Origin of the sequence: Nostoc sp. S13 (assembly GCF_029379315.1) — a bacterium.
Lineage (GTDB): Bacteria > Cyanobacteriota > Cyanobacteriia > Cyanobacteriales > Nostocaceae > Nostoc.
On record NZ_JAQYWQ010000022.1, the window covers coordinates 1 to 57,671 of the forward strand.

Consider the following 57,671-nt stretch of genomic DNA (forward strand, 5'->3'; position numbering starts at 1 on the left):
ACATCGCTGACATCCTCAAAGATAAAAGCGTTGAGGCTGAAGTTCGTTCCAGTGCAGCATCAGCTTTGGGGAATTTGGGAACAGCAGCCACACCCTACGTCAAAGACATCGCTGACATCCTCAAAGATAAAAGCGTTGAGGCTGAAGTTCGTTCCAGTGCGGCATCAGCTTTGGGGAATTTGGGAACAGCAGCCACACCCTACGTCAAAGACATCCTTAACTTCCTCAAAGATAAAAACGTTGACGCTTCAGTTCGTTACAGTGCGGCATCAGCTTTGGAAAAAATCAGAAAACTAGAGTTCGATGAGATAGTTGTAATTCTGGATAATGTCTATTACGACGGTCAGTCATACATTGAATCTTGGCGCTTTTTAACTTATTTCCTTGGGGGCGGTACTGAGCAGGTTAAAACTCTACTTCAATCATTAGGTGAACCTAAAGGAAAATATGATTATCTAAAACATTCTCAGTGCAAAGAAACACTACAATTTTTTCTTACAACTTGGGAAGATACTCAAGGTCTGAATGGATTACAAATAGACTTGGCAAAGCAAATCGCCACAGTTACTAAAAAAAGTTCTTGTAAATGGCAAGATATTAAGTTACTTCGATCTCATTACAATAATCTCAAAACTGCTAGTTTCACAGAAGCAGATACGGTAAAGTCAAAAATCGATAATCTAGAATTTCAATACGGGTTTTTGCTGCTCGCAAAACTCATCTTTATTCACCTTGCCATTTGGCTTACCCTCATCGTTGCCTATCCTAAACTTACCCAATTTCTAGCACCTTTATTCTGGAACCCTTGGGTACGGCAAATTCTCGGTTTTGGTTACATCGGCTTACTTCTAACTTGGGTTCCTTGGCTGCGTCGCAGACTGTTGCAACCATTTAAACCTTTGCTGCTAGCAGATGCAGGATTAGACAATTTTATTGAACAAGCTTATTTTGCTGAATCTTATGTCAAGCTTCCACGAGGTAACGCCTTACCCTTAAGCCCTGATAAATATAGGCTTTTGAGAACAAGGCGGGAAGGGGCAAATGGGAGAAAAGGGAGCAATCCCCGAAGCTTGCAATTGCTTCACTACGCTGTCGCTGCATACCCTGCGGGAAGGCGTTTTGCCAACGCAATGACAAATATATTTTTGCAAAAGCGGGTACAGCCGAAGACAAATTCCACAGATAACATAACACCAGAAGTTCAACCCATTACCCAAGCACTGCCCACTCTCCAAGGACAAATCGTCTTAGAAGGCGACTCTGGTTTAGGTAAATCAATGTTTCTGCGGCATTTGGTGAACAACTCCCAGCGCATAGTTGTTTACCTCCCCGCCCAAAAGTGTGACAAAGGCGTAATTGAAGCAATTTATGCCAAACTACGCGAACAGACAGAAGATGTAAAGTTCCTCAAAAACCTGATTTATAATGGAGCGTTCGATATTTGTATTGACGGACTGAACGAAGTTACAGCCGACACGCGGGCAAAAGTATCTCAGTTTGCCGAAAGCTATTTAAGGGGCAACATGATCATGACAACCCAGTCCCTAGAGTGGATACCGCCCACTACAGCCAAAAAATATGAATTGCAGCCATTGCAGCCCGAACAAATCCAGAAGTTTTTGCTTTCTCGTTATAGGGGACTGGTGACTGGAAATGGGAGATTAGATATTGGGATGGGTAACTCTGATTTAAACACCATCCAACCTGCAAGAGAGTTGCATTCCCCTTACCTCATAGGTAAAGGGACTGAGGGGTTTGGTTGCGCGACTGAATACGAACAAGCCTGTTCCAACTACATTGCAGAAGCATTCAACGAGCAACAATCCCCAGAAGATTTAGCACTAGCCCAGCGCATTCTTTCTAACCCGATGGATTTAACGCTGGTTGCCCTGATGCTATCACAAGGCCAGCAACCAAATTTGTTTCGCCTGCAAGAACAGCAATATCAATTGATGGCGGCAGAATATCAGCGAGAATGGCAACATGAATTCCCTTTAAAGAAATTTTCTCAAGCAGTTTACCAAATGCGGCTGAATGACGAAAGCGCCATCCCTGGTGATGAATTCAAACAAGAATTAACCAGTATGGAAGATGAAAAATATAAGATGGTCGTCAGCCGTCAACGGGAAAATAAAGGAGAATCCCAGAAAACTTGGTATTTTCGCCACGACAAGATTATGGAATTCTTCCTTTTGCAAAACTTTCGCGGTGAAGAAGTTCAAGAAAATGTTAACAAACACATTAATGATCCCAGATTTCGCGGTGTTTACTTATTATTAGCAAACTTACTTCCATTAGATGCTGCTATAGAAATGCGTGGATTAATAGAATATGCCGCTAACACCAAAAACCATATATTGAGTGAGACATTTGTCCAGCTATTAAATTTAAGGTTGCTACGATGGAGAGAAGACGGTACATTAAAGCTGCTACTACAACAACATGAACAAAAATCTCAGTCTTTAGATTTTGTAACTAAGTTTTTAGAACAAGTTGATGCCAAGATAAAACGTGGGAATTCACTTGACCTAACAATCGAAACTACCGAAAGCAGTCTCCGCATTTATACGCCTTTACCTGTCTTAATAACTGTTGACACGCCAACTGACCAAGATGTTATACGTCTAGTACAAATTGCCCAAGAATTAGCAACAGAACACACTCAAAAAGCTGGGATTTTGATATACAAAGTTCCCCCAGATACTACAGCCAGAATGGAAATAGCTAAGGTGCGGTTACGCGACCATTTTGTGCTAATTCCTATACCGCTAACATCAATAGAAAAAGTATTACCCAATAAATATGAATGTACAGGATTGCTGGAAGAATATTGCGATCGCTACCTCCAGCGTGCTAATTTCTTTGATGACAAGAACGCCATTAGTGACACCTTATCGTTTTTCGGTCGCACAGAACTATTGCAACGCTTGGGAGAAGAACTACTAAGATATCAAGGAGTGGGACTATTTGGATTACGCAAGTCTGGTAAAACTTCCGTGCTTCTCCAATTAAGCTTTATGTTGCGCGAATATCCCATCGTACACATTGACTTGCAACGCTATGCCGGTTCTCGCTATGGTGCTGCTTTATTTAACGATATTCTCCAGGGTCTATCTACTCTAGAAACTGAAATTCCACTTCCTCAATTTGAACCTTTTTCTCCAGATAAATCAGCCGCAGAGTTAACTGGAGAATTTATTCAACGCATCAGTGAGTATGCCCGTGTCATCCAGAAAAGTCATAAATATAAATTGCCCATCCTTTGCTTTTTAGATGAAGTAGAAAGAATTATTCCCACATCAGAAGACAGCCGTGAAAAAGCTGAAGAATTTAATGTTTGTTTTGGGGCGCTGCGCGTCTTGTGCCAACAACAGCTACAAATGTCGCTGCTTGTGGCTGATGTGCATCCAGATTGCAACCGCATTAACTCGTGGGAGCAAAAAGGAGTTGCAACTAATCCTGTATTTAGCTTCTTCAAAGAAATATTTTTGCCTCCTTTTTCAGCAGAAGAAACACAAGAAATGTTGGTTAATCTAGGCAAATTAATGGGGTTAGAGTTTGATACAACAACTCCTCAACAAATCCATCATCAAAGCGGTGGACATCCCTTTGTTTCTCGCCAACTAGCTCGTTTTTTAACAGAAAAGATAAAAGATAATACTAAACCTGTTGTCAATGGAAATATGCTGATTGAATGGGCAATGGTAGAACCATATTTAGAAAAGACTTTAAGCCAGACAGGTGAGTTAAAAAATTACTTAGAAAGAAGCATTTGGGAAGATTTAGAAAAACGCGACTTTCAAGTGGCAATTACCGTTCTCCGCACCATCGCCTGTAACGAATGTTACCGAGACAGGATAACAGAAACAACATTACTCAACCAACTCAGAAATCAGTTCACAGCCAACCAGTGCTTAGACGCTTGTAATTGGCTCACAAATGTTGGATTGTTGTATCAGGAGGAAATTGAGCATCAGGATTTCTACCATATCCGAATTCCTCTCTTATCACGGTGGATTCAAATGCAGATGACAGAAGAGGAAATCAAGCAATGCAGAATTTTGTAGGAGAACGTCCTTTTGATAATTTTCGCGTCGCCATAACAGACCCCTCCCACTTCTTCGGACGCAACGAATTAATTAACACAATGCTTAAGTCACCCTTCCAGGTGCGGATTCTCTTAGGCGGACGGCGTTTGGGTAAAACGAGTGCTTTACGTGCTGTAGAGTGGAATTTACTGAATCCAAACACTAATTATCCTCGCCGCGCCTTCCCCGTACTAATTAACCTCCAGTTGGAACAACCAAAAGATTTAGACAATCTGCGTTATCTTCTGATTGCTAGATTCCGCGAAGCTATAGAACGCTGGCGAGAAGTTCCTCTGACGGAAATTCGGCAAATGTATCGCGAGTTTCTCAGTCAAATTAAGAGTGGCGAAGTTACCCTGAGTTTTCTCAAACAACTGAATATCAAATTAAATATTAATAATCCCGACTCCGAAAGACGTTTAAATAACGATAGCTTTCGGTTGGCGTTCTTAAAAACCACAGAAGAACTGCGGAAATTAAATTTTCAAGGAGTTTGCTTTCTCATCGATGGCGCTGAGTTCATTGTGCGCCAGAATTGGGCGACTGATGCTTGGTCTTACCTACGCGGTTTAAAAGATACCGATACTGCCATCAAACCTTGCTTGGGTCTTTTATTATCGGGCTATCGAGATTTGAAAGAGTATCAGCAGCGAGTCGGTTCGCCATTATTAAACATAGCAGAAATTGAATGGTTGGCTCCTTTAAGGGATAATGAAACCAAAGAATTAATTAGCGATCGCGCCGAACAAGAGAAAATATCTTTGAGTGAGGAAAAAATTACCTCACTTATCGAATTGTCGGGTTGCCATCCCTACCTGACGCAACAAGCTTTAAATATTATTTTTGACTCTAACTACCAACAACAAACCCGCGCTAATCTCATCGACAAATTGCTACAGCATCATGACAAAGACTTTTCAGCGTGGTGGAATGCAGAACATCTGTCTGGTTGTTTTGGCGAAGATGAACGCAAAGTTTATTATGCCCTTGTGCAGCACAACAAAGGAACTCCGCAAGATTTAGCACAATACACAGGTTTCAGCCGAGTCAAGGTGGCAGACGCATTAGAAGTTATTGCTGGTACTGGTGTAATTCGGCAATTGGATGACGAGTCCTATACATTAGGTTCTCACTTGTTTGAGGAATGGGTTACACAGCAGGATGTTGTCAATTTGAAGACATGAGGGAAGCGTCTAGCAATTCCCTTAGCCCCTGAATTCATCAGTCCCCAGGATGGGTGTGAAAAGTAAGATTGTGAAGTTGCTGCCGCAAAACGGTAGGTAAGCACCCATGCCTCAACTTTTGAATTTGGAATTGCTGTATAGATGAACTCCGATTAATTCTCCTTGGCATTTGATAATCTGGTATAATTTAAAACTTAAAAATGTCTACTTATCACATTGAAGTTCAAACCAGTTACCACAGTCAAGTCACCACGTTGAACTCAGGTTGTATTAAGTAGTAAGAATAACTGTTAAATATTGATGCAAAATTGGGTACTTTCTGGAATTTGCTTCGGAAAGTTTCAGATTATATTTTCAATCATTAATAAATTTCAGGAGCAAATCAGGTGTTTACTTCAACCTTACTCGCTGCTGCAACCACACCTCTGCAATGGAGTCCGACAGTTGGACTAATTATCATTGTTGCCAATATCATTGCCATTGCCTTTGGCAAATCTACCATCAAGTATCCCAACGCTGAACCAAAACTACCCTTAGGCAATTTCTTAGGTAATTTTGGTTTACCAGCCTTTTTAGCAAGTGCCGCCTTTGGTCATATCTTAGGAGTGGGCGCTGTTTTAGGGCTGCATAACCTGGGAAGAATTTAGGTTTTTACCCAAGTTAGCCTTTATTTGATGATTCTTTTGTCTCCAGCTTTGAGCCAGAAAACTTACTTCTCTGGCTCTTTTTTATCGTAAATTAAAGGGTTTAAGCCCCCAACTCTTGGAGACGCACTCGCGTTCGTCTACACGTAGCTTCAGTTTCAGTCGGGGTTTAAATAAGAGTCTGAAACTCTCTTCATCTTTTACTGGACTACCTCCCTAGAGAATCAAATAACTTAGAGCTTCCCTAGATAACTTAGAGCTTCCCTACTAGAGGAGAAATGTCGAGTTATGGAGTATGATGGGGCACTTTCTGGACTTCCTTGATCATTTGGCCAAGTTTTCAAGTAGTAATTCTTGTTATCATCGCTAGACCATAATTCATAATGGTATTTACCTTCTATCCCATTGCTTGTTAAGTAGTCAGCTAATGCTGTATTTGATGTAGACAGAAAGCTAAATACAGTCAAAACAGGAATTACAGCTACTTTTAGTATCTGGATTAATTTCATAAATGCACAAAAAACTTATTTTTGAGATTTTGTTAAACATCTTATTCATAGCAATAGTACTTATACAAAAACCTCTGTAATTATACCTGAGCAAGCTGCATATTAGCCGTTAGGAGAGGGCAACTAGGGCATGTTTTCAAACTCGTTATATGGTGAAAAGCCTGCGAACAATCGACTCAAGCAATTTTGGCGTATTGCTAGCCGACATGAAAAACTTGCTGCAAATTATACAGCTATGGTAGCGATCGCCTGTATTTTTTTGAGGTTTTTTGCCTTTGAGAAAATTTGCAAGTATGGGTGAGCAAATTTCTAGAGTGAATACTGGAGAAACTTTTCTAATACCAAAAAGCCCCCATCTGGGGGCTTTAATATGGCGGCGACAACTTACAACAATTTTTATTTATTTGAACCAGGCAGTATTTACCTGAAAAAAGCTCTAAGTGTCTATCTAACTCTTAACGAATGTCCACTCTAATGCCTTGATCGGAGCTTCTTGTAGTGCTTGAGTTAATTTGCTACTGCTCTCAAATTTTACCTGGGAGAGGTCGCAGGCTTCGACATTGACAGTGAATTTTTCGTTCTGGAAAGGCCAGGGTTTGACAACAACCAAGTTATCACTGCGCTGCATGATGTCATAGCGCTGACCTTCAGGGCCCTTGCTAATTTCTAAAAACCGCTCATCGTCAGGTAGTTCCTGCTGACAGAGAATCAGAGAAAGGCGATCGCACCATTGCATAAATGCATAGGCTGCATCAACTTCCTCCTTTTCGATGCCCAGTTCCTTACGCCAATGTTGCTGATTTTGAAGTTGTTCATCCAAAACTTTGTCTAGTTTTGAAGACTGACCCCGCCTTGGCTCATTTAAACGGCTGATGTGCATAGAAATTAATAGAGCCACCCATCGTCCACGGTAAAGGGCATTCTTTGCTAAATCAGTCAATTTATCAACACCAGCATCTGCATCTTTAGTTGAGATGAGGGTGAAGTCCTTTGGCGCACCTGCTTCAGTCAGAATATCTTCTTCCCACTCTTTTTCTAGGTCATCGTGATGGGAAATTGCAGCTAAGGTTTCATATAACCTTACTGGAGCATCTTTGTGTTGCCATTGTCCCGCCAGTTGAGCTGCTAACAAAGCATGGGCACGATGATAGATGACTTCCCAACCATTTGGCGTAGCGTTGACAATCACGACCTAATCTCCTAATTCTGAGTTTTGATTTTGGGTTGAATTAATTTCTGAATTCAGAAATATCGGCATAGATAATGAAGGGGCGATCGCTCGGAATTCTTCAGTGTGGCTTTTTCGATTGAGTGTAACACCCAAATACTCAGCTAAAATTCCCGACTTTTATAATAAGTCGGGAATCTTTTTCTTCACGAAAAATAGCTAAATAGCCGAATAATTGCTAAAGAAGGTGAGCTATTTCCCCACCTGATAATTGGGAGTTTTCAAGAATCTGCCAAAAATCTCTTTGCTTCAAATCAACCTATGGAATTAAGAGTGACTTTCTAGCGGATTAGCAACATATTTGAATGTTGGCTCAGAATTCCAAGGGCCACGCTCATCTTTACCATCACCGTTTGTAGATAGATTGTAGTAGAGAGCAACAGTTTCATCTGGCTTAATATTACCAAAGAATGGATCTGTCAACTTACCTAGCGAATCTAGAGCTTTCATAAACATCTGGGTATGAGAAATTTCTCGTGTTAACAGATGAACTAAAGTCTCTTGGGTTCCTTTGTCAGTTGCCAACTTGATCAATGCTTCATAAGTCTGACGAGCGCCAGCTTCAGCTGCAACGTTAGCTCTTAAATCACGCACTACATCTCCACCCTCATTCAAGTAACTTGCAGTCCAAGCACTACCTTGACTATCTAGAAAATGAGGCCCAGCACCTCGAACTGCAAACAGGGTACTCTTATAAGCATCTGTTTGATCCACATTTTTGGTATGAGCTTCGATGAGTTTACCAACCATTTCTAAATGGCCGAATTCCTCAATCGCAATGTCTTGGAGCATGTCTTTAATTCCAGCATTTTCAACATGGAATGATTGAACCCAATATTGAAGTGCTGCGCTAAGTTCTCCAGTAGCTCCGCCAAACTGCTCTAAAAGTAACTGAGCAAAACGAGGGTTTGGTTCACTAATGTTAACTGCATGAATAGGCTCTTTCTTGTGAAAAAACATAGATTTACACTTCCCAAAATTATGATGTTACAGAAAGGATCGGCTATTTTATTGTCTTTTAGTATTTTTCCAGACAAAGCTAATTTGATGTTTCATAGCTTCTCAAACTGGTGAACTAAAGGACTGATAAAATACAGTGGTGATGTCAGTGTTGATAAATGCCAATCAGCGATTAGACATTGCTGCTTCTTCTGATTAATCCCCATAGATAAATAGCAACAATTGCGCCGAGCACAGCTACTAAAATACCAGGAAGAGTTAAAGCAGCGCCAGCCGCAGTAATTTGCAGAGTTCCTGTTCGTAGTAAGGTAAACAGACTTCCACCAACGAAAGCACCAATGATACCCAAAATCATTGTGGAGAGAATTTTACCACCTTGATAGTCAGGATGAATAGCTTTAGCAATCGCACCTGCCAAAACTCCTAAAACTACCCAAGCAATAATACTCATAACTGCCTCAACAATCTCACTTGTCTCTAAGTTATCAACTCTGACTCACAATTCTTTCTACCACATGGGATAAATGCTAAATCCAAAAGTTAGATAAAAAACTTTACATCAAGATTTGGATGAAAATTAGCATTTTTTTCTTTTTTAGCATAAAAATGCTAAAGGAAAGTTTTGCCAGATAAATCAGGAGTTCTTGAATACATCAGTGCAGGCCTAATTTTCTGTAAAAATAGACACGAAAAAATTAATCAATTTATTATATCTATCTTAAGTAAGATGTTAAAATATTATCTAACTTTTTGGAGATGCGTCAAAATCTGGCTTCGACAAATTTATAACGATTTCGTTAGCATTCATTATTGATTATCTTTAATTACAGATAAATAATCAACCAATATTTTTGCAAAATATTTCAAATATTAATGACCTGGTTTAATGATAAAAATTCTCATTAAAAATAATACCTTTATGAGAATTACTAATAGTTTATTTTAAAACTAAAATTTTGCCAGGAGTTTATTATATTTAACAGCACAGTTTGCTGACAAGAATTATTTTACTAATTGCAACATATTAGATCCCCTCAACTGTTGTTTTCAAGGTAGATTGAGGGGATAATATCCATCTTGCCAACATTTGCGAAAGTGGTATCAAATGGCGCGGGAGAATTTTGTCTCTCGCGTTCTTGTATGAGTATCAAATATGACGGCAATATTTCTGACTAGTAATCTACCGATGTCTGTAATCTGGATCTGATTTTTTGATAAACTAACCAAACCATCGGCTTCTAGCGGTTTTAACGCCTCTAGTTCCTCAGAGAAATAGTCATCAAAACTGATATAATATTTGTTTTCAATGTCTTGCTTATGAAGCTGAAAGTGAGACATAATACCCATGATCACATCTCGTCTGATGATGTCATTTTGAGTAAGCTTGATACCTCTACTAACAGGTAAAGCACCTGCGGCAAGTGTCTGATAATAATCCTTTAATTCCTTGTGGTTTTGAGCATAAGCATCTTCTAGCATACTGATGGATGTAGCACCAAAACCAAATAATTCTGTCTCAGCGTGGGTAGTGTAGCCCTGGAAATTGCGTTTGAGAGTACCATTGCGTTGAGCGATCGCTAGTTCATCGTTAGTTTTAGCAAAATGATCCATCCCAATAAATAGATATTGGTTATTCGTCAATTCTTCAATGGTCATTTTTAAAATCTCTAACTTTTCCTCTGCTGGGGGTAGCGCTTCTTGAGGAATATTTTTTTGCGTCGGTTTCAGCCACGGGACATAGGCGAAGTTAAACACAACAATTCGGTCAGGATCTAATTCAATAGTCTTTTTCACCGTCTCCCGAAATGTCTCGCGGGTTTGATAAGGCAGACCATAAATTAGGTCTACATTCACACTTTCAAACTTAGCTTCTTTGATCCAACTCATAACATCAAATAGCATTTCTTCTGGCTGGACACGATTAACAGCTACTTGAACTTGGCGATTAAAATCCTGAATGCCAAAACTAATGCGATTAAACCCAATCTGTCTCAGAAATAAAATGTAGTTTTTATCGATATAGCGGGGATTAATCTCAATTGAGATTTCTGCTTGTGGATCGATGTTAAAATAGCGATTGATGTTTTTCCATAAAAATTCTACTTGGTGACGATCCAAGTAATTAGGAGTACCACCTCCCCAGTGGATTTGCAGCACTTTTCTGTCTGGATCGATTAAAGCTGCGGTGTTTTTGATGTCTTGAACCAAAGACTCCAGGTAAGGTTTAGCAATATTCTTATTGTTAGAAATTACCGTGTTACAACCGCAGAAGTAGCAAGCACTTTGGCAAAAGGGGATGTGGAAATATAAACTGATCGGAGTTTTGCGTTGATTCGAGGCTGCGATCGCGGCCTTAAAATCAGTTTCGGTGAATGTTTCGCTTAACTCTGTAGCGGGCGGGTAACTGGTGTATCTGGGTGCGCGAGTATCGTACTTTTGGATCAGATCCAGATCAAACTTGACCCCAGGTAATAGAAAAACCATTGAGTTGCTTTCCAATGAATGTATGAAGGGAAGGGGAGTGAAAGGGATGAGGGAGATAAGGGAGCAAATGACAAATGACAAATGACAAATGACAAATGACAAATGACAAATGACAAATGACAAACTTAATCAGCCGTAGCTACTTCAGTACTACCTGAATTCTGAGAACGAGTTAGGCTATTAAACAGGACTTGACCGAGTGCTTTAATTAAACTTCCCTCTAACTCCTGAGCCATCTGCAAATTGAACCCAAAGGCGTTATTAGCTTCGGCAACAATCCGTTCTGCTGTTATATCATCAATGGGTAATGCATTTAATGCCTGACGATACTTATCCTTAAATGCCTTTTTGTCAGGAATTTGCTCAAAATTGTAAAAGGATGTGCCTTCATAGCCAGAAAGCTTCAGGGCTGACTGAGCAACTTTTTGTAGCATTTGACCCCCAGAAAGATCGCCCATGTAGCGAGTGTAGGCATGACCTAGCAATAAGGCTGGTTCACTAGCAGAAATTTCCCGAATGCGGTCAATGTACTTCTGGGCAGCAGGTGAGGGTGTAACTTGCTCTCTCCAATTATCCCCATAATAGAACACCATGTCTTTTTCGAGCGAGGATTGGCGATTAAGTTCGGGAAAGTAAACCGCACTAATCACAGGATCGTCTACATGGCTCAGTAATGCCGCTTCTAGTTCGCTATAGACGTAATACAAGTTGCTTAAGAACTTGGCGAAGCAGTCTCTATCCACAACTCCTTTGAGAAAACATTTCATGAATCCCACATTTTCTGCTGATGTGTGGGCTTGTTGAGTTCCAGACCGCAGTTTGATGGCTAGATTGCTACTCATTGTTGCTTCCTTCATGTTCAAGCGCAAGGTTTCTGGTCAGTCACCGACTCAGGATGCCTGCCAGGGCCAGCTAAAAAATTGTTATTCTAGGTTTAGAGAGGATCTGCATCACTCTATCCAGCAAGTACCACTGCCGATGCAAATCCCAGCTATTTTCATTTTTCCTAAGATTATTTAACTATTAATTTATATATAACTATAAAGATACTAATATTTATTTAACAGACTATCACTCCCTCAGCGCATGGTTTACAACTTCGTTATCACTCTGTGAGAGCGGGGATAGAAAGTTGAGATTTTCCCCGCTCGAAGTCCTGTACCAATGAGTAATCCGACATCGACTCCCAAAGACTTCTTCATCAGTTATACCGGACGCGATCGCCAACTCTAAGATAGATCCAGCACCTAAAATAGCAAACAGTAAGTTTATTTCTTACAATTTACTTTCAATAATTTAACTGATGTCCTCAATAAACTATTTATGGTTATATAACTTTTGAGGCATAAATAAATAAAAGGATTCTTATGGTTAAGTCTCTGGAAAGCGGACGCCAGTCACTCATGGTGAGCCACTCCGTTGCGGGGGTTTCCCCCGTTGAAGGAAGTGGCGGGGAAACCCCCAAGACCGCGCTGGCTCCCCAATCTGAGTTGCTGAAACCAGGTATAAAAGCACCTGTTCAGGAAACATTATTAACACCCCGGTTTTACACCACTGACTTTGAAGCTGCGGCGCAGTTAGATATTTCGGCGCAGGAAGCGGAGTTACTGGCAATTGTAGAGGAGTTACGAGCTGACTATAACCGCGATCACTTTGTCCGTGATGAAGAATTTAAGCAGTGTTGGGATCACATTGATGGGGAAACACGCGTCGCCTTTATTGACTTTTTGGAACGTTCCTGCACTTCCGAGTTTTCGGGATTTCTGCTGTTCAAAGAATTATCGCGCCGTCTGAAAAACCGCAATCCCATTCTGGCAGAAGCCTTTAATTTTATGGCACGGGATGAAGCACGCCATGCGGGATTTTTAAATAAGTCAATGGCAGATTTTAATCTTTCCCTTGACTTAAGCTATTTAACCAAAAATCGCACTTATACCTTCTTTCCGCCAGAGTGGATTATTTACACAGTCTACCTATCAGAGAAAATTGGCTACTGGCGTTACATCTTGGTGTATCGCCACATGGAAAAACATCCAGAACACCAAATTTATCCCCTGTTTCGCAAGTTTGAGAGTTGGTGTCAGGATGAAAATCGGCATGGAGATTTCTTTAAAGCGCTGCTGCGATCGCAACCTCAATTATGGAACAATTGGAAAGCTAGATTGTGGGTGCGTTTCTTTTTGCTGAGTGTTTTTGCTACTCATACCTTGACCGTATTTGAACGCGCAACGTTTTATCAATCGATTGGGATAGACCCGCGCGAATATAATACCAGAGTGATTGAAGAGACGAATAATACCGCCGCACGGGCATTTCCCCTGATTTTGAATACAAATCACCCAGAGTTTTTCCGACGGTTAGAGCAGTGTTCTGACCTTAATCTGAAAATAGCAGAGATTAGCAACAGCGATGCCTACGGCGGCAAGCTACGCTCATCAATTGTAAAATTCTGCCAAAAATTACCCTTGATAGCCTCCATTGTTGGGCATCTATTGCAGACTTACCTAATCAAACCCGTTGATGCTGAATCATTGAGAGGGACAGTTCATTAGACATGCCGGCTTTCACGTCTCTGTCTGTATCGAAGAGAAGCGTTTACGGATCATTAATCCATCACAATACAGCTACACGATCGCTCCCTATTGGCAGGAACTACAAACTGCACTGCAAAGTCAGGCAGGATTGATACCAGGTATCTATATTGGGAAGTATACCCAGCCAGGGACGCTCCCCTTCTTTGCCGTGCAAGAGGATGGCGCGATCGCAACCACATTAAACATCCCCCCTAGTACTGACCTAGAATATGGCGCCGCCTTCAATCTCTTTTCGCCGAACAACTCACAAGTTTTGTTCTATGACGGGCATCTGGGGATTTTGCAAGCGGACGAACGTCACCTGTGGGTGATCAACGAATCAGACAACGAGTACAACATCCAACCGATGTGGCAGGAGGTTTGCAGCGCACTTAAAGCCATGCCATCAGGTGTCTATGAAGATCCGTTTCATCCCGATGCCCCCTTTCGCACCATAATGATTGGTAAGGATGGGCTAGAAAGCCGGGTGAAAGCACCATCTAAATCTGCGGTGTTTTTTAAATACAAATGTAAGTTATCAGATATCAGCCGTGTAGCTATTCTTCCCCTTGGCGATCGCTGTGCCGTCCGGATGATGCTATATAAGATGGAGTACGATGGACCCGCCTTTCCGTTTGATCTGACGCGCACCACCAATATTGGAGATGTTGCGGATGCGATCGAAAACGGTTTTTATGATATGTGGAACCCTGCCTTCCTGCACTACAATCCCGACGCGGGCAGAATTTACCACAGTAAGTGGTCGGGTTTGTCCTTTGCCCATGAAGTTGAGGAAACAGACGACCCAACAAGCGAGATGTTTGCCGTCCATGAACGGATGCGCGTTCGATACACAGCACGCTCCCAAAGGTTTTGGTACGCACTGCGGCACTGCGACACGCTGCGCGAACCTAGAGAGGGTTGCCAGTTTGTTAGAGAGACTTAATGGGAAAAGTCAGTATCTAATGATAGTAGTAACTATGCTCTGGGTATACTAAACCAGAGAAAGAAAATTATGAGAATCAGATGCAATGTTAGTAGTATCAGATACAGAATTTCCTATACTTGGTTATCGCATTATTAAGCAATTATACTCAAGTAAGAAAACCTTAGTTTATCAAGCTATAAGAGAAAAAGATCAGCAATCATTTATTTTAAAATTGATGCGTAATGAAGATCCTAACTTCGCTGAAATTAATCAGTTTTGCAATCAATACACCATTACCCAAAATCTTGAAATTCCAGGCATAGTCAAGCCAATAAGCCTAGAAAAATACCACAATAGATATGTTCTAGTAATGGAAAACTTTGGTGGTATTGCCCTTAATGTCTGGCAAGAAGAAGAGCAAAAAAAAGGAAAAGTTTTTGTTTCATTGAGTGAGTTTTTCGATATTGCCATTGAAATTAGTGCAACATTGGAAGGGCTACATCACCATCGAATCATTCATAAAGATATCAAACCTGCCAACATTTTGATTCATCCGATAACAGGTAAGACCAGAATCATCGATTTTAGTCTTGCTACTTTATTACCAAAAGAAATTCAATTTCTCACAAATCCCAACGTTCTAGAAGGTACTTTAGCTTATATTTCCCCTGAACAAACAGGACGCATGAATCGAGGTATAGACTACCGTACCGACTTTTATTCCTTGGGTATCACCTTCTTTGAACTTCTGACTGGGCAGTTACCCTTTAGTACCACCGAACCGATGGAATTAGTCTACTCTCACATTGCCAAAGAACCGCCAAAAGCCAGCCATATTAACTCCAATATTCCCACAATCTTATCTGATATTATCAGTAAGCTGATCGCAAAAAATGCCGAAGACCGATATCAGAGTGCTCATGGACTCAGGTATGACTTGGAGAGATGTCAAAACCAATGGCAAGAGAAAGGAAATATTACAGTCTTTGAATTAGGGATTCGGGATATCTCAAACTATTTTGCCATTCCTGAAAAACTTTATGGTCGTCAAAGAGAGATTGAAATTCTACTCACTACTTTTGACCGGGTGACAAGCGGAAGCACGGAAATGATCTTAGTCTCTGGTTACTCAGGGGTTGGTAAAACTGCTGTGGTCAACGAAGTCCACAAACCCATTGCAAGACAGCGTAGTTACTTCATCAAAGGGAAATTTGACCAATTCCAACGTGACATCCCCTTGTCAGGATTGTTGCAAGCTTTGCGGGATTTAATTGGGCAAATACTCTCCGAAACAGATGCCCAAATTCAACAGTGGAAAATCAAAATTTTATCGGCATTGAGTACGCAATCTCAGGTAATCATTAATGTAATTCCTGAACTTGAAATAATTATTGGCAAACAACCTCCATCTGCTGAACTTGCTGGGAGCGCTGCTCAAAATCGCTTCAATTTATTGTTCAAGAGATTTATCCAGGTTTTCACTACTAAAGAGCATCCTCTGGTAATCTTTCTGGATGATTTACAATGGGCAGATACGGTTTCCTTGAAGTTTATTCAATTATTAATGGATGAAACTTCTTCTCGCCTTACTAAGGATGCAGAGAATATATCTGAGAGTAAAGGTAGTTTGCTACTAATTAGCGCCTATAGGGATAATGAAGTTTCAAATCTACACCCCCTATATTTGACACTACAAGAAATGTCCGAAACTGGAGTACTAATTAACACAATTCAACTCTTACCTTTAAGTCAGATTAATTTAAATCATTTGATTGCTGATACGCTGTGTTGTCGAGAGAGCATTGCTGTGCCTCTGACTCAAATGGTGTTTGTCAAAACTAAAGGTAATCCCTTTTTTGCATCTCAATTTCTCAATTTATTATATGATGACGGACTAATTGAATTAAATTTTGACGCTGGTTATTGGCAGTATGATATTACCAAAATTAAAACCTTATCTCTTACAGATGATGTCGTAGAATTTATGGGCATCCAAATAGAGAAATTGCCCATAAATGTACAAAATGTATTAAAAATCTCTGCTTGTATTGGTAATGAATTTGACTTAAAAACATTGTCTATTGTTAATGAAAAGTCTGTAATAGATACGGCCTCAGATTTATGGCAAGCATTACTTGAAGGACTGATTATACCTCAGAAAGATGGTTATAATCTTACACCGAAAAATGATAAACAACTATTAAGCTTTTCAGCTAGAGAATCAGAAAATTTATCAATTAGTAATTCCAAATTACCCAAATATAAATTCGTACATGACAGAGTTCAGCAAGCAGCTTATTCTCTAATTCCCAAAGACCAAATCAAGCAAATACACTTAAAAATTGGGCTGCTTCTCTTGAAAAATACTCCAGTTGCCGAACGGGAAGAAAATATTTTTGAGCTTGTCAATCATTTCAATATTGCAGTTGAATTCATCACCGATCAAGCTAAAGGTAATGAGCTAGCTGAAATGAATCTGATTGCTGGACGTAAAGCTTTGGTATCAACAGCTTATTCATCGGCACTTAAGTATTTGATTATTGGAATTGAGCTACTAGCAAATGATAGTTGGGATACTAAATACGATATCACGTTAGCTTTGTATAATACGGCAGCAGAAGCGGCATATCTCAGTGGTGACTTTGAATATATAGAAAAATTTGTCCAGGTTGTGTTAGTAAAAGCCAAAACTCCACTCGATAAAGTTAAAGCTTATGAAGTTAAAATACAGTCTTATGGTGCACAAGGAAAAGAACTAGAAGCTGTCAATATTGCAAAAACTTTTTTGAAAACTTTAGGAGTAGAGTTTCCGACAAATCCCAGCCAATTAGATATTCAGCTAGAAATAGAGACGACATCTGCAAAATTGGCTAATAGACCCATTCAAGACTTAATTGAACTGCCGGAAATTACAGAAGCCCAACCACTGATAATCATGCGTATTTTATCTAGTGGAATTGCTCTTGCTTATATAGTTGCGCCGGAATTATTAGTGTTGATTATTCTGAAACAGATCAATTTATCTATCAAATTTGGTAATTCTTCTTTGTCTGCTTTTGCATATGTGATGTATGGAGTAATGTTGTGTGGGGTAATAGGAGACATTGATTCTGGATATAAATTTGGGAAACTGGCTGAGAGGTTGTTGCTTAATTTCCAAACAAGAGAAGTAACTGGTAAGGTTATGGAAACATTTAATCATCTTATCAGACATTGGAAAGAGCATCTCAAGCAAACATTGAAACCTTTACTTGAGGCTTATACTACTAATCTCGAAGTAGGAGATATGGAATTTGCAGCTTATGCTCTTTATGGTTACTCTCAACATGCATATTTTACAGGACAAGAACTAGTAAAACTTCAACAAGATATAGAAACATATAGCCATACTATTAGGCAAATAAAGCAAGAAAGAGTATTTTATTGGAATGAAATATTTCGGCAAACAATCTTGAATCTTCTCGGAAATGTTAAAAATCCGCAGAGTTTAATTGGTGAAGTGTATGATGAGGATAAAATGCTACCATTTCATCTTAAAGCTAAAGATGGAGGGGCACTTTTTTTCCTATATTTCTGCAAACTTCATGTATGTTATCTGCTGGGTGATTACTCTCAAGCTCTTAAAAACACAGTAATGGCAGAAAAATACTTATATGCTGTTATAGGCATGTTTGTTACTGCTCAATTTTATTTTTACGATTCATTGACGCATCTAGCAGTATATTCTGATTCCGAGGAATTTGAACAAAAACAAATCCTCGATAGAGTGACAGCAAATCAGAAAAAAATGCAAAGTTGGGCAGTTCAGGCTCCCATGAATCACTTGCATAAATTTTATTTAGTGGACGCGGAACGGCATCAAGTTCTTGGTCATTATCTTGAAGCGATAGATAATTACGAGTACGCTATTTCCCTTAGCAAAGAAAATGAGTACATTAACGAAGAAGCTCTTGCTTACGAATTAGCGGCTAAATTTTATCTCAAATGGGATAAACAAAGAATCGCCCAACTCTACCTGACTGATGCCTACTATTGCTATGTTCGCTGGGGAGCATTAGCCAAAGTTGATGACTTGCAAAAACGCTATCCTCAATTACTTATCCCCATGATTCAGCAAGAAATACTTAGCCATTCTAGCAGTAAAAAAAACCTAGCTGAACCGAGTATACACCTATCTACACTTAGCGCTAAATCTACTCTGCTTACGAATGAAACTGCCATTGCCTCCAACACTAGTATTTCAGATATGTTAGATTTAGCAACTGTAATTAAAGCTTCTCAAGCAGTGTCTGGAGAGATTGAACTGGAGGCGCTACTTTCTACTTTAATGGAAGTTGTAATGGAGAATGCAGGAGCTTCTAAATGTGTGCTGATATTAAGTGAAGCTAATAACTTAGACTTAACTGTTACCGCAGTTAGTTCTGGTACCAGTTTTGGAGCTACTCACACCGAGTTTTTATCTATTCCTTTAGAGTTCAGCGATCATGTTCCTATTTCTTTGATTAATTATGTCAAACGAACCCAAGAAATATTAGTAATTGATGACATCAAAGCTCAAGCTAATTTTGCGGGAGATAACTATATTAACCGTGAGGAACCGAAGAGCGTATTATCTATTCCAATGGTTAATCAAGGCAAATTCCTAGGGCTTATTTATCTAGAAAATAATTTAACTCCAGGAGCATTTACACGCGATCGTCTAGAAGTTATAAAACTCTTAACTATCCAAGCCGCAATCTCTTTAGAAAATGCCATTCTCTACAACAATTTGGCTGAAGCTAATGAGCGCTTGGAGGAATACAGTCATATACTAGAGGAAAGGGTGGTAGTAAGAACAGCAGAAATTAACGAAAAAAATCAACATCTGCAAGAAGCACTAGAAGAATTACAAAGTACCCAAAGTCAATTAATTCAAAGTGAAAAAATGTCTTCGTTAGGGCAAATGGTAGCGGGAGTTGCTCATGAAATTAATAACCCGATCAATTTTATTCATGGTAATATTATTCACGCCAGTGACTATGTTCAAGAATTGCTAGATTTGATTAATATTTATCAGCAAGAATATCCCTATCCCTCAGCAATAATGGAGCAAAAGATTCAGGAAATAGATGTAGAATTCCTAACAGAAGACTTACCAAAGGTTCTCGATTCTATGAAGGTGGGAAGTTCCCGTATCCGGAATATTATTCTGAGCTTACGCAACTTCTCGCGTCTAGATGAATCAGAAATGAAGCCTGTAAATATTCATGAAGGCATCGACAGTACCCTAATGATTTTGCAGCACCGATTCAAGGAAAAGAGTGTAGACGCAAAGCGGCTTGTCGATAGACATCGCCCGGAAATTGAGGTCTTTAAAGAATACGCGCAACTGCCGGATGTTATTTGCTATGCTGGTCAACTCAACCAAGTGTTCATGAATATTTTAAGTAATGCGATCGATGCTTTAGAGGACTACAATAATGAAGGAGATTTTCCAAATAAAAATCCTCAGATTCGTATTCGTACTGAACTAGGAGAAGTAAACACGCTGAAGATTCGGATTGCTGATAACGGTCACGGCATGACTGCACAGGTACAGCAGAAAATATTTAATCCTTTTTTCACCACTAAGCCAGTAGGAAGTGGTACGGGGTTGGGGTTGTCAATTAGCTATCAAGTAGTGGAGAAACACAAGGGTCAGTTAAGCTGTAATTCAACTCCTGGAAAGGGGACTGAGTTTGTGATTGAGATTCCAATGCAACAGTGAGACAAGCTGCCGATAGTGGAAAATTTCTAATCCGGTTCGGTTGAGAACTTCACCGAACCGTATTAGAAAGATATCAATGAACGCTTGTCACCTCTACACTTGCCGCGATCGCTGCATTATTCAGAGATGGATATTGTTTTACCTGTAATTCTTGGCGGAGATGCTTGTAGGCAGATGGATCTATTGGCATCATAAAATCCTTAAGCAAGTTCTCTGGTTGACGGCGGGTTCTCAGACCCATATCCCGAAGCAACTCATCAATGTAATGGAATGTAAAAGGAATTATACATGCTCCACTAACGAAAGCATATGGCCTATCTTTCTTCCTCCATTGCAACTCTACCGTTACATCATCTAGCATCTGTTGCGGGGATGGTAAAGGTATACTTCCTTTGATATACTCTGATAACCACCTAGCACCAATTTCTGCTGATAACTGGGCACAAAAAGTATAGTTATAACCAACAAAACCCATCTGTGGAACATGAGGGTGAATCAGATGGCGGTAAAGATGGATAGTTCCTTGCTCATCAAATACATGCCTGTGGTACTTCTCTTCTAAAAAGGGGATATCCTGAATAAATCCTGTGCCAAAGACAACAATATCTGCCTGTACTTGCTCGCCGTTATCCAATTCTACGCCACTAGGAAAAAACTTATTGATCTTTGTCTTGACGGCACGAATTTTGCCTGCTCGTACATGCTCAAAAAAGCCTTTAGGCACTAAGCCGATACTACAGCCGATCAATTTATTCATAGGTTGTTTGGGCACCATCCCACAAGCATCAAGCGGAAACTGTAAGCGCAGGATAGTCTCATTTAGCCGCCAGAATGCCCACACCAGTGGCTTCCCAAAACTATGCAGCCACTTTTCCCATCCTTGAAGTTTATGATAGGGCATCCAAGTTTCTGCAAACCGAGTCAGGAAAATATACTTGATGTTTAACAGACCGAGAAAGAAGTTGGGAACTTTCCACAGTGCTTGACGGAATACAAGGGTACATTCCTTGGCCTTACTAGCTGCAAGATTTGCCAGATCGGTGGCTGACTTGCCAAAACCGACAACAACCACTCGCTTGCCCTCAATTACAGATCTGTCATTAAAGTTGTTAGTATGTATTACCTGACCTCCAGCGGCAATGAACTCTTCCATTCCCGGTAAGTTCGGAATGTAGGGAATATCAAAAGTGCCATTGCACACAATCACAAAGTCGAACTCGTAATTTTGTTTTCTGATCTCCTTACCATCTTCTTCAAAGCTAACACTAACCATCCATCCATTAGTATTTCCTGATTTGCGCTCTACTTTAGTTACTTTCGCGCCGAACTGAATTTTTTCTGCTACACCAAAGTGTTGGGCATAGGATTCAAGGTAAGCAGATATTTGCTCTCCTGAAGGCCATTCTGGATAAGAGGCTGGCATCGGATAGTCTGAGAAAGCATATGTGTCTCTGGGATTTTGGAGCAACAGTCCTGGGTAAATCCTCGACCTTTCCCACACACCACCAAGTCCCTGCCGTTTCTCGAACAATGTAACTTCGTAACCTTCCTCAAGAAATGTCTTTGCTGAGACTAATCCGCTGACTCCAGATCCAATCACGCATACTTGTTTTACCGTCATCTTGGGTTCTCCTAAATTATGAAATTAGTGCAGGAATCCGCTGTGGCTGATCGCTAACCATGCTAAGATACTCCGACTGTTCTTGTGACTTAATTACATAAGTTAAGTATTCATACTGAGACGGCAAGGTTGAAGTTAGGTAATTGGCTCTTTCCTTAATTTCCACAAATGCAGCTTGGGCATTGTGATTTCCGATATGCTCTAAGATGGGAAGACTGCTTTCAGGCATATAGTTTAGCCCCATCAACATTACCGAATAAGAGTAAGACTCGAAGCCGTGGTATTTCGGGTTGATACTCTTATTGCTTGGCAGTCTATTTTTCCATAATCTTAATTTTTCCTGTAGTTCTTCTGAGACTTTGATATTGTTCTTAGTTGCTCTCCAGAAATCTGTGTCGGTGCGATCGCTAGCATAGTAATGAAGTGTCAAAAATTCTCGCACACCATCTATGCAGTTAGCGATAACTTTGTTATAGCTGTGAATTAGCTCTTCATTGAAATATTTGCTGGGAAAGTGGCTAACTAACTCTTCAATTCCATGTTGAATAAAGAAGATGCCAGTAGATTCTAGTGGTTCCACAAATCCACTAGAAAGACCAATTGCTACACAGTTTTTCACCCATGAGTTTCTATTACGTCCAATCCGCATCTTGATATGAGAAGACTTACAGTTATCAGCAACGACTCCCAAATGCTGGCGAAATTCCTGTTCTGCTTCCTCAGGAGAAATGAATGCGCTCGAATAAACATACCCTGTACCATTTCTGCCATACAAAGGTATATTCCAGACCCAACCAGACGAAAGCGCTGTTGCCGTGGTGTAAGGGTTGATGCCATCTTTTTTTAGATCAGTTGGTATCTGCATTGCAATTGCGCGATCGCACAACAGCGACTCTGAATAAGAAATAAATGGCTCACCAAGCGCTTTGTTAATCAAAAGACCACTAAAACCAGTACAGTCAATGAAAAGATCGCCACTGAGAATGCCATGCTCTTTAGTGGTGAGGCTATCTATGCTCCCATCTTCAGTTAACTTGATATCCACCACATCATCAACAATTTGCTTCACTCCCCTTTCCATTGCATAATCTTTCATGAATCTTGCGAGTAGATTCGCATCAAAATGATAGGCATAGGGGTACTGAATCTTTAAATTATCCAGGATGTTTTTCTTAACAATATGCTCCTGAGAAAATTCATTTTGAACTTTGTTATCAAAGACTTTACCATCAAAATATCTTGGAGAACTTTGATGATCACACAGCCACGGAATTAGAAAGCAGGCATAATCAAATGCTTCTTGATCTTTCTTCATTTTCAGCCACCATTCAGAGATATCAAAGCCGTCAATCACCTCATATCTCTGGAAAGGATGGTAGAAGTCTTGCCCCTTCGCATTCCAGTTGACAAACTTAATTGCCATCTTATATGTGGCATTGCACTTTGGCATCCATTCATATTCTTGTAGCCCAAGAAAATCAAAGAATAGTTTGATGGTACTAAAAGTTGCTTCTCCAACTCCAACTTTTGTGATATTAGATGATTCCACCAGAGTAATCTGAATATTTCTATCTAGTGCCTTACTCAAATAAGCTGCCGTCATCCAACCTGCTGAACCACCACCAACAATTACAACATTTTCTACATGCTGTGACATATCTAAAGTTCCTCTTTAAGTCTAAAATGAAGTATGTAAGTCAATTTAAAAAAGCTTGTTCAAGAATTTCTGCAACTTTCAATTCTTGTTCGATTTGATGGGTTTCAGCATATACCAAAAGGTCATTTGTAAATTGCCTGAAAGTTGTAAATAAGTTCTCAACCAATTCAAAAGCTTGTTGTCGAGTTACTTCTGATAGTTGAATATGTTGTAAAATTCCTTCTATTCCAGATGCACCTGTCGTGTGACCAGTTTCAACATCCAGATGAAAATCTGCAAAATATCGGCATGGTTTTTGGGTAATTGCTTTAATTTCTTTGCCAATCTCTGCTGCCGTTGAAAACATTATGTTACCCGTCGCTTCGGTAATTTCAATAACTATGATTTTCTGAATAGGAGTAGCTTGTGAACTATATCGATAGAGTTGATAGTTTAACCAGCGAGCACTCTTAGTTTCTTCACTCCAAAGAAATTTTAATGTGTCACTAAATTTTAATGTTTTGTCAAGTTCTAGGTTTTTCAAATCTTCCAAAAACCACAGCCAATGATGGTCATCTTCATAAGTATGCTTGTTAATTAGTATCTGAATTGGATCACTAGTCGGTTCTACTCGCAAAAAATACTTATTCAGTTCTCCAAAATTCATAATAAAATGAGCAGCACATGGTGCCCAAGCTAACCTTTGTCTGGGATTTATACTTTTGTTTTGCATAAAATTAAACAAGGGCAGTTGAGCATATTCTTGTTTTTTTTCTTCAATCAACGCTAGTACTTCTTGCATGTTTATTGCACCCATTTTCAATGTTTAATATTAGAGCGAAAGTAACTTTCCCACTTTGTTGCAGGGATATCAAAGTATTGAAAGCACAGATTCAATTGCCAACTAGCAACCAACTGATTCCGATCAGGGAAGGTAAGAGGGACGAGGGTAATTGTATTGATAGTCATTAGCTCAAAACCCACTACCTAAGTAGTAAATAATGTCTAATTTAGTACATTGTATTGACACTAATGCTAGATTGTAACCAGCCAATCTACTGTTATTTTTTTTACTAGACCTATAATTTTTCTATGTAATTTTTGCATATGAGACTTAGGCTTTCTGTTATTTAGTCATGTATACAAGCGTTTTGTCTGTCTTTCTACTGAGAAAGACAACTATTATATAATGTAATAAAGTTAACTAAAAAATTACAGGGAGGTTATTCTTACCTACTGAGGAAACGTCAATTGTGTAACTTTGATTTTACGTTTACTAATGGGATAGCGCGATCGCATCTTAAAAATAGGTGATTTATGTCCTTTAATGAATGCTGTGTTATTGATGTATACGACGGGCTACGCCTACAGAAAGCAGATAGAGTACTGCAAAAGTGTATTATTATGTATAAATTTATAGTAAATTTATACAATTTTATATACTTATTAATTTATTAATAGCCGATAAATTGCCATAAAAGCTTTATATACTATGCTTCTGACAAGTTTCCTATTTTAGAAAAATAAAAATTACTATTGTAAATTTTTAGTGAATATCAGTAATAATAATTGTTTTTTCAACTTTTTTTACCAATAATGCTCGTAATTATACGATTTAGCTGAAATAAAGTTAATGCTATGTCGATAGCCTAGTAATTACTCCTTGTGTGTGCGATCGCATAAAGAGGCTCGCTTATCTACGCTGTCACCTCTTTATGCATCTTAACCCGTCCACCCTTATGAGTGACGCTCCTTTTAGTGCGTGCTTCCCCATAGGGATACGTCGCTACCTAGAACAGGGAGGCAGACTGTTGGGCAAGCGAAACTGCTGTGAGTTTAGTTACTGAAATTTAGGACGCATCCAATACCAATATCAGTTGCTGAACCTGCCTCTATCACCGGACTGCTGGCATTAGCTGCTTTAGGCACAGGTTTGGTACTGAAACACAAACAGCATAAAGCTATAAATAGAGTCTAAAATACATCGCTAATTGAATTTGAATACTGCCGGTTAGCGATCGCCTGACACGGGAGTTTAAATTTTGGATATTTCTGATGCGCCACAAACCTCAGCCAGGAAGCTGCTTTTTAAGGAATTTCTAAGGGAGTTATGTCCCCGTCGGGTGCTAGAGTAAAAGGTGACATTGCTTAATTTTATGTCTTCTCCGACCTTATCTGAAATCTAGCTTCAATCATTAGGCGCAGCATGGTCACAACCGCAGAAAAAACAAACATTGGTTACATTACCCAAATCATTGGCCCAGTTGTAGACGTTAAATTTCCCGGCGGGAAATTGCCGCAAATCTACAACGCTTTGAAAATCAAAGGCACCAACGAAGCTGGACAGGAAATCAACCTCACTGTTGAAGTACAGCAACTGCTGGGCGACAACCAAGTGCGGACTGTTGCGATGAGTTCCACCGAAGGCTTAGTGCGCGGTTTTGAAGTCACCGATACAGGCGCTCCCATCAGGGTACCAGTTGGTAAAGCCACTTTGGGTCGGATTTTCAACGTCCTTGGCGAACCTGTAGACAATAGGGGCCCTGTGAATGCTGAGACAACTTTACCCATCCACCGCTCTGCTCCCAAATTCACCGACCTGGAAACCAAACCTTCGGTGTTTGAGACTGGGATTAAAGTTGTTGACCTCCTGACTCCCTATCGACGCGGCGGTAAGATTGGTCTGTTCGGCGGTGCTGGTGTTGGTAAGACCGTGATCATGATGGAGTTGATCAACAACATCGCTACTCAGCACGGTGGAGTATCCGTTTTTGCTGGCGTGGGTGAACGCACCCGTGAAGGCAATGACCTTTACAACGAAATGATCGAATCTGGGGTGATCAATAACGAGAGCCTCAATGATTCCAAGATTGCTCTTGTGTATGGTCAGATGAACGAGCCACCCGGAGCGAGAATGCGGGTTGGTTTGTCGGGATTGACAATGGCAGAGTACTTCCGGGACGTGAGCAAGCAGGATGTACTGCTATTTATTGACAATATCTTCCGCTTTGTACAAGCAGGTTCGGAAGTATCGGCGCTACTGGGTCGGATGCCCTCAGCAGTAGGATATCAGCCTACATTGGGAACCGACGTGGGTGAACTGCAAGAGCGGATTACCTCGACTACAGAGGGTTCTATTACCTCCATTCAGGCAGTGTACGTACCTGCGGATGACCTCACCGACCCCGCGCCTGCTACCACCTTCGCCCACTTGGACGGTACAACAGTGCTGTCTCGTGGTTTGGCATCTAAGGGAATTTATCCCGCAGTTGACCCCCTTAATTCGACTTCCACCATGCTCCAGCCCAACATTGTCGGTGACGAACACTACAATACGGCCCGTGCGGTGCAATCAACTCTGCAACGTTATAAAGAACTCCAGGACATTATCGCCATTCTCGGTCTAGATGAGTTGTCTGAAGATGACCGTCTGATCGTAGCGCGAGCCCGGAAAGTTGAGCGCTTCTTGTCCCAGCCGTTCTTTGTGGCAGAAGTGTTCACCGGTTCTCCTGGTAAGTATGTGAAGTTAGAAGATACCATCAAAGGGTTCCAGAAAATTCTGTCTGGTGAGTTGGATGATTTGCCAGAACAGGCTTTCTACTTGGTTGGCGATATTAATGAAGCGATCGCCAAAGCTGCAAAAATTAAAGGTTAGTCATTAGTGATTGGTCATTGGTCATTGGTCATTAGTCATTAGACTTATCCACAAATAAACCTCAAAATAGCTGAAACCCTTACATAGCTGGCTTTTTAGCTTATATAAAACAGGAACCTCTAAAACCCTCTCCAGAGCTAGGTTTCAGCCAAATAAAGTTCTCATTTCCGGATAAGTCTATTAGTTCAAGTGCTAATGGTTAATGGCTAATGGCAAAGGACAAGTGACAAAGGACAAAGGACAAAGGACAAATGACAAATGACATTAACCGTTCGTGTAATTTCTCCAGATAAAACAGTATGGGATGCCCCAGCTGAAGAAGTCGTTTTGCCTAGCACTACTGGTCAACTAGGTATTCTAACTGGACACGCACCACTTTTAACCGCACTGGATACTGGTGTAATGCGAGTCCGTGCCGCTAAAAATCAGAATTGGCAAGCGATCGCTCTTTTGGGTGGCTTTGCCGAAGTCGAACAAAATGAAGTGACAATTCTGGTTAACGGTGCTGAACGTGGCGACAAAATTAATCTTGAAGAAGCTCGTGCTGCTTACAACCAAGCAGAAGCCCGACTGAATCAAGTGGCAGGAGATGATCGCCAAGCCCAAATTCAGGCAACCCAAGCCTTCAAACGCGCCCGCGCTCGATTTCAAGCGGCTGGCGGTTTGCTCTAATTGAACTTTCTATTTCAACTTTGTAGGTTGGGCAATGCCCAACCTACAAAATATTTATTAAAAAAACTCACAAGTCAGGCGCGGAGCTTGGGATTGCTCCGCCGAGGCGTCAGATTTCAGTATGACTTATGTACGGGTGCTAAAATCCTATCCGTAAACAGATGGAGTATTCTGAATCCTGAATTCTCAATTCTAACTCCTTGTTTATTAATTTTTAAAAAATTACGCCAAGTTTAAGAAATCGAGGTCAGCCTTGGTGAAGTGTTAAGTTAACTAATTAGTTGCCCAAATGGGCACAAGTTATGAAAAACTTTTCATCTTTGCTTGGTACACGTAAACAAAATAAGGTAACTCGTTTTGCAGCATTTATTGTAGCAACGCTAGCGATGGCTGCATCAATGTCTTCTCTACGAGACGCTACGCGAATGACCAACGCTGGTAGTATTCATTCGGACAATGCTACTTCTCTACAAATAACTACTCCAAAACAAATAACTTCGGCAACTGTCCAGCTAAATCAGACCAAACCAAATATTGCCCAATTACAAACTAGCAGGACTCAATATCAAGCTGCTGGAATTGATGGTTTTGTACTGCTTCCCATCGTCCTTATTGGCGGTTTAGTCATATTCGTTCCCCTGTTCTTTGGCGGATTGGTGGTGATTGGCGAACGTGAAGTCGGCATTGTGGTAAGGAAATTTACCCTTTCCGGGCATGGACTCCCCGCCGGAAGTTTGATTGCACTCAAGGGGGAGGCTGGGTTGCAGGCTGATACTTTAGCTCCTGGTTGGCACTGGGGCTATTGGCCTTGGCAATATTCTGTAAAGAAAGAGCCGGTAATTGTCGTTCCCCAAGGAGAAATCGCTTTGATTGTGGCGGCAGATGGAGCCTCCAACCCACCAGAGCGGATTTTGGGTAAAATTGTGAGTTGTGACAACTTCCAAGATGCTCGGAAATTTCTCACCCAAGATGGGGAAAAAGGGCGGCAAATGGGTTTTCTCACGGCTGGTACGTACCGTCTTAACACTGCCCTGTTTAAAGTGATCATGGCATCAAATGCCAGCGCTCATGGCATGACTCCAGAACAGTTGCGGGTGTACAGTCTGGCATCTGACAAAGTTGGCATCGTCACTACCTTAGATGGTGTACCAATTTCCGCTGGTGAACTCGCAGGCCCGATAATTGACGAACACAATAACTTCCAAAATGGTCAGAAATTTATTGATGGTGGTGGACGGCGAGGTTTACAAGAGCAGATCTTGCTTTCTGGTTCTTGGAACTTGAATCCTTGGTTTGTTCAGGTTGAGCAAGTGCCAATGACGGAAATTCCCATTGGATATGTGGGTGTGGTGATTTCTTTCGTGGGTAAGGCGCATCAAGATGTCAGTGGTGCAGCTTTCACCCACGGTAACTTGGTCAATCAGGGACATAAGGGTGTATGGATCGAACCGCTATATCCTGGTAAGCACCCGATTAATTCCCGGATTATGAAGATGGAACTGGTGCCAACGACCAACATTGTTTTAAACTGGTCGAGTCGTACTGAACGCCACAGCTATGATGCTCAACTAGCTTCCTTGACAGTGCGATCGCGTGATGGGTTTGCCTTTGATTTGGAAGTAGCACAAATTATCCATGTGGGTGCTTTAGATGCCCCAAAGGTAATTTCTCGCGTCGGTGCAATGCAAAATCTGGTAGATCATGTATTAGAACCGACTATCGGTAATTATTTCCGCAACTCAGCCCAAGACTATACTGTATTAGACTTTCTAACTGCTCGGAGTGAGCGACAAACAGAGGCTTCTGAGTATATTAAAACAGCACTGCGGGCTTATGACGTGCAAGCGATCGACACCCTCATTGGTGATATTCAGCCACCAGCATCACTAATGCAGACACAGACAGACCGGAAAATTGCCGAAGAAGAACGCAAAACTTACGAAGTTCAGCAGATGGCGCAAACCCAACGACAACAACTTGTCCGGGAGACCGCACTGGCTAATATTCAACAAGAAATGGTGCAATCAGAGCAGAGTGTACATATTGCTGACCTAAAAGCCCAAGCCCAAATCAAGCAGGCAAACGGTGAAGCTGAGGGTACAAAACTCCGGGCAATTGCTGAGGCTGAAGGTATTCGTGCCACAGGTAACGCCAAAGCTGAAACATACAGTGCTGGTGTGGAAGCCTTGGGACCACAAGGTTATACAGCAATGCAACTAATGCAGATTATCGGCGATCGCAATGTCCGCTTGATTCCAGATATCTTAGTTGGCAGTAACGGCAGCAATAACGGCTTAGTGGATGGGCTACTATCTATGATTTTATGGAATCAAACTGGTAAGGGTGAATTGACACCAACACCTTTACATCCACAACCAGTAGTTAGCAAAGTACAACCAACCGCAGAAAACGGTCTTCCACCTCTAATTGTGAATTTTCCGGCGGATAAGCAACATTAGCAATACATGAATCGGCTATAGGAGGGTACATCTGTACAATCGAATAGCCCAAAGAAACCTCAAAGATTGGTTTGCTACTTAAAACCTGTCCCTTTCCTTACCAAGGAGAGAGATGTCCGTCAGGACAGGGTGAGGTTTTTGTTTTGAATTGTTAATGTGGCAAATTTTAATGTGGCACAATAAACCGAAATTTCACTAGATTTTTTTCATTAGAATATGTATATATCACTACTAATTTAAAAGCCTGTTGGAGGGCTACTATGAAATACTGTCGCCCCCGACTTCAGTTTAGAAGTGGCTGGCTGTTGGCCATACTTACTGCCATAACTGCTACCCCTGCAATAGCACAGACAGCAAATTTTGGTACTTTCACCCTGTCAACAAACTCTAATCCAGCACAAGGAACAATGCAGGGGTTTACAGGTGGTTCTTACTCATTGTCCGCCATAAGTAACCGCGATCGCGATCAAAAAGCTTGTATCGGCTTTGCCGATCCGACTCCAGATCATATTATGGTTCTGGAAAAGGACTTTTCCCAGCTAACAATACAAGTCGATAGCAACAATAACGATACCACTTTACTGATCCAAGGCCCAGATCAAACGACGATTCGTTGCGGTGATGACACTGGCAAAAGTAAAGATGCTAGCGTTAGCGATCGCAACTGGAAAAGGGGCACCTATCGGATTTGGGTAGGTACATTTAATCCTGGGGTCAAGCGCGATTATACTCTGACCGTGGAGAAGTAGTGAAGGGGGATGAGGGAGTTTTGAGTGCCGAGTACTCACTGCTGAGGAGCCAGTACGTTAGGCGGCTCCATCGACTTGTACCCCTGCAATACAAGCAAGCTACGCGCAGCCTCTCCCCGAATCCCATCCCTGAGAGGCTAGCGCTTGCCGTAAAATACCCGAACGCTAACAGCTGTCTCCTGTCTTGAGAAGGGCTGTAGGGAGAAGCAAATGACGTTGCCGAGTGGGGAATCTCACTTCTTTACTCCAAACTGTTTTGCCCAATATCCCATTCCCAATTTTTACCTCTAACACCTGAGAGGATAATATGAGAGAGTAGCTTATTGTGCTTTCCGAGGGTGCTATCTCGTGCTATCTATACTGCGTGCTGACTTTCAGATCATATTTGAACGTGACCCAGCTGCCCGTAACTGGTTAGAAGTTTTATTTTGTTACCCTGGTTTGCAAGCCCTGCTATCCCATAGGCTAGCTCACTGGTTGTATACTCTTGGTCTTCCCTTTATTCCCCGTCTGATTTCTCACTTGGCTCGGTTTTTGACTGGAATTGAAATCCACCCTGGTGCAGCAATTGGGCAAAGTGTGTTTATTGACCACGGCATGGGTGTAGTAATTGGTGAAACTGCGATCGTGGGAGATTATGCCCTCATTTATCAAGGTGTCACCCTTGGGGGTACTGGTAAAGAATGTGGCAAACGCCATCCTACTGTAGGTGAAAATGTCGTAGTCGGAGCTGGAGCTAAGGTACTGGGCAATATCCAAATTGGCAATAATGTCCGTATTGGCGCTGGGTCTGTTGTTCTAAGGGATGTGCCTTCAGACTGTACAGTAGTAGGCGTGCCTGGGCGGATCATATATCGTTCTGGAGTCCGGGTTGCACCTCTTGAACACAATAACTTACCAGATTCGGAAGCTGAAGTGATTCGTGCTTTAGTAGATCGGATTGAGGCGCTGGAAGAACAAATACAAACTCTTCAGCGCACCAACTCTTCTGGCAAAACTCTTGTCTTGGCAGGTTGTGTAGCTTCTAACCAAGCTGATTTATCACAATATGCTCCTGTGTGTAGCCTTAAAGATAAGACTATACAGCAGTTTCTAGATGGTGCGGGCATTTAAAAAAGTGAGAAGTTAAGAGTAAGGAGTGAGGAATAAAAATCAAAAATGTCAGATTTGCACCTTCTAACTCCTAACTGGGAATATTAAGGATTAATCGCTTGGCTAGACCATTCTTGATTTTCATCACAGTAGTAAAGCCATCTATTTTGAGGTTCGCCACGTAATTCTAAATGATCTACCTGCACCGGATCGAGTAGCAGTAGGCAAAAATTAGACACTGGCTGCACGGGGTCGGGTGCTGGTGGTGCAAAAGCTTCTGGGGTTTCGACTCTGGGTTTACCAGGATGGGGCCAAGCAAACTGTAAACGCGCCGCATCACTCAATTCTTGCCACATACTGATCCGGGCTGGCTGTAAATCCTGGTGAGAATCATCACCGCTTACTAGGGTCAAACAACCTGTGATACGGAATTGTTCTCGTGTATTGGGAAAGTACCAGCAAACTTCTGCCCAAGGTTGTTGCTGTATCTGGTCGGCTTTAGCGCTACGGGTATCGGTGATAAATTTTAGCTGGTTTGTATCTTCTAGAAAGCCGCGAAAGACTAAGGTACGATTAGCGGGGTGACCGTTCGCTTGCACCGTTGCTAGTTGGAGGTAACGGGCATAAACAAGGCTGCGGTTGCGATGGAGCGCATGGACGATCGCGCTTCGCCAAGGAGCAAGAGACATTGTAAAGTTCCGTACCTAACTATTGAGTATACTACTCTATAAGTTACAGCAATTTTCGTCTTAAATAGACCACGCGGTAGGGGCACAGCAATGCTCATACGTGTCAACTTAACTTTAAAAGGACGGTTAAAAACCGCATCTACACAGAGTTATCCTGACTCCTGAATTCTTAACTGTTAACAAAATACAAAATTTCTAATTATCTATAAATGGTTACAATTCCCGTAATAAATTTAACTGTCTTTACCAATGGCAACACAATAACTCGGCAAATTGTTATCAAACAAATCTATCAAGCTTGCCATGAAATTGGCTTTATGTACTTGCAGAATTCAGGAATATCAAAAGACTTAATAAAGCAAGTGTTCACTCAGAGCAAATCTTTCTTCAATTTACCATTAGAAGTTAAGCAAAACCAAGCTTGGAGTGATGAATTTACTAACACGGGTTATGTTGGTCTTGAGAGAGAACGTCTTGACCCCAATAAACCAGGCGACCTGAAAGAGGCATTAAATTTAGAGAAACAAGAGGCTGTAGACATAGATGCTTCTATTCTCGCCTTTTATGATAGTTGCACAGAACTTGCTAACACGGTACTGCAAGGATTTGCTTTGGCGTTGGAATTGCCAGAAGATTTTTTTATCACAAGACACAATCAACAAAATCATACCTTACGATTGCTCCATTATCCCTCATTGCAGACACCACCTAAACCCAGACAAGTGCGTGCTGGTGAACATTCCGATTATGGCAGTATTACATTACTTTTCCAAGATGACGTTGAGGGATTGGAAGTAAAGACAGCATCTGGAGAGTGGATTGCCGCGCCGGCAATTCCTGATACTGTAGTAGTCAATACTGGCGATTTAATGCAACGGTGGACAAATGATGTGTTTTGCTCAACCAAGCATCGGGTAATGATTCCCAGTGATCACAGGGTGAACCAGTCACGGTATTCTATCGCTTTTTTCTGTCATCCTAATGATGATACAGAAATTGCTTGTCTGGAGAGTTGCCAGAAAGAACAATCGCCTATTTATCCCCCTATCCTTGCGCGAGAATATCTTTTAAGTCGTTTACAAGCAACTTATACAAATTCGTTACCGTAGGAGAATATCTGATCATAAATGGCAAAAGGATTAGGGCGAACCTACGTAAGTAAGCTTGCCCTAACTTGTATTTAATGTTGAATTGTTGTCGGAAGTTTGGCAATCTTATCTACGGCACGCTACGCGAACGTGGAGTCTAGGATTAGGAGAGAAAATCAGCAAAATCTTACCAAATCATTGAGAAGCCGTGTGAATCTAACATCTCATAGACGGTTTGTCAACACCGAGTCAGGAGAGTGACTTCCTGGCTTAGGCATCCACTTATGACAATTGCAAAACTGACTTTTTGTTGACTCGACGAGTCAGAACTGTAGTAGCACCCACAAAACCAATCACCAAAACTCCGAATAGAGAAGAAGACTCAGGAACTGCTTGGGTAACTATATTACCGGTAATACTTTTGTAGCCAGTGGCAACTGTGTGATTATCTGATTCAAAACCACTTCCGCCAATATTGCTGAATTGAACCTGATCAAAAGTTCCGCCAACATCGTAGAAGTTGATGAACGCAAAGGGTTCACCAGAATCCTGATTTTGGAATGTGGAATTAGGATTACCGTAGTAGCTGGCTTTATTTGCTAGGTTTCCGATATAACTAACCACATCAGCAGTAGTTATAGTTTGTACAACCTTACCTTGTGAAAGAAATGTAAGTACGTTATTAGCGTCTCCCGCAGACCACCAAAGTCCAAAGTAACTTTGTGCGGTTGTCAAATTTAAGGTGGAAACCGTTTGACCAGATATGTTAGCGTTTACATCAAAATATTTGCCTGTTCCACCAGCACCACCATATAGGTCTGCATTCTGGATCAGAGTAGTCTTATAGCTACCAACATTTGTGGTTCCATCATTCGATTGAAAGCCTGCTGTACTGTAACCTGTTGTTTGTGCATCAAAAGTTTGTACATGAGCATTCACAAGATTTGATAATTGTGCATTTTGTACGCCTGCATTTTCTATTGATACCGTAAAAGAAGTAGCCATTACAGGGCGGGTAACAGTAGCTAAGGACAAAACGACACCAGAAGCGATCGCGGACTTAATTAAAAACTTTTTCATTTTACAATTCTTCTCAGGCTTAAAATTTTTCTCGTTCAAAACCATTGTGCGATGTGCTTTTAAATTCCAACATCAGAAGGATTACTACTTTTTCGATTTGATTTTGCCCAGAGAAAAATATCACTTATTAGACTTCATTTAGAGTAAAATCACTGATATTAAGTTATGTGACATCTATCGCTTTATATAGAAAGCGCAAAGTTATCAGTACTAATTTGTAAACAAACTTTTTTTATAAAAGGTACTATTTTGTGATTTGCAAGCAGTTTATATTTTTAGGGTTCTAGATAAAGAAGGCATGAGGCATGATGGATTGGTTAGATGAGCTTACCCTGCGACTCGTCTTTCTCCAGTCAACTATGCTAAGTGAGTTTTTTTGACATAGGTAGTAACATGAATTAAACTACCTCTTGCAATCAACAAAAGAATCTTTATCAATGCATCCGACTGAAGAAGCTACTGTCCCTACTCGCGTTATCGGTTTAATTAGTGGCACATCTGTAGATGGTATAGACGCTGCGTTGGTAGAGATTTCCGGTACAGAATTGGATCTCAAAGTTGAGTTGTTAGTTGGGGTAACATATCCCTATCCAGCCGAACTTAGAGAAAGAATATTGGCAGTTGGTGCAGGCGTTGCCATCTCAATGGCAGAATTGGCAGAAATAGATGATGCGATCGCCATTGTCTTTGCCCAAGCCGCCGAAAATATTCAAATTGACCATCACCCAGCCACTCTCATTGGCTCCCACGGTCAGACAGTTTATCATCGACCACCTGCGGATAGGGGAATGGGGAAGAAAACCACTTGCTACTCCCATTCGGCTACGCTCACGGCAAGCCCATTCACTAGTACAGACGCGATTAATCGCGTCTCTGCCCACTCCCGACTCGGCTACAGTCTGCAACTAGGGCGCGGTGCATTAATTGCCCATCTTACAGGTATTACAACTGTGAGCAACTTCCGCGTTGCTGATATCGCTATTGGTGGTCATGGTGCGCCTCTGGTGCCCAGAGTAGATGCCTATTTACTCAGTCATCCCCAGCAGGGGCGTTGTATTCAAAACATTGGTGGTATTGGTAATGTTGCTTATATTCCGCCTCGGCATGGCGACTGGCTCTCAAAAATTCGCGCTTGGGATACTGGCCCAGGAAATAGTCTGTTGGATCTGGCGGTGGAGCATTTAAGTGCTGGTGCTAAAACTTACGATGAAGATGGCAATTGGGCAGCGAGTGGTACTCCTTGCCATCCATTGGTAGAACAATGGCTCAATCAAGACTACTTTCATCTACCGCCACCCAAATCCACTGGTCGAGAGTTATTTGGTGTGACTTACCTGCATCAGTGTTTAAAAGATGCCCAAGCATACCAACTTAATGCTGCCGACGTACTGGCAACTCTTACCGAACTTACAGCTAGTTCAATTGTCCATAGTTACCGCACTTTTTTGCCGGAAATGCCACAACGGGTACTATTATGTGGCGGTGGTAGTCGCAATCTCTATTTGAAACAAAGATTACAGTTGTTGTTGACATCAATACCAGTCTTGACTACAGATGAAGTCGGCTTGAGCGCAGATTTTAAAGAAGCGATCGCCTTCGCGGTTTTAGCCTACTGGCGACATTTGGGTATTCCTGGCAACCTACCTACTGCTACTGGGGCATCTCAAGAAGTGCTTTTGGGAGAAATTTACCAAGGTCAGTATTGAGCAGTGAGTCCTGATTAAGAAGCTAGGAGACAGGAAAAATAAAAAAATTTCTTCAACGGGATCGCAGTTCATTCTTGACTTGGAACTCAGCACTGCTATAACTGTAGTCTTGGCGGTACTCGATCAAGACAGGGAATAGAAGGTGGCTCATACTTTTTTATTAGAACCAGGACGCTGGGCAATACAAGGAAATTGGCTAGAACGTAATGGTATGCCAATCAGCGTCAAGGGTATGACCTTGGTAGCTTGGAATCGAGATAACTGGTTCACTATGGCCACAAAACTGATATTTCCTGGTAGCGATCACTCGGAAATTTCTTTGCAATACAAGGGGCGGTTGCATGATGGAGAACGTCAGTATACTTTTCTACTCCAACATAATCTTTTGGGACAGATTGAAGGCGAAGGCTGGATTGGTCTAGATACTATTGTGCAGCATTACCAAGTACTAGGCGATCGTCAGCGTCGTAGTGGGTTTGAAACCCTACGTCGAGTTTCGGAAAATACATACTACCTCAGTAGTAACACTTTGACTGGTCATTTTTTAACTAACACAATGGAAGCTAACCTAGAGCGTCAGTCAACCTAAAAAATTCAGGGAAAAAAGCTTTATCTCGATATAGCCTTTTTAAGAGGTTAAGTGCTGCCTGACAAAAGGTATTACAGACTATAAAATCTGACAGCGATCGCCCTTTGGAGAAAAGTTTGTAATCTATGGAATGTCTTATCCCCGAACTTAATCAGTAATCGTTTATTTTCACTTACTGACTAAAATACAATTGAGTAAGCAAGAGTAGATCAAACTATTTTATGCAATATAAAATTAATTAAATAGGCTTACAGTAAGGGTTTTAGTCCTTAAAATAGGGTTTTAGCCCTCTCCACGAGACGCTATACGAACACTACAAATCTTGAATTATTTATGTCTACGTACTTATAGTAAAAAAGAAATTTTCAAATTATCATCAGTATTCTAGTATCTGGTTCTAACCGTCTAATCAAGAGTTCAGTTTCATGAATCCTAAAGTCTCTGTTATTATCCCTGCTTACAATACTGAAGCTTATATTGCGAAGGCAATAGAGTCAGCCTTAAAGCAAACGCTCACTGATATTGAAGTTATCATAGTCGATGATGGTTCAAAGGATAAAACTGTAGAAGTCGCTAAAAGTTTTACTGACCAACGTCTCAAAGTGATAGTTAATCAACAAAATCTTGGGGTTTCTGCTGCGCGTAATCGTGCCCTCAGAGTAGCCCAAGGAAAATGGATTGCTGTTCTTGATTCAGATGACTGGTATGCTCCTGAAAGATTAGAAAAGCTTGTATTGCTGGCAGAGGAAATAAATGCCGATATGATTGCTGACAATCTTTATTTAATCAAAGATGGTGCAACATCTCCTTGGAGTACATTGATTCAAGAAAGTGGAGAACATATAGATATAGATAAAATTCTCCAAATTGATATCATTTATTTTGTAGAAACTGATGTCTATGGACAAGCAGGGTTGCATCTTGGCTTAAGCAAGCCTATATTCAAACGAGAATTTCTGGTTAAGCACGGCATTGAGTACGATGAAACCATAACCATAACTGAGGACTTTTGGCTTGATATGAAATGCTTAATCAATGGCGCTCGTTTTTTTCTTGTACCAAAACCCTATTATTTCTATCGCTCACGCCCTAATTCTATTGTACGTCAAAGCATATTGTCACGTCTAAATCAATGCTGCATAGCTACTAATTCTTTCATTCAACAAGAAGTTGTGAAAAAAAATCCAGCTTTAATACTTGCTCTGTCTTATAATCTTGCAGTATTTAATAAAAATCTAGCTTACTTCCAAGTTGTAGTGCCTATCAAGCAAGGAAAATGGTTAACAGCATTGGCAGAAATGAGGAAAAACCCGTACTTTTTTTTTGATTTTATTTCTCGATTTAACAATATTATCGAACGTCGAATTCAATACTATCTAAAGGGTAATAAATCAGTTTTTGACATGTCTTATAATCTACATATAAAACGAAAAACTACCAATTAGTGCTATCACAATTTTATCAAAAAATAATATATCCTTACGTAGGCAGAATGAGCTTTAAGGTTAAAAACCTACTCAGGCAATAAGTATCTCTGATTACCCCTACTTATAAAACAAAGGCAGAGGACAGTCTTACTGGAGGTAGCAGCAAAGTGCTAATCAAGCAAAACTTTAGTTATCGGTCATTGCCCACTAAAATAACAGTTATAAATCTGAAGAAGTTAGAGCATTATTTACGAGGCATAAAAGCTTATAGCAGTTCCCGACCTAGTAAGGTACGTAATCATTGCTACTAACCTTGTTAAACAAGATTTGGGTGTACCTCAGTTGCTTAGGAAATATATCTGAGAAAATCTGCCCAGCACGGTTTTATGTCGCCCCCTCAGGCTTTATTGATATTCAAAACTCTGCACTCACCACAGACTTCTGAGAACTCTATGGTGAGCGTGCTGCTACCTAATTAAGGTTCTTGGCAGATTTTAAAGTTATCTATTTAGTCAAAATTGGGCAAACTAAAACTACACGACAATTTAAATGCACTTTTTCTGCCAAACACTTACAATCTGCTTTTGGATTCAAATTCTCTATGTCAGACCCCAACATTGGTCGCTTACTTAGCAAACGCTACCAACTCCAGGAGTTAATCGGTACTGGAGCAATGGGTCGGGTTTATCGTGCTAAAGATACTTTGTTGGGAGGTGTACCTGTTGCGGTTAAGTTTCTGGCTCTATCAATCCAAAATGAAAAGCTGCGATTGCAAGACCGCTTTGAGCGAGAAGCAAAAACCTGTGCTTTACTAGGGCAAAAAAGCATCCACATTGTCCGAGTCATGGACTATGGCGTAGATGAAAATAACACTCCGTTCTACGTCATGGAATACCTACAAGGACAAAGCCTGAACAATATTATTCGCAAGCAACGACTGCCTTTACCAAGATTCCTGAGTATGGCGCGTCAACTCAGCCTGGGGTTACAGTGCGCCCATGATGGCATCCCAGTCGATGGCACTATTTGCCCAATTATCCATCGCGATGTCAAGCCAAGCAATATCCTGGTGATTCAAGATCCCAGTTTCGGAGAATTGGTCAAGGTTCTAGATTTTGGTATTGCTAAGTTATTACAGTCAGATGGCGACCATACAAAATTTTATTTGGGCACACTGGCTTATTCTTCTCCCGAACAGATGGAGGGTAAAGAATTAGACAACCGTGCTGATATTTATAGTTTAGGCGTGATGATGTTTGAGATGCTCACAGGCAAAATGCCACTGGTGACACCAACTCACTCTTTTGGAGCATGGTATAAAACACATCACTATCAAAAACCACGTTCTTTTGCTGAGGTTGCACCCGGATTAGAACTCCCAAAAGAAATCGAAAATTTGGTGATGAGTTGTCTAGCTAAAGTACCACGCGATCGCCCCCAAAATATCGCTGAAATCCTCAGAGTTTTAGCATCTCTAGAAAAGCCTGAGCATATACACATCCCTAAGCAAGACAGCCATGCCTTGGTTCCTGCTACTACAGTTAGCCCTAAGCTTGTTGAACAAAAGACAAAAGCTGATTTGCGGGCATCCTGGTCAAACGATGAAATCGCTCGTGCCATTTCCTGGCCACAAAATAAACCAATTGCCGATATTGTGTTTCCCCAGCCCATTCATACCAATGGGCAGGTTTTACCAGCTCTGTGGGTGATGTTACCACAAGAGGAAATTCAAAAGCGCTTACTCTGTACCCGCTATAACCAATTTCTTTTCATCTCTACTCCTCATCCCATGCTGCTATGGATTACTGTTATTTACAACCGCAAACATGGCGCTAAATGGTTGCCTTACTACCTTGATCTCAAAACCAGTCTTGGTCAAGAAATTGCCCAGTTATTACAGGAGACAGGTTACTACCGCCTGTTGTTCTTTGCACGAGAAACACCAAATCGCTGTACCCATATCTTACTTTCCAGCGTCGCTTCTGCCCAGCGCCAACGACTGCAAGAGTGGGTCGCAATGAGCAATACATTAATGTCCTCTGCCGATCCCCAACTTAGTAAAAGCTTACTCAAAAGCGAGTACGAAAAGATTAAGCCTCAAATTCTGGCAAAACTGGAAAATATTGATACAGATTCTCCATACGATCTTTGCAGCTAGGCATAATTTATTAATGTTACATGTTTTAGATGCAACTAAAGGGTGGTCACTCCCCTAATGTAAACTTTTATAAACAAAATATGTATAAAGATGTAAGTTCTAGTTATATGTATAAAGAGTGAAAAAACTAGCTGCCAAAGCAGTGCTATCTAAATTCTCTCTGGCTCTTCCTGTGTACATAGTTCCAGATGATTGTAAATTTACGCAGGTGTGATTCTCAGACTAGACGAAACAAAAACAAGTTTGGCTAAAGCAAATAATAAATTTAGCCTACAAATCTAAAAGTTAGGTCTAGACTCCAGCAGATATGCCGTAGACAATGTTTAATCGTTCTTAGTTAATTTCGTGCATTGAACTTTTGCGCCGCTCTTCTGGAATTACTTATCGAAGTTGACGCCCCGACAGCCCCAGCTCTTTTCCTCTTTGGAACCAAGCAAGAGAAGGAGGTCGCCCACTGCGACATCAGAACGACTCTATGCCATAGTGGAACCTGAATCTAAGCCCCACTGGTGCTTAAGAAGCTCTTGATAAGTTGCCTCGCGCACTACCATTTGCTCATAGAGTTTGACCAAAAAGTCTTTAGCTTGCTCGTGGCTCATATTTTGCACCTGAGTGGAAAATGAGCAGATGCTGAATTGCTGTTCCAAGGATAGTTTCATTGGTTGATTCATAAGTTAACTCCGAAAAAACAACGTGTAAAGGTGATATCGCACACAGAAGTCCAAATGGGATAATATTTGGACTTGAAACTGTCCAATATTTGTTCTTCCGTATTAAGAAAGATAACAAGTGTTTGACAGATTTGCCCACATCCTAAATGTGGAATTTTTCTGCTCTGATATCTTGCACCTAATCCTACTGATATACCACCCAAGTCAACCGAACCATATTCCGGAAAATAGGCTCTGTTTGGTCTTAGATAGATATAACGACCTTTTTCACTCCTTCCTGCTTTGCACAAATCTTCTTTGAGGAGAAGATCAGGTGCTATCCTTAACCCTCGATAGTTTTTCTTTAACAGAAAACTAAAATGTTGTCTTCCCCAGTATGGAGGAAACTTCGGAGGGTAGGAATTTTTAGGAGGTTGGGGAATGAATAGTAATAAGCGGGAATTATAGTCGCTTTACCTTATTCCCTGCAAGATGTCAATTTATGCAAATTTAGCCTCATTAGGGCACTTTGAAGCCTAAAAGTATTTGTATCAAATTGTAAAAATGAAAAATGCTCACGCTGAACAAATTGCTGAGTATATTTACCGGATTACTCATTTTTCCTTTGTCAGTTGTCCTTTATCTTTGGACAATAAGCAATGGACTAATGACTATTTTCTTCGAGTGAGACGATGACAACTGTGATGTTATCGTGCCCTCCGTGCTCTTTGGCAGCCTCAACTAGAGAGATGGCGGCTTTATCAATCCAAGGGGTGTTTTGCAGGCAGCTAGCAATTTTCTGTTCGACAAGTTCTTCTGTGAGACCATCACTACATAACAGCAAGCGATCGCCAACTTTTACATCCAGTGGTTGCACATCAATGTGATTCAAGTCTTCACGCCCCAAACACCGCGATAATACATGGCGAAAAGGATGTGATCGTGCTTCATCTAAGGTGATGTCACCAATTTTGATTGCCCGTGCTACCCAAGTGTGGTCTTCCGTTACCTGTTCTAATTGCGACTCTCGGAAGCGATACAGCCGGGAATCGCCAACATGAGCGCACCAGGGCGGCTCTGGGGCGCGAAAAATTACCGCTACAACCGTTGTACCCATGTCGGCGCGTTCGGGATGATTTTGCTGATCGTGCAAAATAGCCTGATTGGCATCCCACAAAGCTTGCTCTAGTAATTCTTGAGAAGATTTAGGAGATTGCCAATTTGCCACTAAATACGCCTGAATTTCCTTAGTAGCAATCCGACTTGCTTCCTCACCTCCGGCATGACCACCCATACCATCGGCGACAACGAAAAACCGCCCCTCTGGGTCGATATAGTAAGCATCCTGATTATTAGAACGAATAAGTCCCGGATCGCTAAAACCCGTGAAATTAAGTTTCATAAATTTTTTTGCAACAATTAATACATACGATCGTAACGGTCAAGGCGTAAAAGTAGTCGGATCAGGATCACTAAAAGCCCTGCTGCAATTAAACCAGGCACTAGTGCCCACCATACATAATTATTGCTAACCACTAAGATCGTAGCTGAAAGTGTGAAACCGCTGATTAACAGAGCATAGCTTATTGAGAGCTGAATACTGCTCTGCCGCCGCAACAGCCGTTCAGTTTCTATAGACCGAACGCGCAAGCGCATGTCTCCCCGTTCTAGCTTCTCTAGTGTATCCTCTAATCTACGTGGTAGCCCAAAGGCAGTACTACTTACTTGAGCTGCTTGGCGACTTAATTCGTTAAGAAAGCTATTCCCCTCAGAACCATTCATATCGGTCATAAGCTGCATTGCATACGGTTTGGCAACTTCCATAAAGTTAAACTCTGGATCTAAGCCTTTGCCTACCCCTTCTAGAGTAGAAAAAGCTCGCATCACAAAAGTGAAGGTTGCTGGAAATCTAAATGGCTGATTATAAGCTATTTCGTAAAGGTCGTCACTAATTGCTGCGACTGATTGATTTTCAAAGGGCTTATCCATGAAATGATCCAGCATGTACTGGACGGAACGCCGCACTGGGCCCATGTCATCCGTTGGGGCGATCGCGCCTAAATCAATCAGAGACTGCACAACGCGATCGCCATCTTTTTGGGCAATACCAAACAGTGTTTGCATCAATCCTTCGCGCACGTTGGCTTTAATCCGCCCCATCATGCCGAAATCGTAGAATATCAAAGCACCACTTCCACTAACGGCAATATTCCCTGGGTGGGGGTCAGCGTGGAAAAAGCCACTATTAAGTAACTGTAGCAAGTAGGCTTGAGCACCTTGACGAGCGATCGCCTTTCGATCCAAACCTGCTGCTTCTAAAGCTTCGTATTGGCTAATTTTAATTCCAGGGAGATATTCCAAAGTCAGTACTGTGGACGTAGCATAACGCCAATATATTCTTGGGACGTTCACCCAATCGTAGCCGCGAAAGTTTCGGCGAAAAGTATCAGCATTACGACCTTCGTTAAGATAATCAATTTCTTCCCAAAGAATACGACAACACTCTTCGTAAATACCCAACCAATCTCGCCCCCGTCCCCATTTGGGATGGTTTTGAAAATAGCGGGTAATTCCCTTGAGTATTTGTAAATCTATTTCAAATAACTTTTTTAGTCCAGGACGTTGCACCTTGACGACAACCGATTCCCCTGTATACAGCACAGCTTTGTGTACTTGCCCCAAGCTAGCAGCAGCTAAGGGAATCGGTTCAAAATTATGGAATAGCTCAGGAATTTTCTTACCTAGTTCTTTCTCAATGGTCGCTTCTACTTGCTCATAGCTAAATGCTGGTACTTTGTCTTGTAACTTGGCTAGTTCTTCTACATATTCACCAGGGAATATATCAGCACGGGTAGAAAACAATTGCCCAACTTTGATAAAGGTTGGCCCTAAGTCCAGCAGGGTATTACGAATCCAGACCGCCTGAGTTTTGCGTCTTGCAGCTTGCTTTGCCTCAGTTACTCCACCCGCGTAACTCCAAGATTTGTTGTATAGCCAAAGCTTGAACATTAAGGTCAAAACAAAAGACCAAATGTCCACAAAACGCCGTTTGCTAGAGTAGTTTTCCCGATTCCAACGGTATGCTTTATCTGAATAACCTTGTTCCATATGCTTTGTGTACCGTTGGTTTGAAACCGAATCACCTGGAAAAAAAGACACTTTGATCCCTAAACTGTTTTTTCTTAAGTGTCCTTTGTCATTTGTCATTCGTGTATAATTTTTGACTAATGACCAATGACTAATGACAAAATTTATGCTGAAGTTCTGCGATAATGTTGCAATTCTGTTCGTAACAGGGCAATTTCTGCTCGCAATTCATCAATATCTGCTTGTACGTCAACTGAATCAGAACTGGCTTGCCCACTACTTGTGGTAGATTGACCAGCATTAGCAGCTTCTGCTGCCCGATTTGCCCGCTCTAGGACTTCTTGTGTAAACTGGCGCAACTGCTCTCTAGCTTCGGCATCAAATTTGCCCAGATCACTCAAAGTATCGGTCAAGGCGACCTCTAAACGCTCATTAACTACTTCAGCTACCGCTCTGCCTACGAAAAAGGCTTGCACAAGGGGGTTACTCATAAATTTTTGTTACGTTGCTCCGCAAGAGAATTATAACTTGCCAGTATGCTTTACGGCTTCTGTTGAGGAGTTAGAGATTTATGTGACGCGATGTGCGACTTCAGCCCTGGCGATCGCTTTTTTCTATTTCCCCATGTCCATTTTTTCTTACAAACAGTTAAATAACTATTGTTAAAAATATTGATTAATTGATGTGTCCCCGATAGCTTAAGTGTATTTACATATTACAAAAACAAGACGGAACGCCTGGAAGTCTCGGCTACACAAACTCTCGTCCGCCTGCGCGGACTAAATATTGTAGCTTGGGTCGGTAGGCTTTATACCCTCTGGCAAGCAAGCTACGGGTAGCCGCGATTTTAATCGTCAGCTGCAAGATGTGAACATACCATATTTGTTGCCCTTTAACTATGAATAGCTATCCAGATTTCAGCGAACACGGCTATCAAGTTTTGCGAGAATTAGGACGTAATCGGGAAGGAGGAAGGATTACTTGGCTAGCATCAAAAGTTGATATAGGGGAACAGATGGTAATAAAGCAGTTTTGCTTTGCTCAAGCTGGTTCCAGTTGGTCTGGGTTTGAGGCTGATCAACGAGAAATTAAAGTACTACAACGACTAGCTCATCCTGGTATTCCCCGCTACTTAAATTCTTTTGCTACGTCTGATGGCTTTTGTTAGCTTAAATTCAATAGACATCTCCGAAAAAGAATGTAGAGACGCGAAATTTCGCGTCTCTAAAAGGGTTCTAGATAACGCATATTTAATTTCTGGAGATGTCTAATGATTATCAACCATCTTCTGAGGGTTTGATAGGAGTTACTGTAGATGGAAAATGGGGCTATATTCGCAATCCTTTAATGTGACTTTTATCAGATAGAGATAAAAGAGAATTGGACAAATAAAATAAGGCTACTATATAAATAATAAAACTATGAATATAGAATAATCTATGCCTACCAACGAAATCAGAGAGTATTTCAACTTTCTATCTTCTGAAGATATTAGACTGAAAGAATCAAGAATTGGTATTGAAACAATTCTTTATGAATACATTGATTGTGGGCGTTCTCCAGAAGAAATTGCCCAAATCTATAAATCTATCTCTTTAGAACAAGTATATGCAACTATCCTTTATTATCTGCAAAACAAAGAAACTATTAGTGTTTACATGAGAAACTGGATAGAACATGGTCATATAATGCGAGAACAACAGAGGCTTAATCCCCCACCTGTATCGGATAAACTGCGCCAACTCCGAACTGAAAGACAAGCCAAAAAGCAAAGATGACGCTGAAATATCTGATTGATGAAAATATCAATCCTCTCTATCCAAATCAAATTAGGCTAAGAGAAGCTGATATTATGATCAAGGTAGTAGGAGAATCAGAAACTCCACCAAAAAGTACACTCGATCCAATGATTCTGTGTTGGTGTGAGGAGAATAATTTTGTACTTGTGACAAACAACCGAACTTCTATGCCAGGACATTTACTTGATCATATCGTTGTTAATCGTCACATACCAGGAATTTTCATCCTCAATCCAAATTTGAGTATTGGTGAAAATATAGAAGAATTAATAATAGCTGCTTTGGCATCAGAAGAAGATGAATATCAAGATCGAATAGTTTATTTACCCTTACCCTAAAAATAGGATACTTTTACAGTCAGCTACGCATAGCCATCTACAACTCTGTTAAAATCAACCCAGAACTAATTAATGCCGGATTGATTCTATGACCATCACCCAAGAATCAGAATCTACTGAAGACATCTCGAAAGATATGATATTTCCACCAGGTGATTTATGTAGTGATGAAGCTCCCTGGGAAACAGAACTGCATATGCGACAATTAATCTTACTTTTACAATGCCTGAAATGGCTGTGGCGAGACAGAAATGATTTTTATGCGACGGGAAACCTGACTATCTATTACAATACACAACAACTAAAATCAAGACACCTTAGTAGTCCAGACTTTTTTGTAGTATTAAAAACAGAACGTAAGATTCGTAAAAGTTGGGTAGTGTGGGAAGAATATGGCAAATATCCCCATGTCGTCGTAGAAATTATGTCGGAATCAACAGCCCAAACAGACAAAGGTATAAAGAAAGAAATTTATCAAGATACTTTTCGTGCGCCGGATTATTTTTGGTTTGACCCATACACATTAGAATTTGCGGGATTTCATTTAGTAGATGGAAAATATCAACCTTTACTAGCAAATGCACAAGGGCATTTGTGGAGTAAAAATTAGGGTTATATTTGGGAATTCATCAGGGATTGTTGGTTCACACCTGATGGACAATTAGTACTAACACCTGAAGAAACTATAGTAAAAGCACAAGCGCAAGAAAGAGTAGAACGTTTGGCAGCAAAACTGCGTGAGTTAAATATCGATCCAGATACAATTTAGACTAATATAATAATTGCATATAATGCCATAGGCGATGGACTGTTTTTACAAAGCGTTAATATAGTGCGATTTCTATTTAAAGAAAAATGTTAAGATTGAATTTTCATCAGATAGTTGATTATTTTATGTTTTACAAAGTAAGCATTATTATCGAAAAAGATGAAGATGGCTATTACGCTTATTCTCCAGAACTTCCAGGCTGTCAAAGTCAAGGTGATTCTTTGGAAGAAGTAAGCTCAAATATCAAAGAAGCTGTTGAAGTTTACCTAGAAACTCTATCAGAGTCAGAGAAACAGGAACTTTTAAAGAAGGAAATCCTGACTATGACTTTGCAGGTTCAGGTTGCCTAAACTACCGCGACTAAATGCTAAGGAAGCGGAAAAACTATTATTGGATGCTGGCTTTATCCAGATTAGAAGTAAAGGAAGTCACAGAATCTATCGCCTAGAAAATATCAGGGTTGTCATTCCTTTTCATTCGTGAAAAGTATTACACCCAAAGATAGTTAAACAGGTTATGCAAGTTATCAAACCTGATGAAAATGATCCGCCCAATGATGAAACGTGAATTTATAATCTGTTGCTGAACACTCCACAAATACATGAGCGATCGCTTCACTAATTCATTTAGGATAGTGTTGTGCTAAAAATTCCTCAGCCTCAAATCTATCTTTAATCACTCTATTCAAGGTAGCAGCAAGTAGATCATCTAATATTTGCCGATATTGAGGCCCTGGTTTGTAACCAAGTTTCTTTAAATCATTGCCATTCAATAGTGGCTGCACATTCGCCCAAACAGTGAAATATTTCCAAATCTGATGTCTAATCTCTCGTGGACTTTGTACGGCGATTAAAATCAGCATTGGTAAATTATATTGTCGCAGCAACTGCACTACTTGACTGGGGCGTTGGAAAGTGGGTAATAATGTCATCACCTCAGTTTGCACTTGAGCTAAGTTCTTCAGCCTAGCAATGCTATCCTCTGGCAATTGGAGATTTTTTGCTACTTTCGCTCGACATTCTGGTACTAGGTGGGCGATTAACGTTTCTAAGCGCATTTCCCAATGGATAAGGGTTGGTTGCGGGTCAAATCGCCGCAAGCAGCGTTCTAGCAAACGTAATTGTCGCAGAAGTTCTGCGTCTAGCTTCAGGGTAGGATGGATACATTGCAATGCCCCTAAATTATCCAGTAACTGTAAAGCCGATTTCCAGTAAGGGGCTTCTAAGATGTGTTTTAATTCTGTTTTCAGTCTAGTTTGCAGGGCTGGAGTTCTGCTATTCTCTTGAGCAGTGCGATCGTAAACGCCACTGTTGATGGCATAGCGGATAAACTCTTCAGTTTGCGGTTCAATCTGAAATCCGAAGCGCACAGCAAAGCGTACACCACGATAAATGCGGGTGGGATCTTCGATAAAGCTGTTGGCGTGCAAAACCCGAATTTGTTTAGCTTTTAAATCGAGTAAACCGCCGAAGAAATCCAGTAGGGGCGCAGGATGCTGCGCCCCTACGCCAGCACGGGGAGTAGTGAGGCGCAAGGCGAGGGCGTTGATGGTAAAATCTCGACGATACAAATCTTGACGAATGGAACTCGCCTCAACTTCTGGATTTGCTGCTGGGTAAGGATAGAATTCTGTTCTAGCAGTGGCAATATCTACCCATAGAGAATCTAATTCTGGGTCTTTGTGCCACAACAAAGCAGCAGTTTGAAAAGCCCCGTGGATTTCTAAGCGAGCCGCAGGATAAAGTTCTTGTAGTGCCTTTGCTAATTCCACGCCAGCACCAACATCTGCTGATTTATAAAAGCCATCAACCACAAGATCAATATCTTTAATCATCAAAGTGCCCGATGCTTGGGCTAATAGCAAATCCCGCACCGCACCCCCTACTAGATAAAGATGCCAACCCCGTTTTTCTGCCTCTGCTGATGCTTTGGTGAGCAATTGCCACAATTGCGGTGCAAGTTTATTTTGCAATTGAGGGAGACTAAGATTACTTTCCCCCCCTCTTCTTTTCTCCCTCTTTCCCTCTCTTTCTTGATGCAATTCCCGCAATACATCAGTACGGGTGACAATGCCCACTAACTGCTGATTCTCCAATACTGGTAAGCGTCCGATATCATAAGTCACCATCAACGCTTCAATTTCCGGTAATGTCGTATCTGGTGTAATTGTTTTAAGATTTCTTGTCATATAGCCCTTGACTGGCGCATGACTAAATCTGTGGTGTAAGGCGATATCAATATCCCGTCGCGAAATAATACCTACCAGTTGCTTTTGAGCATCGACTACAGATAAACCAGAGTGTCCATAGCGTAATAAAATGCGCTGTGCTTCCGCAATTGTGGTTTCAGGCAGAATAGTACGAACAGGAGAGGACATCAAATCTCTAGCCGTGGGAGGATGAGGAATTTGTGCTTTTACTCCGTCAAGGAGTTGTTTTAATATTGCCTGCGAATCTACTTTGCGTTGGTTCAAGGATGCGGCCTGCGAATGACCACCGCCGCCCAAGGGTTGGAATAATAGGTTAAGATTCGTTTTGGGAATTTGCGATCGCCCAATTACTGTTAAGCGTGAATCACTTTCATCCAAAGGATATTCATTGGCTAATAGTACGGCATCAATTTCGGTTAATTCCACGAGTTGCGAAGCCAAACTCGACAGCCCTGGCACAAAAGCATCTGTTTTCAAAGTTACCCAAGCAACCGTATATCCATGTAGACAGAGATATTCTAAATTTTCCAGCGCCTCAGTTAATAGCTGCTGCAATTGCAAAGACAAGCCAGGGTCACGGTAGGTAGAAATTACCGACAAACTGGCATCTTGTTCCATCAACCAAGCCAAAGCTAGGGCATCCCGTGGTGTAGACTGGTCAAAGGTCAAGGAGCCAGTGTCAACGTGGATACCCAAAGCCATTACAGTTGCTTCGGCAGAAGTCAGGGAAATTTGCTGTTGTTGCAATTGTTCAACGATTAAAGTTGTAGTGGCTCCTACTGAGGAAATATGCGCTCGCGTGGCGGAAATATCTGACTCTTGTCCTAAGTGATGGTCATAAACTATAATCTCTCTTACATGGGGTAAATCTAACCACTGGGCAGCTTTACCCAAGCGATCGCGCTGTTGCGTATCCACCACAGTCAGAGAACGAATTTTTTCTGGATTCACCGAACGGCGTTCAATCAACGGATATTCATCCCGATGCAATGCCAAAAAATCCCGTACAGGAGGGTGAGAACCGCCAGTCAGTACAATCTTACTTCCCGGTAGTAGGCGCGTTAGCCCTACTGCTGCTCCTAATGCGTCAAAATCTGCTGTTGTGTGGCAAAGAATTAAATCCATAGTTAACAGCCATTAGCTAAAACTTAAAGTTACCCCACGTCTGACTCGTAAGGCAGCGTAGGATGAATTTTCTAGCCGGTAAACAGTCGCATCCCCGACTAATAACCACTCTCACTCATTAAGGAAAAGGGGTAGGCGACACAACGACTCCGCTCAGTGATCACGAATCGCCAATTTAATCGGTTTTTTCTGGTAAAATACTTGTGGTTTGCTTCACCCACATTGGTGTCTGAGAAGCCTCTGTCCAGTAGCATAGCGACTCTTGGTAAGCGACTCCGTTGCACAGCATGAAAGTAAGTCGGCACATCTTAATTAATACAGATTACCGATTGGTTTGAAGGGTAGCGCGAATATGCCAGCATTTCATCCAGGATAGTAAAATTTGTAGGGTACAGGGTAAGAAGTTCATAGTTTGCGGTAGGGCATTCCGTGGACTTAAAACAAAGCTCAACGCCTCCTAAGCAATAGCTGGATTGGTTGAGAAGTCCATACTGTACAGCTTGCTGTCAGTGTGGGAGTATGTCACTGTAGGATATATCACTATTTCGCTGTATTGGGAGAAGCAAAAATGACTATAATATTCCAGTTTGCCTTGATAGGTCTAGTCCTGTTGTCTTTTGTTTTGGTTGTTGGCGTCCCCGTTGCTTACGCCACTCCCCAAAATTGGGTTGAATCTAAAAAACTACTCTGGGTTGGTTCCGGTGTCTGGATTGGTTTGGTATTTTTAGTTGGTTTGTTAAACTTTTTTGTCGTATAGGCGACGGCTTCGCTCTGGCGCAGGCACATAATATAAGAACTAGAGGGGCAGAAAAGCCAAGGTCAAAGACCAAAGGAAAAAAGGAGAAATTTTTTCCGATTTCCTTTTTTCTGACCGTGGTTTGCTGCTCTTCTACATTTAAATAAGAAATGTATATTGGCCAGATGTATAGTTGATTAAGAGGCAGTCATGGCAGTTTTCGAGGGAACTTTTACCCAAACGGAGCCTTTGCGGTTAGCAGTGGTGATTGGTCGATTCAATGACCTTGTTACCGGAAAGCTGCTAGAGGGATGTCAAGATTGCTTGAAACGCCACGGTGTAGACCCTAACCCCCACGGTAATCAAGTGGACTATGTTTGGGTGCCGGGAAGTTTTGAAGTACCTTTAGTAGCTCGCCAACTAGCACTTTCCCATCGTTATGATGCTGTAATTTGTCTAGGTGCAGTCATTCGAGGGCAAACACCCCATTTTGATTACGTATCCTCAGAAGTTTCTAAAGGCATTGCCGCCGCTAGCTTTCAAACTGGAGTGCCAGTAATTTTTGGGATTTTGACAGTAGATACTATGCAGCAAGCCTTAGAACGGGCAGGCATCAAAGGTAATCATGGCTGGGATTATGCCATGAATGCCCTAGAAATGGCAAGCCTGATGCGGCAACTGCGTTCTAACCTGGCAGAGCCATATTCTCGTAATAGCCAGTCTTTGCCAGCCTCTTTTCAAAGTGCCAGCGTCGGCAATTTAACTGTGGAGTCGGAAGAACTAAGCTAGGTTCGTCATTACTCATTTGTGCTCTCTTACAAAGTTCTGATCGCCGGAAACCGGCGCTCAGACTTTGCGCTTTGTCCTTTGTTATTCACTGATGACTAATGACTAATGACTAAATTAAAGGGTTGACAATTAAAGATAAATCTGAGATATTAAGATATGGTTATCGATTGCGGGTATAGCTCAGTGGTAGAGCGTCACCTTGCCAAGGTGAATGTCGCGCGTTCGAATCGCGTTACCCGCTTCCAATTAAAACCTCTTGGAGTTAAAAATTCCAAGGGGTTTAATGTTTTCAGTGTGCGTTGAAGTCTTCGTCAATTGGGGCTATACTTCTGTGAACCGCTTCTAATCTGGACAAGATCGAGCAAAAAAATCCTCTACTCTCCCAATGTGAATATCGCTGACTCAAATCACCTTACCCACTTACTAAGAAATATAAAACCCAGCTTTAGATTGGTCTGGATATGGATTAGCTTGGCTACAATCTTTACAGATGTAATCAATTCATTTTGTGTAGGGTGTATTACAGTGGACTAAAGGTGGCTAGTAGAGTGTCGTAGAAGTTTGCCTACCTTTAACAAGGAGCTTAATCAACCTAATTCATAATTATTAATTCATAATTAAAAAGGGTCTTTACCCGGTGCTTCTACAAGCAGTCCTGTTTTACTTGGGGTTGAAATCCCCTTAGATAAGATAATTATGAATTATCAATTTTCAATGGTCTTGTCCATCTATATAAAGAGAGAAGCCTCTAAGGCATTTACCAAGGGATTATATTCTTACAGTTCGTGTAAAACACGCTCAAGTTATTAGAACGCTTGTGCAATCTCAAAAACCCGAAAAAATCGACTTCAATGCCGAATACCCCTGTCCCTGTCGTCGCCGGGGTCAGTTAATTCCGATTACCCTGACAGAAGCATTTGGTTGCGATCGCTGTCAGCAAATCTTTGTAGTAGAAGATAATGGTCATGTCCTAGAACAGCTTTCTACCACCTATCCCTACAAGCGGGCTTGGCGTTGGATGGGAAATAGTTGGCATGTTGTCCATCCCCGCTTGGGAGAAAGCTATCTGCCTATAGCGCTGGGCATTATTTTCGTGCTAGTGATTATATGGCTACCATTAGCACTGCGATTGGCAAATGGTTCCAGCATTATTGCTTGGGCAATGGTGGCGGTGCTGTTGGCTATCTTACCAGCACTAATGGTCTGGCTTACCTACAGACGTTAACTCAATGACTGTTGAAGTTTTGGATGACCACCCCGAACCAATTACAAGTGCTCAACGAGCCTATCAAGCTTCCCTAAAGTTGGGGATCACAAAGGGAGCAGATCGGAGTCGTGCAGTATTGGCGATGGCGCAAGCCCTTGACCGCTCATTTGACGACATTCTAGAAGCCAACACCTTGGATTTAGAAGCCAGTCGGGAAATGGCAGTGCCAGAGTTGATATTGGACTGGCTGAAGCTGACTCCCACAAGGCTAGAGATGACAGTAGACATCTTACAACGGTTGGGGGAATTATCAGATCCGTTGCGGCGCGTCAGAACTGCTGATTATCAACTGGCAGATTCCCAGAGTTACACCCAATTAATGCCCTTGGGAGTGATTGGATTTATTTATGAAGCCTTTCCCGATTTAGGGGCGATCGCAGCGGGTTTTTGTATCAAAACTGGCAATTGTCTAATTCTCAAAGGCAGTACTGAAGCTAGCCATTCTAACGCGGTGATCGCTGAGGTACTGCAAAGTGCAATCGCCCAAGTTGGCCTACCACCAGGTTGTGTAGAACTGATCACAGCAGAACATGGTGCTTCGATTCGGGATTTAGTCACCCAAGACCAGTACGTGAATTTAGTGATTCCCTACGGACGTTCCAGCTTGGTACAGCAGGTAGTACGACAGTCAACTTGTCCAGTTTTAAAGTCAGCGATGGGTAACTGTTATCTCTACTGGTCGCCCAATAGCAGCTTAGAAATGGTGCGTTGGATGATTCTTGATAGCCATCAGAGCGAACCAGACCAAGTTAATGCCATTGAAAAGGTACTCATACATCGCCAAGCCTTGCCATCATCAATAGCCGTTCTGTGGAACAGCTTGATGGAAAAAGGCTTTGAAATTAAAGGAGATGCAGAATTAGTAAAAGCCTTTCCCCAGTTGCAGCTGGTGAAGGAAGGCGAATGGGGAAACCCTTATTTAACTAGGACAGTAGCTTTTAAACTGGTGGATAACTTAGAGGCTGCGATCGCCTGGATTAATGAATACAGCAGTGGTCATGCCGACTCCATCGTTACTGAATCTTACCAGGAAAGTCGGCAGTTTGCCTTGGGAGTTAATAGTGCCTCTACCTACATCAACACTTCCCCGCGTTTTTCCCGCAACCCCTCGCGGGGAGATTCAGTATTTCTCGGCATGTCTAATCAAAAAGGTCATCGCCGAGGATTTATCAGCCTGGAAACATTGACCACCGTTAAGCACATTGTTCAGGGAAATGGCAGGTTTTAAATCGCGCTTTGCGCCTTTTTATTAAATTCAAATTTCACACCGGTTAGTTTTTCCGATACAACCCATAGTTTTTTGGAGATTCCTTGGTCTTTGGATAATTCGTTCGTTTCGACTTTTATTAGACCTATCCACAAATAAACCTCAAAATAGCTGAAACCCTTACATAGCTGACTTTTTAGCTTATATAAAACAGGAACCTCTAAAACCCTCTCCAGAGCTAGGTTTCAGCCAAATAAAGTTCTCATTTCCGGATAAGTCTATTGGATAGCCGCGCATCTCCATAAACCCATTGGGACCGAAATATTCCCCGCCTTTCAAGCCTGCTTCGATTGCCGCCCGCAAGGTTGGTAATGCGCCCATTGTGATGTCTTGAGCAAGGATGCCGGTGAGATATTCCACAACGCCCCCAGTTCTCTGCAATTCGGTTGCCGTCCAGCCCGGATGCGAGGCGGTTACAAGTATGTCGATACCATTATCTTTTAGTTTTCGGTCGAGTTCGTAGGTAAAATAAATGTTGGCAAGTTTGCTGTCGCCGTAGGCTTTCCATTTCGCATAACTTCTCTTTTCCCAATTCAAATCATCGAAATCTATCTTGCCTATACTATGTGCGCCGCTCGAAAGATTGACAATTCGTGAGCCTTCGGTGCTGATCAAAAGTTCCAAAAGCTGTCCCGTCAAAGCAAAATGTCCGAGATGATTAGTGCCGAACTGTAATTCAAAACCGTCCGTCGTTTTTGAATACGGCGGAATCATCACACCCGCATTATTAATCAGTAAATCCAGACGCAAATAATTTTTCTGAAAGTTTTCAGCGAAATTTTTAACTGATGCTAAATTCGCCAAATCAAGTTCCATCACCTTTACGTCGGCATCTTGATTCTGTTGAAGAATTTTTGCCAATGCCTTGTTTCCTTTGTCCAAATTGCGAACCGCAATGATTACAGACGCTTGTTTATTAGCTAAAACCCGCGCTGTTTCATAACCGATGCCGCTGCTCGAACCCGTTACAATTGCTACTCTTCCTTTTTGACTCGGAATATTTTCCGCGTTCCATTTTTCATTTTTCATTTTATTTACTCCTGCTTAATTAACCGAACATTCGTTTAATTAATTCTCAAAAAAAGAATTAATTCGTTACTGCATCCCATGCAATTTTAAAGGTGGTTTCTAACATTTTTTCGTCCAAAATAAAAGTACCGCTAAAATGTTCTTTTATCAATCCAGTCAGAGGCGCAAAGGTAAAAGCGGTAAAAATTTCCAGTGAAATATCCTTAAAAACTTTCTCCTCTTTACCGCGATTGAACAAATCTAGTATTGGCTTGAAATAGCTCGAACTTTCATCTTTGCAAATGCGGTCAACCATCGGGGAATTAGCAAATTGCTCGGTAAAAGCAAATCTGACCGGATTATTAATTGCGTATTGATAATAATTATTCCAGACCATTTTAAAGGCTTTCTCCACCGATAGGTTCTGGTTGACATCTTTCCAAATTTCTGCACTCATTTCCTGCTTCACTAACAAATATATTTTATTGAGAAGGTTTTCTTTGTTTTCAAAATAGACATATATCGTCGCGGGCGAAACATTTGCGGTTTTGGCAATTTTCGACATCGAAGTATCAGCAAAACCATTGGCAGTAATCAGTTCGATTGCCGCATCACAGATGGCTCGATTTTTTTTGTCATCTTTGTGCCTCATAAATTCTATAATAAACGAACATTCGTTTATTTACAAGTGAATAACTTTAATGACAGCGATGCCTGCGGTCGTCATTGAGCTAAGTCGTACCCCTACGGGGAAGCAAGCTACGCGCAGCGTCTCGTAGAGAAGTGCGGGCTACGCCTACACTTCTCTACGCTATATTTACCCCGATTTGGGTCTAGGTGAGTCAGCCATACTAACCTGGGGCTATGTAAATCCTGGAACGAAAGTAATTCTGGATGATTTCGCGGTCCGTCCTTGTGCTTGGTCGGTTTCTTAGCATGCCTTTAACATTTAAATCTTATATCCCCCGAATAGAATACGTTCAGTTTTACGCATCCCAACCCATAAATCTTGCATTGGCATTGGTAGGGGAATAGATTGACTTCCAAGCCGGAGTAGACCATACCTGATGATGGTTATAGTGCGGCAATCATAAGCAGGTTTTATCAGCCAACGAACCAAATAGAATTTGTGGGGTTTTAATATAGTATAAAATATGATTTCGACTATTATAATACCCGAATTTGGATGTTGTTATCCCGCATTTTGCGGGTGTTCGGATATATCAAACTTATCTGAGTTACCAAAATTGCAAAAGACTTAAAAAAGTAAGAATATGGGAAATTTAGGAGGAGTGTAGACTATTCAAGTCGAGAAGCGTAGGCATAGCCCGTCGTAGACATCGCCTATTAAAGGTTACACTGAATCCATTTTACTGAAGAGTTATTTTGGCATTCCTTTGCAATACTTAACTAACTTCTAATTAAAAAAAGTGAACATAGATTAAAGATGATAACTAACATCATAATTTATTAAGTTCTCCAGACTAAATTGAGGGTATGCTTAATAATTGAAGTCTAGTTGAGAATTTAAGTAACTAGGTGCAAACAAACTTAAACATTTGTTGAGTTTTTTATACTTTGCTATTTGTTTGAGTGTTAAATGTTAAAAAACAAAGTTTATTTGTGCCAACTTACTAACTAGGTTGTCGAGCAAGGCGGAGA

41 protein-coding genes, 1 tRNA gene and 3 pseudogenes are annotated in these 57,671 nt (G+C 41.3%); 28 read left to right on the forward strand and 17 right to left on the reverse strand.

Going from position 1 to position 57,671, the window contains the following annotated elements; translation table 11 throughout:
- Positions 1-74: 74 nt before the first annotated feature.
- From PUQ00_RS32760 to psaK, 4 genes and pseudogenes are all read left to right on the forward strand, one after another.
- Positions 75-221, forward strand: a pseudogene (locus tag PUQ00_RS32760) (hypothetical protein); the annotation flags it as partial.
- A 975-nt stretch (positions 222-1,196) separates the two neighbouring features.
- A pseudogene (locus PUQ00_RS09850) lies at positions 1,197-2,384 on the forward strand (PBS lyase); the annotation flags it as partial.
- A 1,667-nt stretch (positions 2,385-4,051) separates the two neighbouring features.
- Positions 4,052-5,272 carry an ATP-binding protein gene (locus tag PUQ00_RS09855; protein WP_300415626.1) on the forward strand — a complete coding sequence of 407 codons (1,221 nt, stop codon included), beginning with the start codon at positions 4,052-4,054 and terminating at the stop codon, positions 5,270-5,272.
- 386 nt (positions 5,273-5,658) lie between these two features.
- Entirely contained in the window at positions 5,659-5,919 is a 261-nt protein-coding gene (psaK, locus tag PUQ00_RS09860; RefSeq protein WP_300415628.1) for a photosystem I reaction center subunit PsaK, read from the forward strand.
- Between the two features lie 954 nt (positions 5,920-6,873).
- Here psaK and PUQ00_RS09865 read toward each other — a convergent pair.
- The 5 genes from PUQ00_RS09865 to PUQ00_RS09885 all read right to left on the reverse strand — a co-directional run bounded on the left by PUQ00_RS09865 (position 6,874) and on the right by PUQ00_RS09885 (position 11,939).
- Positions 6,874-7,614 carry a DUF3891 family protein gene (locus PUQ00_RS09865; RefSeq protein ID WP_300415630.1) on the reverse strand — a complete coding sequence of 247 codons (741 nt, stop codon included), beginning with the start codon at positions 7,612-7,614 and terminating at the stop codon, positions 6,874-6,876.
- Between the two features lie 306 nt (positions 7,615-7,920).
- Positions 7,921-8,613 carry a manganese catalase family protein gene (locus tag PUQ00_RS09870; protein WP_300415632.1) on the reverse strand — a complete coding sequence of 231 codons (693 nt, stop codon included), beginning with the start codon at positions 8,611-8,613 and terminating at the stop codon, positions 7,921-7,923.
- A 172-nt stretch (positions 8,614-8,785) separates the two neighbouring features.
- Complete coding sequence (locus PUQ00_RS09875) at positions 8,786-9,064, reverse strand: GlsB/YeaQ/YmgE family stress response membrane protein (protein ID WP_300415634.1); 279 nt, start codon at positions 9,062-9,064, stop codon at positions 8,786-8,788.
- Positions 9,065-9,714: 650 nt separating this feature from the next.
- Positions 9,715-11,097, reverse strand: a complete 1,383-nt coding sequence (gene hemN / locus PUQ00_RS09880) for an oxygen-independent coproporphyrinogen III oxidase (RefSeq protein WP_300415636.1) — start codon at positions 11,095-11,097, stop codon at positions 9,715-9,717.
- Positions 11,098-11,222: 125 nt separating this feature from the next.
- On the reverse strand, positions 11,223-11,939 hold the full coding sequence (locus tag PUQ00_RS09885) for a heme oxygenase (biliverdin-producing) (RefSeq protein WP_300415638.1): 717 nt from the start codon (positions 11,937-11,939) through the stop codon (positions 11,223-11,225).
- Between the two features lie 525 nt (positions 11,940-12,464).
- Between PUQ00_RS09885 and acsF the strand changes: the two genes are divergently transcribed.
- The 3 genes from acsF to PUQ00_RS09900 all read left to right on the forward strand — a co-directional run bounded on the left by acsF (position 12,465) and on the right by PUQ00_RS09900 (position 20,344).
- On the forward strand, positions 12,465-13,649 hold the full coding sequence (gene acsF / locus PUQ00_RS09890; protein WP_300415640.1) for a magnesium-protoporphyrin IX monomethyl ester (oxidative) cyclase: 1,185 nt from the start codon (positions 12,465-12,467) through the stop codon (positions 13,647-13,649).
- Between the two features lie 130 nt (positions 13,650-13,779).
- Positions 13,780-14,616 carry a DUF1796 family putative cysteine peptidase gene (locus tag PUQ00_RS09895; protein ID WP_300415642.1) on the forward strand — a complete coding sequence of 279 codons (837 nt, stop codon included), beginning with the start codon at positions 13,780-13,782 and terminating at the stop codon, positions 14,614-14,616.
- An 85-nt stretch (positions 14,617-14,701) separates the two neighbouring features.
- Entirely contained in the window at positions 14,702-20,344 is a 5,643-nt protein-coding gene (locus PUQ00_RS09900) for an ATP-binding sensor histidine kinase (protein ID WP_300415644.1), read from the forward strand.
- Between the two features lie 73 nt (positions 20,345-20,417).
- On the opposite strand, the gene PUQ00_RS09905 is transcribed toward PUQ00_RS09900, so the two are convergent.
- From PUQ00_RS09905 to PUQ00_RS09915, 3 genes are read right to left on the reverse strand one after another with little or no spacing between them, the layout of a single operon-like run.
- Positions 20,418-21,965 carry an NAD(P)/FAD-dependent oxidoreductase gene (locus PUQ00_RS09905; RefSeq protein WP_300415646.1) on the reverse strand — a complete coding sequence of 516 codons (1,548 nt, stop codon included), beginning with the start codon at positions 21,963-21,965 and terminating at the stop codon, positions 20,418-20,420.
- 16 nt (positions 21,966-21,981) lie between these two features.
- Complete coding sequence (locus tag PUQ00_RS09910) at positions 21,982-23,622, reverse strand: tryptophan 7-halogenase (protein WP_300415648.1); 1,641 nt, start codon at positions 23,620-23,622, stop codon at positions 21,982-21,984.
- A gap of 40 nt (positions 23,623-23,662) precedes the next feature.
- Positions 23,663-24,403 carry a hypothetical protein gene (locus PUQ00_RS09915; RefSeq protein WP_300415650.1) on the reverse strand — a complete coding sequence of 247 codons (741 nt, stop codon included), beginning with the start codon at positions 24,401-24,403 and terminating at the stop codon, positions 23,663-23,665.
- Between the two features lie 1,404 nt (positions 24,404-25,807).
- Between PUQ00_RS09915 and atpD the strand changes: the two genes are divergently transcribed.
- The 5 genes from atpD (at position 25,808) to cysE (ending at position 32,249) form a co-directional block, all read left to right on the forward strand.
- A complete protein-coding gene (gene atpD, locus PUQ00_RS09920; protein ID WP_300415652.1) occupies positions 25,808-27,256 on the forward strand; it encodes a F0F1 ATP synthase subunit beta in 1,449 nt (482 codons plus the stop codon).
- Between the two features lie 258 nt (positions 27,257-27,514).
- Positions 27,515-27,928, forward strand: coding sequence for an ATP synthase F1 subunit epsilon (atpC, locus tag PUQ00_RS09925; protein WP_300415654.1), 414 nt, complete (start codon positions 27,515-27,517; stop codon positions 27,926-27,928).
- A 302-nt stretch (positions 27,929-28,230) separates the two neighbouring features.
- Positions 28,231-30,387, forward strand: coding sequence for a flotillin family protein (locus tag PUQ00_RS09930; protein ID WP_300415656.1), 2,157 nt, complete (start codon positions 28,231-28,233; stop codon positions 30,385-30,387).
- 260 nt (positions 30,388-30,647) lie between these two features.
- On the forward strand, positions 30,648-31,136 hold the full coding sequence (locus tag PUQ00_RS09935; protein WP_300415658.1) for a hypothetical protein: 489 nt from the start codon (positions 30,648-30,650) through the stop codon (positions 31,134-31,136).
- A gap of 348 nt (positions 31,137-31,484) precedes the next feature.
- Positions 31,485-32,249, forward strand: a complete 765-nt coding sequence (cysE, locus tag PUQ00_RS09940; RefSeq protein ID WP_300415660.1) for a serine O-acetyltransferase — start codon at positions 31,485-31,487, stop codon at positions 32,247-32,249.
- Between the two features lie 83 nt (positions 32,250-32,332).
- Here the strand turns inward: cysE and PUQ00_RS09945 are convergent, their stop codons facing one another.
- On the reverse strand, positions 32,333-32,917 hold the full coding sequence (locus PUQ00_RS09945; protein WP_300415662.1) for an Npun_F5749 family FMN-dependent PPOX-type flavoprotein: 585 nt from the start codon (positions 32,915-32,917) through the stop codon (positions 32,333-32,335).
- A gap of 209 nt (positions 32,918-33,126) precedes the next feature.
- Here PUQ00_RS09945 and PUQ00_RS09950 point away from each other — a divergent pair, with 209 nt between their 5' ends.
- Positions 33,127-34,026: a 2OG-Fe(II) oxygenase family protein gene (locus PUQ00_RS09950; RefSeq protein WP_300415664.1), complete on the forward strand. Its 900-nt coding sequence runs from the start codon at positions 33,127-33,129 to the stop codon at positions 34,024-34,026.
- A 261-nt stretch (positions 34,027-34,287) separates the two neighbouring features.
- Here the strand turns inward: PUQ00_RS09950 and PUQ00_RS09955 are convergent, their stop codons facing one another.
- Positions 34,288-35,085, reverse strand: a complete 798-nt coding sequence (locus PUQ00_RS09955) for a hypothetical protein (RefSeq protein WP_300415666.1) — start codon at positions 35,083-35,085, stop codon at positions 34,288-34,290.
- A 437-nt stretch (positions 35,086-35,522) separates the two neighbouring features.
- Between PUQ00_RS09955 and PUQ00_RS09960 the strand changes: the two genes are divergently transcribed.
- The 4 genes from PUQ00_RS09960 to PUQ00_RS09975 all read left to right on the forward strand — a co-directional run bounded on the left by PUQ00_RS09960 (position 35,523) and on the right by PUQ00_RS09975 (position 40,965).
- Positions 35,523-36,791: an anhydro-N-acetylmuramic acid kinase gene (locus tag PUQ00_RS09960; RefSeq protein ID WP_300415668.1), complete on the forward strand. Its 1,269-nt coding sequence runs from the start codon at positions 35,523-35,525 to the stop codon at positions 36,789-36,791.
- A 142-nt stretch (positions 36,792-36,933) separates the two neighbouring features.
- Positions 36,934-37,380 carry a hypothetical protein gene (locus tag PUQ00_RS09965; protein WP_300415670.1) on the forward strand — a complete coding sequence of 149 codons (447 nt, stop codon included), beginning with the start codon at positions 36,934-36,936 and terminating at the stop codon, positions 37,378-37,380.
- Between the two features lie 425 nt (positions 37,381-37,805).
- Positions 37,806-38,825: a glycosyltransferase family 2 protein gene (locus PUQ00_RS09970; protein ID WP_300415672.1), complete on the forward strand. Its 1,020-nt coding sequence runs from the start codon at positions 37,806-37,808 to the stop codon at positions 38,823-38,825.
- A 583-nt stretch (positions 38,826-39,408) separates the two neighbouring features.
- Complete coding sequence (locus PUQ00_RS09975; RefSeq protein ID WP_300415674.1) at positions 39,409-40,965, forward strand: serine/threonine-protein kinase; 1,557 nt, start codon at positions 39,409-39,411, stop codon at positions 40,963-40,965.
- Positions 40,966-41,438: 473 nt separating this feature from the next.
- Here PUQ00_RS09975 and PUQ00_RS09980 read toward each other — a convergent pair whose 3' ends face one another.
- The 4 genes from PUQ00_RS09980 to PUQ00_RS09995 all read right to left on the reverse strand — a co-directional run bounded on the left by PUQ00_RS09980 (position 41,439) and on the right by PUQ00_RS09995 (position 45,193).
- On the reverse strand, positions 41,439-41,636 hold the full coding sequence (locus tag PUQ00_RS09980) for an NblA/ycf18 family protein (RefSeq protein ID WP_094348015.1): 198 nt from the start codon (positions 41,634-41,636) through the stop codon (positions 41,439-41,441).
- A gap of 643 nt (positions 41,637-42,279) precedes the next feature.
- Complete coding sequence (locus PUQ00_RS09985) at positions 42,280-43,017, reverse strand: Stp1/IreP family PP2C-type Ser/Thr phosphatase (protein ID WP_300415677.1); 738 nt, start codon at positions 43,015-43,017, stop codon at positions 42,280-42,282.
- A 17-nt stretch (positions 43,018-43,034) separates the two neighbouring features.
- On the reverse strand, positions 43,035-44,723 hold the full coding sequence (locus tag PUQ00_RS09990) for an AarF/ABC1/UbiB kinase family protein (protein ID WP_300415714.1): 1,689 nt from the start codon (positions 44,721-44,723) through the stop codon (positions 43,035-43,037).
- Positions 44,724-44,866: 143 nt separating this feature from the next.
- Positions 44,867-45,193, reverse strand: a complete 327-nt coding sequence (locus PUQ00_RS09995; RefSeq protein WP_300415679.1) for a DUF6825 family protein — start codon at positions 45,191-45,193, stop codon at positions 44,867-44,869.
- Positions 45,194-45,600: 407 nt separating this feature from the next.
- Here PUQ00_RS09995 and PUQ00_RS10000 point away from each other — a divergent pair, with 407 nt between their 5' ends.
- From PUQ00_RS10000 to PUQ00_RS10025, 6 genes and pseudogenes are all read left to right on the forward strand, one after another.
- Entirely contained in the window at positions 45,601-45,870 is a 270-nt protein-coding gene (locus PUQ00_RS10000; protein ID WP_300415681.1) for a hypothetical protein, read from the forward strand.
- A 271-nt stretch (positions 45,871-46,141) separates the two neighbouring features.
- Positions 46,142-46,480, forward strand: a complete 339-nt coding sequence (locus PUQ00_RS10005) for a DUF433 domain-containing protein (protein ID WP_300415683.1) — start codon at positions 46,142-46,144, stop codon at positions 46,478-46,480.
- Positions 46,477-46,839 (forward strand): DUF5615 family PIN-like protein, encoded by a 363-nt coding sequence (locus PUQ00_RS10010; protein WP_300415685.1) that lies wholly within the window; start codon positions 46,477-46,479, stop codon positions 46,837-46,839. The genes PUQ00_RS10005 and PUQ00_RS10010 overlap by 4 nt, the downstream gene beginning before the upstream one ends.
- 88 nt (positions 46,840-46,927) lie before the next feature.
- Positions 46,928-47,608, forward strand: a pseudogene (locus tag PUQ00_RS10015) (Uma2 family endonuclease).
- A 125-nt stretch (positions 47,609-47,733) separates the two neighbouring features.
- Positions 47,734-47,958, forward strand: a complete 225-nt coding sequence (locus tag PUQ00_RS10020; protein ID WP_300415687.1) for a type II toxin-antitoxin system HicB family antitoxin — start codon at positions 47,734-47,736, stop codon at positions 47,956-47,958.
- On the forward strand, positions 47,951-48,091 hold the full coding sequence (locus PUQ00_RS10025) for a type II toxin-antitoxin system HicA family toxin (protein WP_300415689.1): 141 nt from the start codon (positions 47,951-47,953) through the stop codon (positions 48,089-48,091). Before PUQ00_RS10020 ends, PUQ00_RS10025 begins: the two co-directional genes overlap by 8 nt.
- 139 nt (positions 48,092-48,230) lie before the next feature.
- Here PUQ00_RS10025 and PUQ00_RS10030 read toward each other — a convergent pair whose 3' ends face one another.
- Entirely contained in the window at positions 48,231-50,942 is a 2,712-nt protein-coding gene (locus PUQ00_RS10030; protein ID WP_300415691.1) for a CBS domain-containing protein, read from the reverse strand.
- A 568-nt stretch (positions 50,943-51,510) separates the two neighbouring features.
- Here PUQ00_RS10030 and psbZ point away from each other — a divergent pair.
- The 5 genes from psbZ (at position 51,511) to PUQ00_RS10055 (ending at position 54,962) form a co-directional block, all read left to right on the forward strand.
- A complete protein-coding gene (gene psbZ, locus PUQ00_RS10035) occupies positions 51,511-51,699 on the forward strand; it encodes a photosystem II reaction center protein PsbZ (RefSeq protein WP_300415693.1) in 189 nt (62 codons plus the stop codon).
- Positions 51,700-51,888: 189 nt separating this feature from the next.
- Complete coding sequence (gene ribH, locus PUQ00_RS10040) at positions 51,889-52,467, forward strand: 6,7-dimethyl-8-ribityllumazine synthase (protein WP_300415695.1); 579 nt, start codon at positions 51,889-51,891, stop codon at positions 52,465-52,467.
- 169 nt (positions 52,468-52,636) lie between these two features.
- A tRNA-Gly gene (locus PUQ00_RS10045) sits at positions 52,637-52,708 on the forward strand.
- A gap of 576 nt (positions 52,709-53,284) precedes the next feature.
- Complete coding sequence (locus PUQ00_RS10050; RefSeq protein WP_041565838.1) at positions 53,285-53,692, forward strand: hypothetical protein; 408 nt, start codon at positions 53,285-53,287, stop codon at positions 53,690-53,692.
- Positions 53,693-53,696: 4 nt separating this feature from the next.
- A complete protein-coding gene (locus PUQ00_RS10055; RefSeq protein WP_300415698.1) occupies positions 53,697-54,962 on the forward strand; it encodes a glutamate-5-semialdehyde dehydrogenase in 1,266 nt (421 codons plus the stop codon).
- A gap of 180 nt (positions 54,963-55,142) precedes the next feature.
- Here the strand turns inward: PUQ00_RS10055 and PUQ00_RS10060 are convergent, their stop codons facing one another.
- Positions 55,143-56,030, reverse strand: a complete 888-nt coding sequence (locus tag PUQ00_RS10060) for an SDR family NAD(P)-dependent oxidoreductase (protein ID WP_300415700.1) — start codon at positions 56,028-56,030, stop codon at positions 55,143-55,145.
- Between the two features lie 58 nt (positions 56,031-56,088).
- Entirely contained in the window at positions 56,089-56,661 is a 573-nt protein-coding gene (locus PUQ00_RS10065; protein WP_300415702.1) for a TetR/AcrR family transcriptional regulator, read from the reverse strand.
- Positions 56,662-57,671: the final 1,010 nt, after the last annotated feature.

What these genes read in the sequence shown, in the direction of transcription:
- PUQ00_RS09935 (WP_300415658.1), top strand. Translation starts at nt 30,648, where the DNA reads ATGAAATACTGTCGCCCCCGACTTCAGTTTAGAAGTGGCTGGCTGTTG.
- PUQ00_RS09990 (WP_300415714.1), bottom strand. Translation starts at nt 44,723, where the DNA reads ATGGAACAAGGTTATTCAGATAAAGCATACCGTTGGAATCGGGAAAAC.
- PUQ00_RS09945 (WP_300415662.1), bottom strand. Translation starts at nt 32,917, where the DNA reads ATGTCTCTTGCTCCTTGGCGAAGCGCGATCGTCCATGCGCTCCATCGC.
- acsF (WP_300415640.1), top strand. Translation starts at nt 12,465, where the DNA reads ATGGTTAAGTCTCTGGAAAGCGGACGCCAGTCACTCATGGTGAGCCAC.
- PUQ00_RS09875 (WP_300415634.1), bottom strand. Translation starts at nt 9,064, where the DNA reads ATGAGTATTATTGCTTGGGTAGTTTTAGGAGTTTTGGCAGGTGCGATT.
- PUQ00_RS09885 (WP_300415638.1), bottom strand. Translation starts at nt 11,939, where the DNA reads ATGAGTAGCAATCTAGCCATCAAACTGCGGTCTGGAACTCAACAAGCC.
- PUQ00_RS09980 (WP_094348015.1), bottom strand. Translation starts at nt 41,636, where the DNA reads ATGAATCAACCAATGAAACTATCCTTGGAACAGCAATTCAGCATCTGC.
- PUQ00_RS10020 (WP_300415687.1), top strand. Translation starts at nt 47,734, where the DNA reads ATGTTTTACAAAGTAAGCATTATTATCGAAAAAGATGAAGATGGCTAT.
- PUQ00_RS09970 (WP_300415672.1), top strand. Translation starts at nt 37,806, where the DNA reads ATGAATCCTAAAGTCTCTGTTATTATCCCTGCTTACAATACTGAAGCT.
- PUQ00_RS09930 (WP_300415656.1), top strand. Translation starts at nt 28,231, where the DNA reads ATGAAAAACTTTTCATCTTTGCTTGGTACACGTAAACAAAATAAGGTA.
- PUQ00_RS10005 (WP_300415683.1), top strand. Translation starts at nt 46,142, where the DNA reads ATGCCTACCAACGAAATCAGAGAGTATTTCAACTTTCTATCTTCTGAA.
- PUQ00_RS10000 (WP_300415681.1), top strand. Translation starts at nt 45,601, where the DNA reads ATGAATAGCTATCCAGATTTCAGCGAACACGGCTATCAAGTTTTGCGA.
- PUQ00_RS09905 (WP_300415646.1), bottom strand. Translation starts at nt 21,965, where the DNA reads ATGACGGTAAAACAAGTATGCGTGATTGGATCTGGAGTCAGCGGATTA.
- PUQ00_RS10065 (WP_300415702.1), bottom strand. Translation starts at nt 56,661, where the DNA reads ATGAGGCACAAAGATGACAAAAAAAATCGAGCCATCTGTGATGCGGCA.
- PUQ00_RS10055 (WP_300415698.1), top strand. Translation starts at nt 53,697, where the DNA reads ATGACTGTTGAAGTTTTGGATGACCACCCCGAACCAATTACAAGTGCT.
- hemN (WP_300415636.1), bottom strand. Translation starts at nt 11,097, where the DNA reads ATGGTTTTTCTATTACCTGGGGTCAAGTTTGATCTGGATCTGATCCAA.
- PUQ00_RS09975 (WP_300415674.1), top strand. Translation starts at nt 39,409, where the DNA reads ATGTCAGACCCCAACATTGGTCGCTTACTTAGCAAACGCTACCAACTC.
- PUQ00_RS10060 (WP_300415700.1), bottom strand. Translation starts at nt 56,030, where the DNA reads ATGAAAAATGAAAAATGGAACGCGGAAAATATTCCGAGTCAAAAAGGA.
- PUQ00_RS09955 (WP_300415666.1), bottom strand. Translation starts at nt 35,085, where the DNA reads ATGAAAAAGTTTTTAATTAAGTCCGCGATCGCTTCTGGTGTCGTTTTG.
- atpD (WP_300415652.1), top strand. Translation starts at nt 25,808, where the DNA reads ATGGTCACAACCGCAGAAAAAACAAACATTGGTTACATTACCCAAATC.
- PUQ00_RS09960 (WP_300415668.1), top strand. Translation starts at nt 35,523, where the DNA reads ATGCATCCGACTGAAGAAGCTACTGTCCCTACTCGCGTTATCGGTTTA.
- psbZ (WP_300415693.1), top strand. Translation starts at nt 51,511, where the DNA reads ATGACTATAATATTCCAGTTTGCCTTGATAGGTCTAGTCCTGTTGTCT.
- PUQ00_RS10010 (WP_300415685.1), top strand. Translation starts at nt 46,477, where the DNA reads ATGACGCTGAAATATCTGATTGATGAAAATATCAATCCTCTCTATCCA.
- PUQ00_RS09855 (WP_300415626.1), top strand. Translation starts at nt 4,052, where the DNA reads ATGCAGAATTTTGTAGGAGAACGTCCTTTTGATAATTTTCGCGTCGCC.
- PUQ00_RS09915 (WP_300415650.1), bottom strand. Translation starts at nt 24,403, where the DNA reads ATGCAAGAAGTACTAGCGTTGATTGAAGAAAAAAAACAAGAATATGCT.
- atpC (WP_300415654.1), top strand. Translation starts at nt 27,515, where the DNA reads ATGACATTAACCGTTCGTGTAATTTCTCCAGATAAAACAGTATGGGAT.
- ribH (WP_300415695.1), top strand. Translation starts at nt 51,889, where the DNA reads ATGGCAGTTTTCGAGGGAACTTTTACCCAAACGGAGCCTTTGCGGTTA.
- PUQ00_RS10030 (WP_300415691.1), bottom strand. Translation starts at nt 50,942, where the DNA reads ATGGATTTAATTCTTTGCCACACAACAGCAGATTTTGACGCATTAGGA.
- PUQ00_RS09995 (WP_300415679.1), bottom strand. Translation starts at nt 45,193, where the DNA reads ATGAGTAACCCCCTTGTGCAAGCCTTTTTCGTAGGCAGAGCGGTAGCT.
- PUQ00_RS09950 (WP_300415664.1), top strand. Translation starts at nt 33,127, where the DNA reads ATGGTTACAATTCCCGTAATAAATTTAACTGTCTTTACCAATGGCAAC.
- PUQ00_RS09900 (WP_300415644.1), top strand. Translation starts at nt 14,702, where the DNA reads ATGTTAGTAGTATCAGATACAGAATTTCCTATACTTGGTTATCGCATT.
- PUQ00_RS09985 (WP_300415677.1), bottom strand. Translation starts at nt 43,017, where the DNA reads ATGAAACTTAATTTCACGGGTTTTAGCGATCCGGGACTTATTCGTTCT.
- PUQ00_RS09870 (WP_300415632.1), bottom strand. Translation starts at nt 8,613, where the DNA reads ATGTTTTTTCACAAGAAAGAGCCTATTCATGCAGTTAACATTAGTGAA.
- PUQ00_RS09910 (WP_300415648.1), bottom strand. Translation starts at nt 23,622, where the DNA reads ATGTCACAGCATGTAGAAAATGTTGTAATTGTTGGTGGTGGTTCAGCA.